General features: G+C 69.0%; 54 protein-coding genes (2 of these 54 running past the window's edge). 30 read left to right on the top strand and 24 right to left on the bottom strand.

Going from position 1 to position 56,692, the window contains the following annotated elements; translation table 11 throughout:
• Window positions 1-129, top strand: the end of a protein-coding gene (locus NM1_RS01200; RefSeq protein WP_068012766.1) for an SOS response-associated peptidase. The gene continues 672 nt to the left of window position 1, outside the view; the window shows 129 of its 801 coding nt (coding positions 673-801); its start codon lies beyond the left edge, outside the window; its stop codon occupies window positions 127-129.
• A 39-nt stretch (window positions 130-168) separates the two neighbouring features.
• Here NM1_RS01200 and NM1_RS01195 read toward each other — a convergent pair whose 3' ends face one another.
• The 3 genes from NM1_RS01195 to ybaK all read right to left on the bottom strand — a co-directional run bounded on the left by NM1_RS01195 (window position 169) and on the right by ybaK (window position 1,604).
• A complete protein-coding gene (locus tag NM1_RS01195; protein WP_068012764.1) occupies window positions 169-462 on the bottom strand; it encodes a hypothetical protein in 294 nt (97 codons plus the stop codon).
• 83 nt (window positions 463-545) lie between these two features.
• Window positions 546-1,031, bottom strand: coding sequence for a MarR family winged helix-turn-helix transcriptional regulator (locus tag NM1_RS01190; RefSeq protein WP_068012761.1), 486 nt, complete (start codon window positions 1,029-1,031; stop codon window positions 546-548).
• Window positions 1,032-1,112: 81 nt separating this feature from the next.
• A complete protein-coding gene (gene ybaK, locus NM1_RS01185) occupies window positions 1,113-1,604 on the bottom strand; it encodes a Cys-tRNA(Pro) deacylase (RefSeq protein WP_068012759.1) in 492 nt (163 codons plus the stop codon).
• A 416-nt stretch (window positions 1,605-2,020) separates the two neighbouring features.
• Here ybaK and NM1_RS01180 point away from each other — a divergent pair, with 416 nt between their 5' ends.
• Together NM1_RS01180 and rsrA are read left to right on the top strand one after the other, a co-directional pair.
• Window positions 2,021-2,722 (top strand): sigma-70 family RNA polymerase sigma factor, encoded by a 702-nt coding sequence (locus NM1_RS01180; RefSeq protein WP_068012853.1) that lies wholly within the window; start codon window positions 2,021-2,023, stop codon window positions 2,720-2,722.
• An 11-nt stretch (window positions 2,723-2,733) separates the two neighbouring features.
• Window positions 2,734-3,003, top strand: a complete 270-nt coding sequence (gene rsrA / locus NM1_RS01175) for a mycothiol system anti-sigma-R factor (protein ID WP_068012854.1) — start codon at window positions 2,734-2,736, stop codon at window positions 3,001-3,003.
• Between the two features lie 82 nt (window positions 3,004-3,085).
• Here the strand turns inward: rsrA and NM1_RS44550 are convergent, their stop codons facing one another.
• Entirely contained in the window at window positions 3,086-3,160 is a 75-nt protein-coding gene (locus NM1_RS44550; RefSeq protein ID WP_373282057.1) for a 50S ribosomal protein bL37, read from the bottom strand.
• A 101-nt stretch (window positions 3,161-3,261) separates the two neighbouring features.
• On the opposite strand from NM1_RS44550, the gene NM1_RS01170 reads away from it, so the two are divergent.
• Window positions 3,262-3,477 (top strand): biotin/lipoyl-binding carrier protein, encoded by a 216-nt coding sequence (locus tag NM1_RS01170; RefSeq protein ID WP_068012757.1) that lies wholly within the window; start codon window positions 3,262-3,264, stop codon window positions 3,475-3,477.
• 68 nt (window positions 3,478-3,545) lie between these two features.
• On the top strand, window positions 3,546-5,060 hold the full coding sequence (locus NM1_RS01165; RefSeq protein ID WP_068012755.1) for a sensor histidine kinase: 1,515 nt from the start codon (window positions 3,546-3,548) through the stop codon (window positions 5,058-5,060).
• 148 nt (window positions 5,061-5,208) lie between these two features.
• Here the strand turns inward: NM1_RS01165 and NM1_RS01160 are convergent, their stop codons facing one another.
• Both NM1_RS01160 and NM1_RS01155 read right to left on the bottom strand, forming a co-directional pair.
• Window positions 5,209-5,463 carry a WhiB family transcriptional regulator gene (locus NM1_RS01160; protein WP_040750157.1) on the bottom strand — a complete coding sequence of 85 codons (255 nt, stop codon included), beginning with the start codon at window positions 5,461-5,463 and terminating at the stop codon, window positions 5,209-5,211.
• A 235-nt stretch (window positions 5,464-5,698) separates the two neighbouring features.
• The gene (locus NM1_RS01155) at window positions 5,699-6,658 is read right to left on the bottom strand and encodes a diacylglycerol/lipid kinase family protein (protein ID WP_068012753.1); all 960 of its coding nucleotides are present in this window, start codon (window positions 6,656-6,658) and stop codon (window positions 5,699-5,701) included.
• 74 nt (window positions 6,659-6,732) lie between these two features.
• Between NM1_RS01155 and NM1_RS01150 the strand changes: the two genes are divergently transcribed.
• The gene (locus tag NM1_RS01150) at window positions 6,733-7,170 is read left to right on the top strand and encodes a hypothetical protein (protein ID WP_246010947.1); all 438 of its coding nucleotides are present in this window, start codon (window positions 6,733-6,735) and stop codon (window positions 7,168-7,170) included.
• Between the two features lie 99 nt (window positions 7,171-7,269).
• Here NM1_RS01150 and NM1_RS01145 read toward each other — a convergent pair whose 3' ends face one another.
• The 7 genes from NM1_RS01145 to ehuB form a co-directional block, all read right to left on the bottom strand.
• Window positions 7,270-8,781, bottom strand: a complete 1,512-nt coding sequence (locus tag NM1_RS01145; RefSeq protein ID WP_068012751.1) for an alpha/beta hydrolase — start codon at window positions 8,779-8,781, stop codon at window positions 7,270-7,272.
• A 116-nt stretch (window positions 8,782-8,897) separates the two neighbouring features.
• Complete coding sequence (locus NM1_RS01140; RefSeq protein WP_068012749.1) at window positions 8,898-9,374, bottom strand: GNAT family N-acetyltransferase; 477 nt, start codon at window positions 9,372-9,374, stop codon at window positions 8,898-8,900.
• Window positions 9,371-9,979, bottom strand: coding sequence for an acid phosphatase (locus NM1_RS01135; RefSeq protein ID WP_068012850.1), 609 nt, complete (start codon window positions 9,977-9,979; stop codon window positions 9,371-9,373). The genes NM1_RS01140 and NM1_RS01135 overlap by 4 nt, the downstream gene beginning before the upstream one ends.
• Before the next feature lie 66 nt (window positions 9,980-10,045).
• Entirely contained in the window at window positions 10,046-10,810 is a 765-nt protein-coding gene (gene ehuA, locus NM1_RS01130) for an ectoine/hydroxyectoine ABC transporter ATP-binding protein EhuA (RefSeq protein WP_068012849.1), read from the bottom strand.
• 43 nt (window positions 10,811-10,853) lie between these two features.
• Window positions 10,854-11,531 (bottom strand): ectoine/hydroxyectoine ABC transporter permease subunit EhuD, encoded by a 678-nt coding sequence (gene ehuD / locus NM1_RS01125; RefSeq protein WP_068012747.1) that lies wholly within the window; start codon window positions 11,529-11,531, stop codon window positions 10,854-10,856.
• On the bottom strand, window positions 11,531-12,256 hold the full coding sequence (locus NM1_RS01120) for an amino acid ABC transporter permease (protein ID WP_068012746.1): 726 nt from the start codon (window positions 12,254-12,256) through the stop codon (window positions 11,531-11,533). The genes ehuD and NM1_RS01120 overlap by 1 nt, the downstream gene beginning before the upstream one ends.
• Window positions 12,257-12,260: 4 nt before the next feature.
• Window positions 12,261-13,166 carry an ectoine/hydroxyectoine ABC transporter substrate-binding protein EhuB gene (ehuB, locus tag NM1_RS01115; RefSeq protein WP_068012744.1) on the bottom strand — a complete coding sequence of 302 codons (906 nt, stop codon included), beginning with the start codon at window positions 13,164-13,166 and terminating at the stop codon, window positions 12,261-12,263.
• Window positions 13,167-13,365: 199 nt separating this feature from the next.
• Between ehuB and NM1_RS01110 the strand changes: the two genes are divergently transcribed.
• Window positions 13,366-13,839, top strand: a complete 474-nt coding sequence (locus NM1_RS01110) for a PPOX class F420-dependent oxidoreductase (RefSeq protein ID WP_068012742.1) — start codon at window positions 13,366-13,368, stop codon at window positions 13,837-13,839.
• On the opposite strand, the gene NM1_RS01105 is transcribed toward NM1_RS01110, so the two are convergent.
• A complete protein-coding gene (locus NM1_RS01105; RefSeq protein ID WP_068012740.1) occupies window positions 13,824-15,041 on the bottom strand; it encodes an Rv3212 family protein in 1,218 nt (405 codons plus the stop codon). The two genes, NM1_RS01110 and NM1_RS01105, sit on opposite strands and share 16 nt — an antisense overlap.
• 48 nt (window positions 15,042-15,089) lie before the next feature.
• Window positions 15,090-16,883, bottom strand: coding sequence for a DEAD/DEAH box helicase (locus tag NM1_RS01100; RefSeq protein WP_068012848.1), 1,794 nt, complete (start codon window positions 16,881-16,883; stop codon window positions 15,090-15,092).
• Between the two features lie 515 nt (window positions 16,884-17,398).
• On the opposite strand from NM1_RS01100, the gene NM1_RS01095 reads away from it, so the two are divergent.
• The 3 genes from NM1_RS01095 (at window position 17,399) to NM1_RS01085 (ending at window position 19,556) form a co-directional block, all read left to right on the top strand.
• A complete protein-coding gene (locus NM1_RS01095; RefSeq protein WP_068012738.1) occupies window positions 17,399-18,484 on the top strand; it encodes an alpha/beta fold hydrolase in 1,086 nt (361 codons plus the stop codon).
• A gap of 41 nt (window positions 18,485-18,525) precedes the next feature.
• Window positions 18,526-19,224, top strand: coding sequence for a ferritin-like fold-containing protein (locus NM1_RS01090; protein WP_068012737.1), 699 nt, complete (start codon window positions 18,526-18,528; stop codon window positions 19,222-19,224).
• A gap of 104 nt (window positions 19,225-19,328) precedes the next feature.
• Window positions 19,329-19,556 carry a DUF3107 domain-containing protein gene (locus tag NM1_RS01085; protein ID WP_068012734.1) on the top strand — a complete coding sequence of 76 codons (228 nt, stop codon included), beginning with the start codon at window positions 19,329-19,331 and terminating at the stop codon, window positions 19,554-19,556.
• A 59-nt stretch (window positions 19,557-19,615) separates the two neighbouring features.
• Here NM1_RS01085 and fasR read toward each other — a convergent pair whose 3' ends face one another.
• Complete coding sequence (fasR, locus tag NM1_RS01080; RefSeq protein WP_068012732.1) at window positions 19,616-20,281, bottom strand: HTH-type transcriptional activator FasR; 666 nt, start codon at window positions 20,279-20,281, stop codon at window positions 19,616-19,618.
• Window positions 20,282-20,620: 339 nt separating this feature from the next.
• Here fasR and NM1_RS01075 point away from each other — a divergent pair, with 339 nt between their 5' ends.
• The 3 genes from NM1_RS01075 to NM1_RS01065 all read left to right on the top strand — a co-directional run bounded on the left by NM1_RS01075 (window position 20,621) and on the right by NM1_RS01065 (window position 24,084).
• Window positions 20,621-21,688: a DUF3152 domain-containing protein gene (locus NM1_RS01075; RefSeq protein ID WP_084519039.1), complete on the top strand. Its 1,068-nt coding sequence runs from the start codon at window positions 20,621-20,623 to the stop codon at window positions 21,686-21,688.
• Between the two features lie 122 nt (window positions 21,689-21,810).
• On the top strand, window positions 21,811-22,995 hold the full coding sequence (moeZ, locus tag NM1_RS01070) for an adenylyltransferase/sulfurtransferase MoeZ (RefSeq protein ID WP_068012728.1): 1,185 nt from the start codon (window positions 21,811-21,813) through the stop codon (window positions 22,993-22,995).
• Window positions 22,996-23,232: 237 nt separating this feature from the next.
• Complete coding sequence (locus NM1_RS01065; RefSeq protein ID WP_068012726.1) at window positions 23,233-24,084, top strand: TIGR02569 family protein; 852 nt, start codon at window positions 23,233-23,235, stop codon at window positions 24,082-24,084.
• Between the two features lie 356 nt (window positions 24,085-24,440).
• Here the strand turns inward: NM1_RS01065 and NM1_RS01060 are convergent, their stop codons facing one another.
• Window positions 24,441-26,168: an MFS transporter gene (locus NM1_RS01060; protein ID WP_169814177.1), complete on the bottom strand. Its 1,728-nt coding sequence runs from the start codon at window positions 26,166-26,168 to the stop codon at window positions 24,441-24,443.
• A gap of 158 nt (window positions 26,169-26,326) precedes the next feature.
• Here NM1_RS01060 and NM1_RS01055 point away from each other — a divergent pair, with 158 nt between their 5' ends.
• From NM1_RS01055 to NM1_RS01025, 7 genes are all read left to right on the top strand, one after another.
• Window positions 26,327-27,478, top strand: a complete 1,152-nt coding sequence (locus NM1_RS01055) for an MFS transporter (protein ID WP_068012846.1) — start codon at window positions 26,327-26,329, stop codon at window positions 27,476-27,478.
• A 290-nt stretch (window positions 27,479-27,768) separates the two neighbouring features.
• Window positions 27,769-29,268: a nitrate/nitrite transporter gene (locus NM1_RS01050; RefSeq protein ID WP_068012724.1), complete on the top strand. Its 1,500-nt coding sequence runs from the start codon at window positions 27,769-27,771 to the stop codon at window positions 29,266-29,268.
• Window positions 29,269-29,291: 23 nt separating this feature from the next.
• Window positions 29,292-31,850: a nitrite reductase large subunit NirB gene (gene nirB / locus NM1_RS01045; RefSeq protein WP_068012722.1), complete on the top strand. Its 2,559-nt coding sequence runs from the start codon at window positions 29,292-29,294 to the stop codon at window positions 31,848-31,850.
• Window positions 31,851-31,915: 65 nt separating this feature from the next.
• A complete protein-coding gene (gene nirD, locus NM1_RS01040) occupies window positions 31,916-32,314 on the top strand; it encodes a nitrite reductase small subunit NirD (protein WP_068012720.1) in 399 nt (132 codons plus the stop codon).
• A complete protein-coding gene (locus NM1_RS01035) occupies window positions 32,311-33,609 on the top strand; it encodes a uroporphyrinogen-III synthase (RefSeq protein WP_246010957.1) in 1,299 nt (432 codons plus the stop codon). The genes nirD and NM1_RS01035 overlap by 4 nt, the downstream gene beginning before the upstream one ends.
• The gene (locus tag NM1_RS01030) at window positions 33,609-34,334 is read left to right on the top strand and encodes a sirohydrochlorin chelatase (RefSeq protein WP_068012718.1); all 726 of its coding nucleotides are present in this window, start codon (window positions 33,609-33,611) and stop codon (window positions 34,332-34,334) included. The genes NM1_RS01035 and NM1_RS01030 overlap by 1 nt, the downstream gene beginning before the upstream one ends.
• A 160-nt stretch (window positions 34,335-34,494) precedes the next feature.
• Complete coding sequence (locus NM1_RS01025; protein WP_068012716.1) at window positions 34,495-35,151, top strand: CPBP family intramembrane glutamic endopeptidase; 657 nt, start codon at window positions 34,495-34,497, stop codon at window positions 35,149-35,151.
• Between the two features lie 35 nt (window positions 35,152-35,186).
• Here NM1_RS01025 and NM1_RS01020 read toward each other — a convergent pair whose 3' ends face one another.
• The gene (locus NM1_RS01020) at window positions 35,187-36,251 is read right to left on the bottom strand and encodes an aldo/keto reductase (RefSeq protein ID WP_068012714.1); all 1,065 of its coding nucleotides are present in this window, start codon (window positions 36,249-36,251) and stop codon (window positions 35,187-35,189) included.
• A 118-nt stretch (window positions 36,252-36,369) separates the two neighbouring features.
• Between NM1_RS01020 and NM1_RS01015 the strand changes: the two genes are divergently transcribed.
• Window positions 36,370-37,197 (top strand): helix-turn-helix transcriptional regulator, encoded by an 828-nt coding sequence (locus tag NM1_RS01015; protein ID WP_068012844.1) that lies wholly within the window; start codon window positions 36,370-36,372, stop codon window positions 37,195-37,197.
• A 6-nt stretch (window positions 37,198-37,203) separates the two neighbouring features.
• Here the strand turns inward: NM1_RS01015 and NM1_RS01010 are convergent, their stop codons facing one another.
• From NM1_RS01010 to NM1_RS01000, 3 genes are read right to left on the bottom strand one after another with little or no spacing between them, the layout of a single operon-like run.
• Window positions 37,204-37,407: a CDGSH iron-sulfur domain-containing protein gene (locus NM1_RS01010; RefSeq protein ID WP_068012712.1), complete on the bottom strand. Its 204-nt coding sequence runs from the start codon at window positions 37,405-37,407 to the stop codon at window positions 37,204-37,206.
• Window positions 37,385-38,065 (bottom strand): methyltransferase, encoded by a 681-nt coding sequence (locus tag NM1_RS01005; protein ID WP_307719291.1) that lies wholly within the window; start codon window positions 38,063-38,065, stop codon window positions 37,385-37,387. The genes NM1_RS01010 and NM1_RS01005 overlap by 23 nt, the downstream gene beginning before the upstream one ends.
• On the bottom strand, window positions 38,066-39,133 hold the full coding sequence (locus NM1_RS01000) for an iron-containing redox enzyme family protein (protein ID WP_068012708.1): 1,068 nt from the start codon (window positions 39,131-39,133) through the stop codon (window positions 38,066-38,068).
• Between the two features lie 50 nt (window positions 39,134-39,183).
• Between NM1_RS01000 and NM1_RS00995 the strand changes: the two genes are divergently transcribed.
• Window positions 39,184-43,092 (top strand): non-ribosomal peptide synthetase, encoded by a 3,909-nt coding sequence (locus tag NM1_RS00995; protein WP_068012705.1) that lies wholly within the window; start codon window positions 39,184-39,186, stop codon window positions 43,090-43,092.
• Window positions 43,093-43,259: 167 nt separating this feature from the next.
• Window positions 43,260-44,198, top strand: a complete 939-nt coding sequence (locus NM1_RS00990; RefSeq protein WP_246010959.1) for an alpha/beta hydrolase — start codon at window positions 43,260-43,262, stop codon at window positions 44,196-44,198.
• On the opposite strand, the gene NM1_RS00985 is transcribed toward NM1_RS00990, so the two are convergent.
• Complete coding sequence (locus NM1_RS00985) at window positions 44,199-45,902, bottom strand: metallophosphoesterase (RefSeq protein ID WP_068012699.1); 1,704 nt, start codon at window positions 45,900-45,902, stop codon at window positions 44,199-44,201.
• Window positions 45,903-46,023: 121 nt separating this feature from the next.
• On the opposite strand from NM1_RS00985, the gene NM1_RS00980 reads away from it, so the two are divergent.
• Together NM1_RS00980 and NM1_RS00975 are read left to right on the top strand one after the other, a co-directional pair.
• The gene (locus NM1_RS00980) at window positions 46,024-46,359 is read left to right on the top strand and encodes a TfoX/Sxy family protein (protein ID WP_068012697.1); all 336 of its coding nucleotides are present in this window, start codon (window positions 46,024-46,026) and stop codon (window positions 46,357-46,359) included.
• 206 nt (window positions 46,360-46,565) lie between these two features.
• Complete coding sequence (locus NM1_RS00975) at window positions 46,566-48,086, top strand: flavin-containing monooxygenase (RefSeq protein ID WP_068012695.1); 1,521 nt, start codon at window positions 46,566-46,568, stop codon at window positions 48,084-48,086.
• A gap of 53 nt (window positions 48,087-48,139) precedes the next feature.
• On the opposite strand, the gene NM1_RS00970 is transcribed toward NM1_RS00975, so the two are convergent.
• Together NM1_RS00970 and NM1_RS00965 are read right to left on the bottom strand one after the other, a co-directional pair.
• Window positions 48,140-49,042 carry an LLM class flavin-dependent oxidoreductase gene (locus NM1_RS00970; protein ID WP_068012693.1) on the bottom strand — a complete coding sequence of 301 codons (903 nt, stop codon included), beginning with the start codon at window positions 49,040-49,042 and terminating at the stop codon, window positions 48,140-48,142.
• A gap of 33 nt (window positions 49,043-49,075) precedes the next feature.
• On the bottom strand, window positions 49,076-49,708 hold the full coding sequence (locus NM1_RS00965) for a TetR/AcrR family transcriptional regulator (RefSeq protein ID WP_068012690.1): 633 nt from the start codon (window positions 49,706-49,708) through the stop codon (window positions 49,076-49,078).
• A 165-nt stretch (window positions 49,709-49,873) separates the two neighbouring features.
• Here NM1_RS00965 and NM1_RS00960 point away from each other — a divergent pair, with 165 nt between their 5' ends.
• The 5 genes from NM1_RS00960 to NM1_RS00940 form a co-directional block, all read left to right on the top strand.
• Window positions 49,874-51,247: a flavin-containing monooxygenase gene (locus tag NM1_RS00960; RefSeq protein ID WP_084519027.1), complete on the top strand. Its 1,374-nt coding sequence runs from the start codon at window positions 49,874-49,876 to the stop codon at window positions 51,245-51,247.
• Window positions 51,244-52,383 (top strand): serine hydrolase domain-containing protein, encoded by a 1,140-nt coding sequence (locus NM1_RS00955; RefSeq protein WP_068012687.1) that lies wholly within the window; start codon window positions 51,244-51,246, stop codon window positions 52,381-52,383. Before NM1_RS00960 ends, NM1_RS00955 begins: the two co-directional genes overlap by 4 nt.
• Window positions 52,384-52,406: 23 nt before the next feature.
• Entirely contained in the window at window positions 52,407-54,083 is a 1,677-nt protein-coding gene (gene casG / locus NM1_RS00950; RefSeq protein ID WP_068012685.1) for a steroid-24-oyl-CoA synthetase, read from the top strand.
• A gap of 14 nt (window positions 54,084-54,097) precedes the next feature.
• Window positions 54,098-55,837: an N-acyl-D-amino-acid deacylase family protein gene (locus NM1_RS00945; protein WP_068012683.1), complete on the top strand. Its 1,740-nt coding sequence runs from the start codon at window positions 54,098-54,100 to the stop codon at window positions 55,835-55,837.
• A 364-nt stretch (window positions 55,838-56,201) separates the two neighbouring features.
• A protein-coding gene (locus NM1_RS00940) for a MauE/DoxX family redox-associated membrane protein (protein WP_068012680.1) crosses the window boundary here: on the top strand, window positions 56,202-56,692 show its 5' portion. 82 nt of this gene lie beyond the right edge of the window; the window shows 491 of its 573 coding nt (coding positions 1-491); its start codon is at window positions 56,202-56,204; the stop codon falls past the right edge of the window.

Here is a 56,692-nt window from a genome sequence, read left to right as displayed (position 1 = left end):
CTTGCCCGTCCGGTGTCGTCGCTGGTGAACAGCGTCCGCAACAACGGCCCCGAGCTCCTGTCGGCCGCCCCGGGCGCCCCCGCGTCGGGAGCGGATACGCCGCAGGCCGGGCAGACCACCCTGATCTGAACCCGGCCCGCACTCATACGTCGGTCCCGCGTGCTTGCCCTACGAAGGGCACTTGATCTCGGGCGTGGCGATGTTGAGGCCGCACTTGATGATGTGTTCCCCGAGGTCGAGGATCTTGCCGGTGGTGCTGCCGCCCAGCTTCTCCGCCTTCTCCGGGACCTTCTCCGCCCGCTTCTCCGGCTCCGACTTCTGCTGCGTGCCCGGGCTACCGCCGCCGAGCGGATAGTCCCCGGTCCCCGGCGCCGCGCCCGCTGACGCGCCGGATCCCGCTGCGAGGATCGCGCCGCCTAATAGGGCAACGACCATGGTGCGCACATGCTGTCGGTGGGACATTCGCATCACATCCTCACGGTCGAACGAATCTGGCCTGATCAAGTAAGGCACAGGTACGGGTGTGATTGGTGTGATTCATGTGATTACACCTGTGAGCGCGGCGTGTCCGCGAGCGTGAGCAACCCCGGGCGGGCGGTGTCGTAGTCGTCGACGAACCGGCGCAGCAGCGTGGCGAGCTGTTCGCGGTCGGCATGGTCCCAGTCCGCGACGATGTGCTCGAGGACCTCGATACGGCGCCGCCGCAGCTGCTCGGCCAGGTCCCGTCCGGCATCGGTGACCATCAGAACGCTGGCCCGGCCGTCGTCGGGGTCGGCGCGGCGCTCCAGCAGCCCGCGCTTGACCAGGCTCGCGACCTGGCGGCTGATGGTGGAGGCATCGGAGTACATGGCCTCGGCCAGCGTGCCGGACCGCATCGGCCCGTCCTCCAGCAATCGGAAGATGATGCCGTAGGCGGAGATCTCGATCTCGCCCTTGGAGGCGGCCGCGATCTGGGCGTTGGTGCGTTCGCGGATGCGCCCCAGCCGAATCAGCTGCCGGCCGATCACGTCGATCACCTCGTCACTGTCCACGCGACGGTCACCTCCCTCGAGTCATTAAATGTCTAGCAGTGACAGGCGCCGCCGGAGCGAAGCGGAGGCCGACAACACAGCTCAGGCGGTCACCGGGGCGGTCACCGCGGAGGTGAGCCGGATCAGGTCCGCTGGCGCCAGCTCGATCTCCAATCCACGCTTGCCCGCGCTGCACAGCAGCCGGTCCCACCGCAGCGCGGAGTCGTCCAGCACGGTCGGCAGTGCCCGCTTCTGGCCGAGCGGTGAGATGCCGCCCAGAACGTAGCCGGTGGTGCGCTCGGCCTTTGCCCGGTCGGCCATCGCCGCCTTGGGAGCCCCGAGCGCCGCGGCGGCTGCCTTCAGCGACAGCGTGTTCGGCACCGGCAGCACCGCGACCGCGAGCCCACCGCTCGACAACTCGATGACCAGTGTCTTGAAGATCTGCTCGGCCACCACGCCGAGCTCGTCGGCCAGCGCGGCGACCGCCTCGGTGCCAAAGGAATCGCTGCGGGGATCGTGCGGATAGGAGTGCACCCGGTGCGCCACCTTCGCCTGGGTCAGCGCGCGGATAGCCGGAGTCGAACCACCTGCCATGCCGGTCAACCCTAGCTTCGCGCCCTCACCGCATTCCCGGCACGCTCTCTAGGGCTTCGCGCCCCCATTGCATTCCCGGCACGCTCTCTAGGGCTTCGCGGCCCCATCGCATTCCCGGCACGCTTTTCGCCGGGATCCTCAGCACATCGCGCGGACATCAGGCACTTGGTGGTGGGAACACAGTGGGCCCGTGCCATGTTGCACGCGGTACGCCGAATGTCCGCCAGGCGCCCGGATCAGGCGAAACAAGTCCAGTGAACTCGAAGGAGATGCCGGTGACCGTGTTGGTCGAAGAACGCCCGGTACCCGCCGGGTGGTCACCGTCTTTCGTGCCGAACGACGTCGTGACCCCCGACACCGGATTCTCGGTGCCCACCCCGCTCGCGGTAGATTCAACAGCTACGGCGATCGAAGGGATGGGCGTGACGAGCGACGACAACGAGCGCGAGGACATCGGTACGCCCGATGACCTGGCGGTCGACGACGACGGACAACCCGGCGTGGCACGCAGCACCGCCAGCGATACGGAGCTGGCGCAGCGGTTCGAGCGCGACGCGCTTCCGCTGCTGGATCAGCTCTATGGCGCTGCGCTGCGCATGACCCGCAACCCGGCCGACGCCGAGGACCTGGTGCAGGAGACCTTCGCGAAGGCGTACCAGGGCTTCCGGTCGTTCCGCGAGGGCACCAACCTGCGGGCCTGGCTGTACCGGATCCTCACCAACACCTACATCAACTCCTACCGCAAGAAGCAGCGCCAGCCCGCGCAGTACCCGACCGACGAGATCACCGACTGGCAGCTGGCCGCCACGGCCGAGCACACGTCGACGGGTCTGCGGTCGGCGGAGATGGAGGCGCTCGAGGCGCTCCCCGACGATGACATCAAGGCGGCTCTGCAGTCGCTTCCGGAGGAATTCCGGATGGCGGTGTACTACGCCGACGTGGAGGGCTTCCCCTACAAGGAGATTGCCGACATCATGGGGACCCCGATCGGTACGGTGATGTCCCGGTTGCATCGCGGTCGCAAGCAGCTCAAGGGCCTGCTGGCCGATGTGGCACACGAGCGTGGATTCGACCGGAATCGAACGGGCAGTGCGGGGCGTCAGGAGGTTACGCAGTGAGTGGGGACGATATGGAGCTGGACTGCTCGGCGGTTCTCACCGACGTCTGGCTCATGCTCGACGGTGAGTGCGACGACGCCACCCGGGCGCGGTTGCAGCACCACATGGACCACTGCTCGCCGTGCATCGAGGCCTACGGCCTGGAGGAGAAGCTGAAGCGCCTGCTCAGCACCAAGTGCGGCGGCGATCGCGCCCCGGATTCGCTGCGCGAGCGGCTGACCCTGGAGATCCGCCGGTCGGTCACGATCACCGAGACGCGGATCGAAACCGGAGAGGCCTGAGGAATACGCGGAGCGGCACGTCATCTTCGAGATGACGTGCCGCTCAGTGCTTTTCGGCGCTACCGTGCCGGGCCGTGACGGCTCAGCTGTTCGGCCGCTTGCCGTGGTTGGCCGCGCTCTTGCGACGGCTGCGCTTCTTGCGTCCCCGCTTACCCATGGGTATCTCCTTCCTGATCGGGCGTCATTGTTTCACGTGTGGTTGGCTGTAGTTCCAGCGGATGCAGGGCGTGTGCAGTGCCGACCGATCGAGAGGGTGTCATGGCTGAGGAAGTGCTCGCCGAGATGGTGTCGACCGTCTACGAGATCGTCGCGACAGAGGGCGCGGCCATCCAGGAGGGCGACACCCTCGTGATGCTGGAGTCGATGAAGATGGAGATTCCGGTGGTCGCCGAGTCCGACGGCACGGTCACCTCGATCAACGTCTCGGCCGGACAGGTCCTGCAGAAGGGCGACCTGATCGCCGTAATCTCCTGACGCTGCGGGCTGCCCGCGCACCCACGCCGACGGGTGAGGGAGAATCACGTCGGTGAGGAGCGTGTTACATGTCGACATTGAGTGATCTGCTGGCCGAGCACACCGACCTACCGGGTGCGGCCGTAGATCATCTGCAGCGGGTGGTGGGGGACTGGCAGCTTCTGTCGGACCTGTCGTTCGCGGATCTGCAGCTGTGGGTTGGGGCCGGTCCGGTCTCGGAGGGCGCCGACGTGGTCTGCGTTTCGCAGGCCCGACCCACCACCGCCGCCACGGTGCATCCGGAGGATCTGGTCGGCACGCTCGCCACCAAGGAGGATCATCCGCAGGTCTTCGAGGCGCTGCTGGCCGGTGAGATCGTGCGGGTGGATTCCGACGGGGAATCGGCCGGGGTCTACCATCCCACCCCGGTCCACGCCATCCGGGAGGCCATTCCGGTCCGGGTGGGCAGCGATGTGATCGCGGTGCTCGGCCGCGACACCGACGTGCAGCGGTCGAAGATCCGTGGCAGCCTCGAGCATTCCTACATGGCCTGCGCCGACGACCTGTGCCAGATGATCGCCGACGGGACCTTCCCGACGCTGGAGGACCGCACCGGCTCGCATTCCAGCCCGCGCGCCGGGGACGGTTTCATTCGCATCGACACCGAGGGGACCGTCGTCTACGCCAGCCCGAACGCGTTGTCGGCCTATCACCGGATGGGGCTGCAGAGCGAACTGGCGGGGCAGGACCTGGCGCAGACCACGCGCTCGCTGATCACCGACCCGTTCGACGCCCAGGAGGTCGTCAACGATATCCAGGCCGCGCTGGCCGGCAAGTCGGGTCGCCGCATGGAGGTGGAGGCGCGGGGCGCCACCGTGCTGCTGCGCACCCTGGTGCTGCGCCCGCACGGTGAGCTGGCCGGTGCCGCGGTGCTGGTGCGCGACGTCACCGAGGTCAAGCGCCGCGACCGCGCGCTGCTGTCCAAGGACGCGACCATCCGCGAGATCCACCACCGGGTGAAGAACAACCTGCAGACGGTGGCGGCGCTGCTGCGGCTGCAGGCCCGCCGCACCGAGGCCGAGGAGGCGCGGCTGGCGCTGACCGAATCGGTGCGCCGGGTCACCTCCATCGCCTCGGTGCACGAGATGCTGTCGATGTCGGTGGACGAGGAGGTCGATCTCGACGAGGTCGTGGACCGGCTGCTGCCGATCATGGCCGATGTCGCGACCGTGCACACCGCGCGGATCAAGGTGCGCCGCGCCGGGTCGCTGGGGGTGTTCTCCGCCGAGCGCGCGACCCCGCTGGTGATGGTGCTGACCGAACTGGTGCAGAACGCCATCGAGCACGCCTTCGACGCGGGCGAGAACGGCACGGTCACCATCCGGTCCGAGCGTTCGGCGCGCTGGCTGGACGTGATCATCAGCGACGACGGCCGCGGACTGCCGGACGGGTTCAGCCTGGAAGGTTCGGACCGGCTGGGCCTGCAGATCGTGCGCACGCTGGTGACCGCCGAGCTGGGCGGGTCGATCGGCCTGCACCCGGGTGCGGATATCGGCACCGACGCGGTGCTGCGAGTTCCCTTGGGCCGCAGGTCTTCTCGCTAGCCCCGGCAAAAGCGCGCCGGGGATGGGGAGTGAGCACGCCGGGGTGGACAAGAAACAATGAAGCCCGGCACCTCGGAGGTGCCGGGCTGAAAAATGCGTTACGGGCCGGGCTGTGCGGGTATCGCGTTGGCCGTAACGCGCAGCGACGTCAGACGACGCTGCGGGTGCGGGTGCGGGCGTTGCGACGCTTCAGCGCCCGACGCTCGTCTTCGCTCATACCGCCCCACACGCCGGCGTCCTGCCCGGACTTCAGGGCCCAGGAGAGGCATTCGGCGGTTACGGGGCAGCGGGCGCACACCAGCTTGGCATCAGCAATCTGCGCGAGTGCGGGACCGCTGTTACCGACCGGGAAGAACAGCTCGGGGTCCTCGTCGCGACAGATGGCAGTGTGGCGCCAGTCCATTCTCTCTGCTCCTTTGCTGGGCGCACCGGTGCGCCTCGGGTTTGTGGTCCGTTCACTTGTGCGACTCGAATGTTTCCGCACGGTTGCTTGTGAATGCTTTCACGAACACCGTAGATGTCAATAGCTTTGTGGTGCACCGTGGGGAAGCTCACGCTGTAAGACCCCTACATCGGGGGCCTGCCGAGTCCTTTGTACTCGCTCGAACCGGTTTTCGCAGCACAACTGCGATGTTTCTCTAGTTGTGTCGGCCCGATTCGGGTCGTGGAGCGATCACCTCGAGCACCTCCGGGATCGAGGTGAAATCCACCACTTCCCGGCGGCCGATGAAGTCGCCATCGATTTGCAGGCCGATCGGCTCGGTGGCCTCGATGCGTACCGACGGCACATCGTCGGCGCGAAACAAATTGCGCGACTTGGGGTTTCCATCGGTGGCCAGTAGTTGCCGAGCGACCCACAGTGTGGGCAGTACCCGCATGGTCTGCATGGCAAACACCCCGAGACCGGTTTCGAAACTCGTCTCGGGATTGGTGACCACCGGCGTGGCGTCGAGGTAAGTCCAGGGGCTGGCATTGGTCACGAATGCGTAATGCACTCCGGTGACCGGATCGTGTCCGGGAATGCGCACGGTGACCGACGGCTCCCGGCGTTTGGCTCGAAAGAACTGGCGGACCGTGGTGCGCAGATAACGGGCCGGTGTCGCGGCGTGTCCGTTGGCGCGGCTGTGATCGATGGCCTCGCACACGTCCGCGTCCAGGCCGACGCCGGCGGAGAAGGTGAACCAGCGGTCGTCGGCGATGGCCAGGCCGATGCGCCGGTCCTTCTCCACCGACAGCAGATCGATGAGCTGGTTGGTGGCGGCGACCGGGTCCGGTTTGATGCCGAGCGACCGCGCGAACACATTGGCGGAGCCACCGGGAATCACGCCCAGCCGGGGGATCCACGCCTGCCCGTCGGCGACCTGCGGCAGCGGCAGGAAGCCGTTGATGGTCTCGTTGACGGTGCCGTCCCCGCCGTGCACCACGATCAGATCCATCTCGTTGGTGGCCGCCCACTGCGCGAGTTCGGCCGCGTGACCGCGGTGCTGGGTGTGCGCGACGATCAGCTGGGTCCGGCTCTCCAGCGCGTGGGCGAGCAGATCGCGGGTGGCCGGTGTCGTCGAGGTGGCATTCGGATTCACGATCAGCAGCGTCCGCACGTAAGCAGCCTACTGAGACACCGCCGTCGACACCGCGACGGGGACAAGAGAATCGACGGTTCTAGGCTGGCGGGGTGGCGAAGCGGAACGCGGACGACGGCGCGGCGGGCGAAGGTACGGCACCGGAGCGGGTGCCGTCGACGGTGCGGGCGGCCGGCGCGCTGGCGGCGCTCGAGGGCGGCATCGGCGTGATCGTGGCGATCGTGCTGGTGGTGCGCGGGCTGACCGGCGCCGATCAGAGCCTGACCAGTGCCTACGGCACCGCGGCCTGGTTCGTGATCCTGGGCGGGGCGGTGCTGGCGGCGGGTATCGGGCTGCTGCGGGGGCGGCGCTGGGGGCGCGCCATCGTGGTGATCGCGCAGATCCTGCTGCTGCCGGTGTCGTGGTACATGATCGGCGGCCAGCCGCAGTTCGGCATCCCGCTGGGTCTGGTCGCGCTCGTCACGCTGGGATTGTTGTTCTCCCCGCCGTCGACGCGCTGGGCCGCCGAGGTCTACGACACCGGCGAGTAGCACCGCCGTTCCGGGCCCCGAACGCCCCACAGAGCGACTATTGGTCAATCGTCCATGTTCGGGGTGGGTGTCAGCCGCTAGGGCGGTGAGATGGCCGGGTCACCCCGTGAAGTAGCTCGGGTCGGGTCGGCAGGTGACGTCGGCGGTCGGCAGGGTGCCGTCCCGGAAGTACGTGTTGACGATGTCGCTCACGCAGGGGCTCAGGCCGACGCGGAAGGCGCCGTGGATGCGGGTGCCGTCCAGGGTGACCAGGCGCGAGGCCGACAGCTTCCGGTGCAGCGCGACGCCGCTCCGGTAGGCGGTGCGAGGGTCGCCGGTCGCCTGCAGGATCAGCGCCGGTGTGGAGTTGGCGATCTCCGTGGCGGGCTCGACCGGTTCCGGCCAGTACGCGCAGGCGGTGATGTTGTTGGCGAACGCGCCGAACACCGGCTGGGCCGGCCGCGCGGCCTCGATATTGCGGTGGTACCACGACGGATCACGGGGTGCGGGCTTGTCGCCGCACATGACCGCGGCCAGGCCCGAGGGCTCCGTCGGGTTGGCGCCGCTGATCTTCTGCTTCAGCCGCTCCAGGTCGAAGGGCAGGCCGGTTACGGCGTCGGACACGATCCGCACGACCTCGGCGAGGTCGGCGTTGAATCGCGGATTCAGGAGCAGTGCGAACAGCATCATCGGCACCGTGTGCTCATCGATGAGGAAGAGGTCACGGGCGACGGGACGGCTCGCGGCCCCGCGGATCACGTCCTCGACGAAGGCCCGGACCTGCGGGGCATCGGCGCCGAAGTGGTATTCGCCGTCGCGTGTGGCCGCCCAGGCCGCCCAGTCGTCGAGAGCGGCCTCGTTGGCGGGACCCATGTCCTGGTACATGCCGAGCCAGTAGCGATCCGAGTCGACGGCACTGTCCAGCACCATCCGGTCGCTGCGCCGCGGGAACATCTGGATGTACACCGAGGCCAGGTAGGCGCCGTAGGAGCCGCCGAAGTAGTTCAGCTCGCGCGCACCGAGCGCGCCCCGGATGACATCCATGTCCCGGGCGGTGTTGCGGGTGTTGATATTGCGAGCCTTCTCGGGATCCGGCGCCAGGCACGAGGCGGCGAACGCGGCCGCCAGGGTGGTGTCGCGCGCCAGGCCGAAGGCGTCGAATCCGGCGGAGAACAACATGGTCGGCAGCGGCAGGGCGCAATTCACCCGGTCCGACCGGCCGACGCCGCGCGGGTCCATGCCGATCAGGTCGTATCCGGCGCGCACCTCGGGCGTGAGCCGGTCCCGGACGGTGGTGATCATCCGCAGCCCCGGACCGCCGGGACCGCCGGGATTGGTCAGCATGATCCGGTGCGGGCCGTCGGGCTCCGTGGCCCGGATCCGCGAGATCGCGACGGTCAGGGTTCGCGCGTCCGGACGCCGGTAGTCGAGCGGTACGACGATGCCCGCGCATTCGGCCCCCGCTTCGTCGAGAACCGTGTCGTTGCAGGGCTTCCAGTCCACACGCTGGGTGTAGAAGCGCTCCGAACCGGCGGGGGCGTCGGCACCCGGTTCCGCGGCCGCCGGTACCGCTTGCATCGCGGTCGCGAGCACGAATCCCAGTACGAGCCAACGAATCCACCGTGTCCGCATCTGATCTCCCTGCGCGCCCCTCGTTGCGTACTTCGGACCCCGACCCTATCGCCGATCCTGTCGAATTCGTTTCAGCGAAATCGAGCGCCGCGCAACAATGTTCGGCCCCGGCTTGCTCAGTCTCCGCCGAGTTCGGTCAGGGCGTCGCCGTCGAGGCGGTAGCCGGTCCATTCGGTCTGGGGTTCGGCGCCGATCGACTTGTAGAAGTCGATCGAGGGGGTGTTCCAGTTCAGGACGGCCCAGTCGACGCGCTGGTAGCCACGGGTGACGGCCTCGCGGGCGAGTTCGGTGAGCAGGGCCTTGCCCAGGCCGAGGCCGCGCGCCTCCGGCTTGACGAACAGGTCCTCCAGGTAGATGCCGTGGGTGCCGGTCCAGGTCGAGTAGTTCAGGAACCAGATCGCGCAGCCCAGCACCGCGCCGCTCGAATCGTCCTGTGCCACATGGGCGAACAGCGCCGGGTCCGGCCCGAACAGTGCGGCGTGCAGCTGCTCGGCGGTGAGGTGGCACTGGTCTCGGGACTTCTCGTATTCGGCGAGGTCGTAGACGAGCTCGACGAGGGCGGGTATGTCGCGAGGTTCGGCGCGGCGGATCATCGGGCACCTCCGTCGAGAGTGGGAACCAGGTTGTGCGACAGCACGGTGCGGGCCTGGTGATCGTGGCCCAGCAGGGTGACCCCGCCGGTGGACATGAAGAAGCGTCGTCCCTCGCGGACGCCGAATTCGACCCAGCGGGCGATCAGCGCGCGCGAGAAGTGCCCGTGCCCGACCAGCACCACGTCGCGGCTGCGCAGCGCCGGTTCGACCGTGGCCAACACCCGGTCGGCGCGGGACTGCACCTGGTCCAGGGATTCGCCGCCGGGGACGTCACCGGTGAAGATGGTCCAGCCCGGCGCGGTCTGCTGGATCTCGGGCGTGGTGATGCCCTCATAGTCCCCGTAGTCCCATTCGACCAGGTCGTCGTCGACCGCCGCGCCGATCAGCCCGGCCAGTTCCGCCGTGCGCACGGCGCGCTGCTTGGGACTGGTCAGAACCAGTGGATCCCGCAGCTTCAACTCGCCCAGCAGACGGCCTGCCGCGCGCGCCTGCTCCTCGCCGAGCGGGGTGAGGGGCACATCGGTCCGCCCGGTGTGCTTGCGCGCCTTCGACCACTCCGTTTCGCCGTGCCGCAGCAGCACCAGCCGAGAATCTGTGTCGCCCATGCAGTCGATCATGCCCGACCAGGCGCCCGTGCCGACCGGGAGTCGTCCGGCGTGCCCGCAGTCGACCTACGGCCGGTCCAGTACCGCTCGCAGGAAGTCCTGGGTGCGCTGGTGCTGCGGGGCGGTGAAGATCCGCTCCGGATCGCCCTGTTCGATGACGCGGCCGCTGTCGAACATCATCACCCGGTCGGAGACGTCGCGGGCGAACTGCATCTCGTGGGTGACGCACAGAAAGGTGATGTCGGTGGTGGCCGCGATGTCCTTGAGCAGGTGCAGCATGCCGCTGACCAGCTCCGGGTCCAGTGCGGAGGTCACCTCGTCCAGCAGGAGCACCGACGGGTCCATCGCCAGCGCCCGGGCGATCGCCACCCGCTGCTGCTGGCCGCCGGACAGCTGCGTGGGCCGGGCCTTCAGCTTGTCCGACAGGCCCACCAGCTCCAGCAGGTCGCGGGCGCGCGCCTCGGCCTCGGCCTTCGGCTTGCCGAGGCTGCGCACCGGGCCCTCCGTGACGTTGCGCAGCACGTTCATGTTCGGGAACAGGTTGAACTGCTGGAACACCATCCCGATGCGGCGGCGCACCCGGCGCAGGTGCGCCTCGTCGGCCGGTACCAGGCGCTCGCCCTTGCGCATGTGGGTCAGATAATCTCCGGCCACCTCGATGGTGCCGGAGGTGACCCGCTCGATGGTCATCAGCAGCCGCAGAATCGTCGTCTTGCCGGATCCGGAGGGGCCGATCAGCGTGACGAATTCGCCTGGGGCGACCGCGAAGTCGAGATTGTCGAGCACGGTGTTCGAGCCGTACCGCTTCACCACCTCCGTGAAGCGGATGATCGGGGTGGCCGTGTCGCCGTTGGCCGGCTCGACGGCCGGGCTTTCAGACAGTTCCGACACGATGTTCCAACTTTCGTACCAGTAGTGAGCAGGGATAGCTCAGGGCGAAGAAGGTGAGGCCGACGGCCAGCCAGGCCTCCGGTCCGGCGCCGCCGGTATCTGCCGCGTACTCGGTCTTGACCTGGTAGACCATGTCGAGCACGACGATCGCCGACAGCAGCGGCACCTCCTTGAACATCGCGATGGTGTAGTTGCCCAGCGCCGGCAGTACGCGCGGAACCGCCTGCGGCAGAATCACATCCGTCCAGGTTCGGCCGCGGGGCAGGCTCAGCGCCCGCGCGGCCTCCCACTGGGCCGCGGGTACCGCATCGATGCCCGCCCGGTACACCTCGGCGGTGTAGCACGCGTAATGCACGCCGAGCGCGGTGACGCCCACGATCAACCGCTGGGTGTCGGTATCCAGTCCGCCCAGCAGGTCGGGGCGAACCACCCAGTACAGCACGAAGATCTGCACCAGCAGCGGGGTGCTGCGCACGAATTCGATGAAGGCCCAGAGTATTTGGTCGAGCACCGGAATGCGCATCCGGCGGATCACGGCAAACAGCAGCCCCAGCACGTAGGCGACCAGCGAGCCGAGCAGCGTGAACTCGATCGTGACCAGCAGGCCGTCCCAGATATAGGGGAAGGCGTCGAAGAACCTGTCCCAGCTCCACTTCTGCATCAGGCACCCACCGTCATCGACAATCGGCTGCGACGCTGCCGAGGCGCGCGGCCCACCCGCCGCGCGGCCAGCCGTTCGAGCGCCCGCATGACGATCGTGATGAGGACCGCGAGCACCAGATAGATCACCAGTTCCATGGCGTAGATCAGCCCCAGCTCACGCGCGAAGGCCGGGACGGCCCGCAATTCGTCGGCCTTCTTGAAGATCTCCGGCACCGCGATGAAGCTCAGGATCGCGGTGGCCTTCATCAGCTGGATGAACAGGTTGTTGAACGACGGCAGCATCTCGACCGTCGCCTGCGGCAGTATCACTCGCCATAGCCGTTGCGGTGCCGAGAGATTCAGCGCGATCGCACCCTCGACCTGAGCCTGTGGAACGGAATTTATTGCGCCACGGACGATTTCGGCACCATACGCGCCATGGTTGAGGCCGAGCACGATGATGCCGATCACCAGCAGGCTCTGGGCGGTCGCGCCCAGCCGGATGCCCAGAAAGATCGGCACGGCCACCGCGAAGAAGAACAACTGGACCACTTCGGAACTGCCGCGGAAACTCTCCACGTACACCCGGGCCACCGCGCGCGCCGTCCGCCACCGCGACAGCATCGCGACACCGGCGGCGAACGACAGCACGACGGTCAGCGCGATGCCGCCGACCGTCGCCCAGATCGTGAACGGCAGTCCCGCCGCTATCCGTTCCAGATAGGTGTCGAAATTCTCGGACACTGGCTCAGGGCTGGCAATACTGCGCGGTGGTCATCGTCGGCAGCGGCTCGTTCGCCTTGGTCAGCCCGTACTTCTCGACGATCCGCAGCCATTCCCCGCTCTCGTGCAGCTTGCGCAGTTCGCGGTTGAAGTCGTCGCGGAACTGGGTGTCGCCCTTGCGGAAGTTGAAGGTGCCCACCTCGGGCTTGTCGGAGGCCTGGATCGTCGGCGTCACCTCGAGCTCGGCGTCCGGATTGTTCTTCAGCAGCCACTTGGCGGTCACATCCAGCAGCGCCGCGCCGTAGACGTCGCCGTTGCGCACCGCGCGCAGGATGTCGTCCTGCTTGGCCATCGGCTCGATCTGATTGCCCGGGACGCCCGCCTGCTCGGCGAAGCCGTTCTCGACCGCACCGCCGAGGGTCGCGATCTTCACTCCGGAGCCGGGGATGTCGGTGAACTTCTCGATGTGCTTCGGGTTGCCCTTGGGCACCATGAACGACGAGCCCACCTGGAAATCGGGATCGGCGAAATCGGAATTCTCGCAGCGCTTGGGTTTGATGGACATACCCGCGGCGACGAACGCGTAGTGGTTGGCCCGCACACCGTCGATGAGACCGTCGAAATCGGTGACCACGCCCTCGATTTCATCGATCCCGAGGTTCTTCAGCACCGCCCGCGCCACATCGGGGGCGTACCCGGTCAGCTGGCCGTCCTTGTCCAGATACGACCACGGGGCCTCGTTCGCGAAACCGGCCTTGATCTTTCCGGAGGTCTTGGCCTCCTCGTAGGTCACCGCGGCCGATCCGCCCCCGCCGGTGCCGCAGCCGCTCACCGCCACCGTGGCGGTGGCGAGCGTGGCAGTGGTGGCGAGCGCGAGGGCGGCGACGCGCCACCGGCGGCCGCGCGCGCCCGTTGTCCTGGTCTTCCTCATCACGAACTCCTTCTTCAGTTGTCCGTGCCGGCCCTACCGGGGCCTTGCACGGGCGCTCAGGCAGAGTCTGCGCCCGACAGAGTCGCCTATGACGAACCTCACACAAATGCCAAGAAATTGCAGTGCTTTCGAAAAATTGGGCAAATCACCTTGGGTACGGTGCTGGTGATTCCGCTGCCGACCGAGAGGTTCCCGGCCGATGTCCTTCAATATGGAAGAAATTGCTTTCATCCGGTCCCAGCCGCTGGTCCGAATGGCCACCGTCGCACCGGACGGTCAGCCGGATGTGGTGCCGCTGGCCTGCGAATTCGACGGCCGCGGATTCTGGGTCGGGGGTGTCGGCGAGTCCGTGCTCGCCACCCGGAAATTCCGGAATGTGGCCGCCGGAAACGATCAGGTCGCGCTGGTTTTCGACGATCTGGTCTCTTTCGATCCGTTCGTGCCCCGGTGCCTGCGGGTGTACGGCCGCGCCCGGGGACCGGTGGAGCGCACCGGAATGGTGGGTTCAGGCTTTTTCCTGCGTATCACGCCGACCGTGTCCTGGAGCTGGAACATGGCGGGCGAACCGGCCGGTGCGACCTGGTTCGAGCCGCGCCGGGCCGAGCACGCGGTCGACGACAGCGCGGAAACCGGCGACGGCGCCGAAACGGGCGACGCTCAGCCGAGCGCGTAGAGATCGGCGCCGCGGCGCTCCAGGATGGTGGAACCGACCACCGACAGGGAGATCGGTTCGCCGCGGTAATCGCTGCGCTGCACCGGGATCCGGTCCGTCTGGGCGCCGGTGGCCGGATCCACCACGGCGATGCCGTCGGTCACCGGCATGAGAATCCGACCGGCCATGAGCGCCGGACTGCCCAGTGAATCGGAGGCCGTCCAGACCGGGTCGAAGGTGGTGGCGTTCAACGCGATCAGGCTGTTGCCGGTGAAGACCAGGAAGGCCGAGCCGACCCTGGTGGTCGTGATGTCGTCGGTCAGGGGAGCGGTGAGCCGGTGTGCGGCAACGGGATTGCCGCCCTGGTCGTAGATCGCGAATTCCGGTGCGGAGGTGTCGGTGCCGGGCAGGTACAGCGCGATCCGGTTGTCCGACACCGCGACCACGCGGGCCTTGTCCGATACGGCGCCCGGCTCGGTGAGCACGTGGGAACCGTATTCCTCGGGCACGGTGTTGTCCTTGGGCGCCGGATTCAACACGGTCAGGCGGTCCGCGGCGTCGCCGGGGCAGCGTTCCAGCACCGCCAGCCGGGTAGTACCGGAGACGGCCGACTGCAGCGTGCAGTCGGTGCGCGGCTGGGTGTGCACGTTGATCGGCGCGTCCACATAGCCGTACTCGAGGGTGCGGACCAGGTCCGAGCGCCACACCTCCAGCCGGTCCGAACCCCGGGCCAGCGTGTAGGTGCCGTCGACCGACAGTGTCACCTGCCGGTCCATGTAGCTGCTGCGCGCGGTGCGGCGGGCGCCGGTGTCGGCGGCCAGCAGCGTCGTCTGACTGCAGCCGCGGTCGTCCCGATAGGTCGCGATCACGGTGCCGAACTGGCTTTCCACCCCGCACAGCGGCAGATCGCGCTGATACTTCCAGACCTGCTCACCGGTCTGCGGGTTGCGCCCGGTGACGGTGCCGCCGTCGCCGGTGATCGCGACGCCGCCCGAGGACAGCGCCCGAGCGCTTGCCGCGTCCGGCTGGTGCCACAGCTCGCGCAGCCCCTGGGGGAGGGCGAGCGCGGTGGTGGGCGCGGTGACCGGATGCGCGGCGGGCTCGGACGTGGTGGCGCGGGCGTCGCTGTTCACCCAGACGACCACGGCCGCGATCGCCACGACGACGGCGATCGCGACTGCGGCAAGGATATCGGCGCGCGTCCGCCGCTCAGGTGCGAGCACGTCAGCGAGGGTAGCGGATGGATGCGCCGGAAATAGGAGGTGGGCCGCTCAGGCCGTCGCCGAGACGGACTCGGAGTCGGCGTCCGCCGGGGCGGATCCGTTGTGTCCCTCGCCGGATTCGCCCGCGGGCTTGCGGCGACGCCTGCGGCGGCGGGCCGGCTTGTCCGCCGTGTCGCCGTCGGAGTCGGCCGAGGCGTCGGTGCGGTCGTCCGAACCCGCCGCGGTGTCGTTTCCGGCGTCCGTGGCCGTGTCGGCGGTCCCGGAGTTCTGGGTGTCGTCCGAGTTCGGGCCGTCCGGGGTCTGGGCGTCGTTGCCTTCGCCGGAGCCCTTGCGGCGGCGACGGCGGCGCTTGCGGGCGGGCTTGTCGCCGTCCCCGGCCTCCGAACCGGCCGGTGCCGCAGCGGAATCCGCGGGTTCGGTGTTCGATTCGGTTGCGGCCCCGGTGTCGTCGGTGCCGGCGCTATCGCCTTCGGAGCCGCCCTCGACCGGCCTGCCGCGCACGGTGCGGCGGCGGTTGCGCTTGCGGGGCGTGCGCTGCTCGCGCTCGACCACGACGGCATCCTCGTCCCGAACCGGCTTGCGCCGCAACGTGCCCGTCGCACCCTCGGGGATGCCCAGATCCGAAAACAGGTGGGGGGAGCGCGAATACGTCTCCACCGGCTCCGGAATGCCCAGGCTGAGCGCGGAATCGATACTGGCCCAGCGGGTCAGCTCGTCCCAGTCGACCAGCGTGACCGCCACGCCGGTGCGCCCGGCCCGCCCGGTGCGGCCGATGCGGTGCACATAGGTCTTCTCGTCCTCGGGGCACTGGTAGTTGACGACGTGGGTGACGTCGTCGATGTCGATGCCGCGGGCCGCGACATCGGTGGCGACCAGCACGTCGATCTTGCCCTCGCGGAACTTCTTCAGCGCCTTCTCGCGCGCGATCTGTCCCAGGTCGCCGTGTACGGCGCCGACGGCGAAGCCGCGGTCGGCCAGATCGTCGGCGACCTTCTGCGCGGTGCGCTTGGTGCGGGTGAAGATCATGGTGGCGCCGCGGTTCTCGGCCTGCAGGATCCGCGCGACGAGCTCGCTCTTGTCCAGCGCGTGCGCCCGGTAGACGAACTGCGCGGTGCGGTCGTGCACCGCCGAGTCGTGCGGCTCCTCGGCCCGGATGTGGGTGGGCTTGTGCAGGAAGGTGCGGGCCAGCGTGATGATCGGTCCCGGCATGGTGGCCGAGAACAGCATGGTCTGGCGCTGCTCGGGCACCATCGTCAGGATGCGCTCGATATCGGGCAGGAAGCCCAGGTCGAGCATCTCGTCGGCCTCGTCGAGCACCAGCACCCCGACCTTGCCGAGGATCAGGTGCTGCTGCTCGGCCAGATCGAGCAGGCGTCCGGGGGTGCCGACGACCACGTCGACACCGGAACGCAGCGCCGCGATCTGCGCCTCGTAGGGGCGGCCGCCGTAGATGGAGGCCACCTGCAGCGGGCCGTTGTGGTTGGTCAGGTACTTCCCGGCGTTCTCCAGATCCTTGGTGACCTGGATGCACAGCTCGCGCGTCGGCACGATGACCAGCGCTCGCGGCGTGCCGTCCAGCGCGGTGGTGCCGGAATCGGCGGTGGCAATGCGATGCAGCAGGGGAACGCCGAATCCGAAGGTCTTGCCCATGCCGGTGCGGGCCTGGCCGATGAGGTCCTCACCGCCGAGCGCCAGCGGCAGCGTGAGTTCCTGGATTGCGAAAGTGCGTTCGATTCCGATCTCGCCGAGTGCGCGCACGATTTCCGGGCGCACTCCCAATTCGGCGAATGAAGGGGCAGTGTGGGTGGGGTCGAGTTCGGCCGTCAGCAACGTTTCCGTCAGCCCCGGCTCCTGTTCGACAGTGATCTTGCTCAGGTTCGTGCCTTTCCTCGTGAAATTCGCATCTCGCGCGCACGAGGCGTGGGGCGGACCCTTGCGGTCCGCGACGACCACGTATCCGACTCGTACTCACCTCGACCGCTGCGGGACACCGGGATGGCATCGACCTGGGCGCGGCGCAATGGTGGTGCGGATCTGGTGCGCGCACATTTTCCGTGGGCCACGGCGACCCCTGCCGGTCGCGAATCGATCTCGCAAGGAGGGTGAATTTCCGTTGCCCAGGCAGATTGTAGCGTGATAGCTTCTTCTCTCCGAATTCCGGCTCCCGTAAATGCCTCGCGGTATTAGGCCGGACGCTTCCGCATACCCTCGTTCACTCACCCGTCGTGCCCTGCGGCACAGCACAATTCAGATCTGGCGGCGAATTCGATGCGAGTGCGGGATGCCGGATTTCGCCGCGCGTGGCGGTGGGCAACACCACATACGTGAGACACCGTGTCACGGGATAGGTTGGGCGCGTGAGTTTGGCAGACACCGTGACTACGGCCGCGCGCAACGTATGGGCCCTCACCCTCGGCGACGGCATCGAGGCGCCCGCCCCCACCCCGTCGACGGTGCTGTGCGACGAGCCGCACCGGCAACTGCGGCGATTCGAGCCCGCCGGGGCGGGCAATCATGGCAAGGCGGGCAATGATCCCGACAATGGGACCGACGGGGCCGCGGTGCTGCTCGTCCCGCCGCTGGCCGCCCCCGCCACCTGCTTCGACCTGCGCCCGGATCAGAGCCTGGCGCGCTTCCTGCTCGAGGTCGGCCGCTACCCGTATGTGATCGACTACGGCGAGATCACCTTCGCCGACCGGCGTTTGGGCTTCGAGGACTGGGTCGACGACATCCTGCCCGGGGCCGTCCTGGCGGCCAGCGCCGACCGCGGTGGCGCACCCGTGGATCTCGTCGGTTGGTCGCTGGGCGGCGTGCTGGCGCTGCTCACCGCGGCCGCCGATGCCACCCTGCCGATCCGTTCGATCACCGCCGTCGGCGCGCCGCTCAACTACGACAAGGTGACCGGGGTGCCGCAGGTTCGGGCGATGGCCCGGCTCACCCGCGGCCTGGCCACCTCGACCCTCGTGCGCGCGGCGGGCGGGGTGCCCGCGCCGCTGACCCGGCTGGGCTATCGCGCCACCTCCTGGGAGCGCGAACTGCGCCGCCCGATGTTCATCGCTTCCAACATCACCGACAGCGCGACGCTGGGCCGGATGGAGACCATCGATCGCTTCCAGGCGCAGATGCCCGGCTATCCGGGCCGCCTGTACAACCAGCTGTGGAGCCGGTTCATGCTGGCCAACGACATCGGCAAGGGGGTAGTCAGGCTCGGCGAGCAGGAGATCGCGCTGGCCGACATCACCGCGCCGGTGCTGCTGGTCGGCGGGCCCGACGACGTGATCACGCCCGCCGCGGCCGTCGAATACGGCACCACCACGCTCACCGGCGCGCGTGAGGTGCGCTACGAGACGGCACCCGGCAGCCATCTCGGCATCCTGACCGGGCCGACCGCCCGCGACACCACGTGGACCTACCTCGAGAAGTTTCTGCGGGATCAGTCGTGACCGGTCACACGGTCGCCGCCGCGCCTATTAGGGTGGGGAGTATGGGAGCAAACCCGTCTGCCGCGCTGGGCGTCTCGACCGAAGCCGACGCCCGCATCCCCGCCGACCACCCCGGCGTCCTCGACCTTTTCGCGGTGCTCGCCTACGGCGAGATCTCCGCGTTCTACCGGCTCGCCGAGGAGGCGAAGCTGTCGCCGACGCTGCGCGGCAAGGTGGCCGTGGCCAAGATGGCCGCCGCCGAGATGGAGCATTTCGAGACGCTCGAACAGGCGCTGCGGTCGCGCGGTGTCGACGTCTTCGACGCGATGGCGCCGTTCGTGCGCGCGCTCGATGCCTACCACGCGTCGACCGACCCCTCGACCTGGCTCGAGTCGATGGTGAAGTTCTATGTGGGCGACGGCATCGCCGCCGACTTCTACAACGTGCTGGCCGATGCGCTGGCGCCCGAGGTCGGGACGGTCGTGCACGACGTGCTGGCCGAGACCAGCCACTCCGAGTTCGTCGTGGAGGAGGTCCGCCGCACGGTCGCCGAGAGCCGTTCGGAGCGCGACCGGCTCACGCTGTGGGGGCGGCGGCTGCTGGGCGAGGCGATCACCCAGGCGCAGTACGTGATGGCCCAGCGCGACGAGCTCACCGAACTGGTCCTCATCGCCACCGGCGACCTCAACGGCATCGCCGCCCTGTTCGAGCGCATGCAGGCCAGCCATGCCGAGCGCATGCGCGTACTGGGCCTCGGATAAACGCCCGGACAAAGGTTCGCTGACAGCGCAGCCTGCGCGTAACTCTGCCCGTTCGTCCTGCATTAGCCTGAGCAGGACAGCACCAGGACTCTAGGAGGTTGGCCGTGGAGGTCAAGATCGGTATTTCGGATAGCCCGCGCGAACTCGTCATCACCAGCTCGCAGACCCCGGACGAGGTCGAGGCGCTGGTGTCCGGTGCGCTGGAGGGTAACGGCGGCGTCGTGACGCTGACCGACGAGAAGGGCCGCAAATACCTGATCCAGGCCGCCAAGGTCGCCTACGTGGAGATCGGCACGTCGACCAGCGGTCGCGTGGGTTTCGCGGCGGTGTAGTTCGCGCCGAGCGGTAAGCGAAAAGCCCACCCGCGGAACCGGGTGGGCTTTCTTTTTTCTCACTCGTGGGGATGCAGGGGCACCCGGGACAGGCCGCCCCAGCACAGGGCGACGGTGGTGTCGACCGCCTCCTCCTTCGGGATGGGGCGGTCGGCCTCCAGCCAGTAGCGGGCGGTGATCTGGCTGGCGCCGACCAGGCCCACGGCGAGGATCCGAGCGCGGTAGGGGTCCAGGCCCGAGTCGTGCGCGACGAGATCGAAGACCGCGTCCACGCAGGCCTCGGTGGCCTGCTCCACCCGGCGCTGCACCTGCGGCTCGCTGGTCAGGTCGGATTCGAAGACCAGCCGGAAACCCTGGGTCTCGTGGTCGACGAAATCGAAGTACGCGGCGACGGCCGCGCGCACGCGCTGGCGGTTGTCGGTGGTGGAGCGCAGCGCCTGGCGCACGCTGGACACCAGCACGTCGGTGTAGTTCTGCAGCACCGCCAGATAGAGTTCCAGCTTGCTCGAGAAGTGCTGGTACAGCACGGGTTTGGAAACTCCGGCGCACTGCGAGATCTCGTCCATGCCGGACGCGTGGTAACCGCGTAGCACGAAGACCTCGCCGGCAGCGGTCAGCAGCTGTGCGCGGCGTGCCTCACGGGGCAGGCGGGTTCCGCGCTTGCTCGGCGCCATGGCCTCGGACGACAATCGTGACGACGTCATCCGGTCCACGAGGTCTGTCATTTCGGCTCTCCCAATCGATTCCCGGCGATGAATGGATGTGCACGGGTATCCCACGAACGATACTCGTTCCCGAGACGACATGCCGATCCCGGCACCTATTGGCAACCTGCCAGTAACTGGCGGTCGAGAGCAATCTCGCACAGTCGTGAGAAATATCGCAACCCCAGGCGGCCCGAGTTAGGTCGGGCAGTGCCCTCGGGCCGGTTGTGAGACTCTGGATAAGTGACCGACGAACGGGGCAGATCGAACGGCGGGCGAGAATCCCGCCGCCTCGTGAGTGCCTTCTCGTCGCGAGGCAGCGGTTACGGCGCCAGGCGCCGGGCCACGGGCGACCCCGAGATCTACGATCCGCTCGGCCTCTACACCGAGCCCGGACGCCGTCCCGAAAGCACCGGCGACTACCCCGAAAGCACTGGCAACGGCCATCTTCCGGACTCCGTCCCCGGCGGGATCGACCGCTCGCGTCGGCCCCTGCGGGCCTCCTGGGACCCCACCGCCACGGGCGACGAGCGATCACGGGGCCGACCTGAGCGCGACACCGGGAAACAGAGCGCCCTGGGCCGGTTCGTGTCGACCTACGGCTGGCGGGCCTACGCGCTTCCGGTCCTGTTCGTGATCACCGTGCTGGTGGTCGTGGACGCCGTCAAGGGGGGTGGCGATCCGGACGGTGCGGGCGCCCCCGGGCTGGGCCGTCTCAGCCAGCACACCGACAAGGCGGGCATCATCGGCGCACCGCCCACGGGCGACGGCAAGTTCGCCGGTGACGTGCCGAGCGGGGCGCTGCCCGCCGGTGGCCTGTTCGCCGAGGCCGGTACGGGCAACTGGCACCTGGTGCGCGGCACCTCGGCGCAGATCGGCGCGGCACAGGGACACCTGTTCAACTACACGGTCGAGGTCGAGGACGGCGTGGACACCTCCGCGCTGGGCGGCGACGACGCGGTCGCGAAGATGGTCGAGGCGACCCTGTCCAATCCCAAGAGCTGGACCCACGATCCCAAATTCGGCTTCCGCCGGATCGACTCCGGCGACCCCGACTTCCGGATCTCGCTGACCTCCCGCCAGACCACCAAGACCGCCTGCGGATTCGATATTCCGATCGACTCCTCTTGCTACAACGCCGATCTCGGCCGGGTGGTGCTGTCGGAGGTGCGGTGGGTGCGCGGTGCCCCGGCATTCGAGGGCGATATCGGTTCGTATCGCCAATACCAGATCAATCACGAGGTCGGGCACGCCATCGGCTACCACGAGCACCAGCCGTGCGAGAGCGACGGCGGCCTGGCGCCGGTGATGATGCAGCAGACCTTCGGCACCCGCAACAACGACATCGCGGCCCTCGACCCGCAGGGCGTGGTGCCGATGGACGGCAAGAAGTGCCGGTTCAACCCCTGGCCCTACCCGCGCGGCTGATTGCCCGCCCGGTGCGGCACGATGGTCGGGGAAGAACGGCCCGAGTCGCGGTGTTGCACACAGATGCGTTGCCGTCACGGAGCGCAGCGCGATCGGCAATTCGATTCGAGGAGTCTGAGGACGTGTCAGCAGCACAATCCCTGCCGCCACTGGTCGAACCGGCCGCCGAGCTGACCCGGGACGAGGTCGCTCGGTACAGCCGGCATCTGATCATTCCGGATCTCGGCGTGGACGGGCAGAAACGGCTGAAGAACGCCAAGGTGCTGGTGATCGGCGCGGGCGGCCTGGGCTCGCCCGCCCTGCTGTATCTGGCCGCGGCCGGAGTGGGCACGCTGGGCATCGTGGAGTTCGACGAGGTCGATGCGTCGAACCTGCAGCGGCAGATCATTCACGGCGAGTCCGATATCGGGCGCAGCAAGGCCGACAGCGCGCGGGACTCGATCCTGGAGATCAATTCCGGAATCGACGTGCGGCTGCACAAGATTCGGCTGGAGCCGGACAACGCGGTCGAGCTGTTCTCCGAATACGACCTGATCGTGGACGGCACCGACAATTTCGCGACCCGGTACCTGGTCAACGATGCGGCGGTGCTCGCGGGCAAACCGTACGTGTGGGGCTCGATCTACCGGTTCGAGGGCCAGGTGTCGGTGTTCTGGGAGGACGCACCGGACGGGCGGGGCATCAACTACCGCGACCTGTATCCCGAGGCCCCGCCGCCGGGCATGGTGCCCTCCTGCGCCGAGGGCGGCGTGCTGGGCGTGCTGTGCGCCTCGATCGGATCGGTGATGGTGACCGAGGCGATCAAGCTGATCACCGGCATCGGCGAGACGCTGCTGGGCCGGCTGATGGTGTACGACGCACTGGATATGAACTACCGGACCATCAAGCTGCGCCGCGATCCGGAGCGGCAGCCGATCACCGAGCTGATCGACTACGAGGCGTTCTGCGGTGTGGTGTCCGAGGAGGGCCAGTCCGCGGCGCTCGGTTCGACCGTCACCGCGCGCGAGCTGAAGGACATGCTCGACGCGGGCAAGGACGTCGCGATCGTGGACGTGCGCGAGCCCGTGGAGTGGGACATCGTGCGCATCGACGGCGCGACGCTGGTTCCGAAGGACCGCATCCTGTCCGGCGAGGCGCTGGCGGACCTGCCGCAGAACCGCCCGATCGTGCTGCACTGCAAGACGGGTGTGCGCTCGGCCGAGGCATTGGCGGCGCTGAAGAACGCCGGATTCTCCGACGCCGTGCACCTGCAGGGCGGAATCATCGCCTGGGCCAACCAGATCGACCCCTCCCTCCCGGTCTACTGACTCCCGCGCGGGGGGTGGGTTTTCGCAACGGATCGGTCCGTTTGTGGGGACCGATCCCCCCGGTGGCCGACTAACATCCTCTCGAAAGCGTGCAAAGGGTGTAGATCCGGCGCGGGCTCCGCGGGCGTGGCGAGCGGGAGCAGGCCCGCGTCGGGTGCGGGAGCTGGAGGTTCGATGCTGATAGCCACATCGGCGCGGCTTCCGTGGTGGACAACGGTCCGGGAGTACGGTACGGCCGTGACGTCTGTGGAACCTCCCGAACATGTGCGGGCCACGTTCGGGCTTCGCGAGGTGACCCCGGTCGCGCTGGGCGATTGGGACGGCGGATGGCGCTGCGGTGACGTGGTGCTGTCGCCGGTCGCCGACCATGCCCGCGCCGCGTGGTCGGCCAAGGTGCGCGAGGGGCTGCAGGTGGACGGGTTGCGGCTGGCGCGGCCCGTGCGCGGGACCGACGGCCGCTACGTCGTATCCGGTTGGCGCGCGGACACATTCCTGGAGGGCACGCCCGAGCCGCGGCACGACGAGGTGGTGTCGGTATCGCTGCGACTACATCAGGCGACGGCGAAGCTCGAGCGCCCGCGGTTCCTGGTGCAGCAGCCGATCGCGCCGTGGGTCGACGTCGACGTATTCGTCGCCGCCGACCGCGCCGCCTGGGAGCCGGTGCCGCTGCGCAGCCTGAAGCTGGGCGGCATGCTCCCGTCCACCTCGCCGGACGGGAAGCGCAGCCTCGAAATGCTCACGCAGCTGGCCACTTTCCGCAAACCCGTGCAGACCCCGTCCCAGCTGGTGCACGGCGACCTGTTCGGCACCGTTCTCTTCTCCGGCACCTTCACCCCCGGCCTCACCGATATCACCCCCTACTGGCGCCCGGCCCCCTGGGCCGCCGGGGTGGTAGTGGTCGACGCCCTCTCCTGGGGAGGCGCCGACGACGGCCTACTATCCCGCTGGGCCGACCTCCCGGAATGGCCCCAAATGATCCTGCGCGCGGTCATGTTCCGCCTGGCCGTCCACGCCCTGCACCCCCGCTCCACCCCGGAAGCCTTCCCGGGCCTGGCCCGCACCGCCGACATGGTCCGCATGAAACTCTGACCCCCCCGCCCCCAAGTCCGAGTGATTTGTCTTTTTCTTTGGCTTTCACCCACCGCAACAACTGATTTCGCAAGCACATGGGTAACTCACCGGGTACGCCCAGAACCCGACCACATCGCCACCCGGCGGCCCGCAACGTAACTTCCGTGGCACTCACTGGTGCGCAAAAACCCGGAGAGGCGGGGGAGCGGGGGAGCACGGTCGCCGGCGGCAGGGGGGACGACGGCGACCGTGCCCGGGGGATCCGGCTTGGTCAGGGCCGGATCGGTCGGTGGCAGAACAGGTTCGACGGCATAGCGGTTCAGCGGCACAGAAGATCATGCTCTGCTAGATCATCTGCGCTGGGCCGCACGGCGTTACACGTCGGCGTAGGCCAGTGACGGCGCGCGGCTCACCGCGAACGATGAGCGCAGGTAGAACCACCAGGTCACCGCGCCCATCGCGAGGAAAGCCACGGCGTAGGCCCAGAAGGCCGGTGACATGCTGCCGAAGTGGTTGTTGGACAGGCGAAGTGCCTGCTGCAGCAGCCAGCCGCCGGAGGCTCCGACCGCGCCGATCACGCCGATCGCCGCGCCCGCCTGCCGCTTCGCCGAGATCAGGGCCGAGGCGGGGTCCTCGCCCGCCTCGCTGGCCCGGCGCTTGGATTCGGCGATGAAGATCGACGGGATCATCCGGTAGGTCGACCCGTTGCCGATACCGGTCAGCACGAACAGCAGCAGGAACGAGATCAGGTACAGCGGAAAGCTTTTCGCCGACAGCGACGCCATGATCAGCACGGTCGCCACCGCCATGCCGCCGAAGACGAACAGCGTGATGCGGGCGCCGGTCAGCCGGTCGGAGATCCAGCCGCCGAACGGGCGGCTGAACGACCCGACGAATGCGCCGAGGAAGGCGAGATTGCCGAGCGTGCCCATCCAGCCGATCTTCGCCAGGTCCGGGAAGTTGGCCTTCAGCAGCGTCGGGAAGGCGAAGGAGAAGCCGATGAACGAGCCGAAGGTGCCGATGTAGAGGAAGGCCATGACCCAGGTGTGCCGATTCGCCATGGCGAGCCGGTAGGACCGGCCGTCGGACTTGGCGGAGCCGATGCTGTCCATGTAGCGCAGCGCGCCGAACATCGCGGCGAGGATGAACGGCACCCAGACGAGCACCGCGAGCGTGATGCCGAACCGATAGCCGCCCGGATCCTTCGCCATGAGGTGGGTGCCGAGGGTGATGATCAGCGGCACGATCAGCTGGGTCTGTGCCACGCCCATATTTCCGCCCGCGGCGTTGATGCCCAGTGCGGCACCCTTTTTGCCCTCGGGGAAGAAGAAGTTGATATTGGCCATGGACGAGGAGAAGTTGCCGCCGCCGACGCCGGCCAGCGCGGCGAGGACCAGGAACACCCACATCGGCGTGTCCGGCTGGTTGATGAAGTACGCCACTCCCAGCGTGGGCGCGAGCAGCATCCCGGCGCTGAAGACGGTGAAGGCGCGACCGCCGAACTTGGGGATCGCGAAGGTGTAGGGCACCCGCAGCACCGAGCCGACCAGCGTCGGGGTGGAGGTGAGCAGCAGCGCGTTGCTCACGGCCACCGGATTGCCCCGGCCCAGGCCGTCGAGGAACTCGAAACCCGCTGCGCCCATGGCGACCACGATCGCGCGATGCAGTTCCACATCGGCCTCGATGGCGCCGGGGTTGTTCTCGTCCCACGCCTGGCGGCGCTCCTCGAGCAAGCGCAGCAGGTTGGCGATGTCGGCATCGTCGCGGCGCTGCGCCGCCAGCCGCGCGGCCTGGGTGTCGAGGGCCTGGCGCAGTTCGAGGATGTCGCGCTCGACGGCGTCGGCGAAGTACTTGGCCAGCGTGCCGCCGAGGTCGGACGTCGCGATCACGTAGGTGCCGGAGCCCTGGCGGCGCTCCAGCATGCCGGCATGCACGAGTGCCTGCACGGCCTCACGGACGGTATTGCGGCCGGTGCCGGTGAGTTCGGTCAGCTCCGGTTCCGTGGGGATACGGGAGCCGACGGGCCAACGGCCGGAACGGATTTCGGCACGCAGCTGCTCGGTGACCTGAGCTATGAGGCTGGTGCGACGGACGGGTTGCACGCAGAACAGAGTACCCCGTATCACATTCCTTGCATCCCATCATCCAATCATCCTATGATTTTTCGGTGACAGTAACCGTCGAGCAGACCAGCACCGAGGTGCGACAGCGCCGCCGCTCCCTGATCGAGGGGCGACTGCTCGTCCTCGCCGCCATCCTCATGTCGGCGTTCACGCTGCGTCTCGCGGTTACCGCATTCACCCCGCTGGCCGAGCGGATCGGCGCCGATATCGGATATTCGACCGCGGTGGTCGGCGTGTTCGGCATGATCCCGACCGCCATGTTCGCCTTCGCGGGCGTGCTCACCCCGATCTTCGTGCGGCGGCTGGGCCTCGAGCGCACCGCGCTGGTGGCGATGCTGATGGCCGGTGTCGGCCAGCTCGCGCGCGCCGCGGTGCCCGATACCTGGGAGCTGCTGCTGCTCTCGGCGCTGGCGCTGGCCGGTATGGGTATCGGCAACGTGGTGATCCCGCCGCTGGTCAAGCGGTACTTCGCCGATCACCTGGCGGTCCTGAGCTCGCTGTACATCACGATGGTGCAGCTGGGCACCGTGCTCCCGGCGCTGATCGCGGTGCCGGTGGCCGAGGCCGCGGGCTGGCGGGTGTCGCTGGGGCTGTGGTCGCTGCTGGGCTTCGCCGCCGCGCTGCCGTGGCTGGGTGTGCTGCGCGATCGCCGCGGGCGCGACGCGAAGGACACGACGGCGCTGCCGCCGCAGCACGGCGCGGCCGAGGGCAAGGTGTGGCGCTCGCCGGTGGCGTGGGGGATGGCCGGGATGTTCGGCATGACCTCGCTGACCACCTACGCCATGTTCACCTGGCTGCCCAAGATCCTGGCCGACGACGGCGCGTCGGCGGCGTTCGGCGGCACGATGGTCGGCGTCTTCTCGTTCGTGGGCCTGGTCGCGGCGCTGACGGCGCCGAGCGTGACCGCGCGCGTGCGCAACCCGTTCCCCATCGTGATCGGTTGTGCCATAGCCTTTTTCGTGGCCTTCGCCGGGCTGCTGACGGCGCCGATGAGCGCGCCGTGGCTGTGGGTGATCCTGCTGGGACTGGGTCCGAGCACGTTCCCGATGGCGCTGACGCTGATCAACCTGCGCACCCGCACCCAGGCCGGATCGGCGGCGCTGTCCGGGTTCACCCAGGGCGTCGGCTACACGGTGGCGTGCGTGGGCCCGCTGCTGTTCGGCGTGCTGCACGACCTGACCGGTGGCTGGGGCGCGCCGTTCGCGCTGCTGGTGGTCGCCGTGCTGGTGCTGCTGGCCGGGGCGTGGCAGGCGTGCAAGCCGCGGATGCTGGAGGACACGTGGCGGTGAATTCACCGTAGGACTTGCCGACCGGTGAGGTGTGGGCCAATATGTTGGCCATCGGCAAGCGAGTGTGTGCCAGCACACTCGCCGCCGCTGCCCTCACCGGTCGGATATTCGGCAGTGGGCGATTCTTGACGCGCGGAAACCGTTGTGTCACATGCGCGAAACATTCACCCGGTTCTCACGGGCCTGCTCGGGTAATCGTGAGCAACCGTTGATTTGACGGTCATTTCGCGCAGCATCGGCGCAATACCCGTTTCCTACCTTGGGGCCATCCCGCAATTCAGGAGGCCCGTTTGAGCACGCTGACGCGTAACCATGACATCGAGCATTGGGATGCCGAGGACGTCGACGCCTGGGAGGCCGGTGGCAAGTACGTCGCGCGCCGCAATCTGATCTGGTCGGTGTTCGCCGAGCACATCGGATTCTCGGTGTGGTCGATCTGGTCGGTGATGGTGCTGTTCATGCCCACCGACGTCTTCCACATCGACACGGCCGGGAAATTCTTCCTGGGCGCGGTGCCGACGCTGGTCGGCGGCGTGCTGCGGATCCCCTACACGGTGGCCACCGCCAAGTTCGGCGGGCGCAACTGGACGATCTTCTCGGCGCTGGCGCTGCTGGTGCCGACCCTGCTGACGCTGTACTTCATCAACCAGCCGGGCACTTCGTACACGACGTTCCTGATCGTGGCGGCGTTCGCGGGCCTGGGTGGCGGCAACTTCGCCTCCTCGATGTCCAACATCAACGTCTTCTATCCGCAGCGGCTGAAGGGCTGGGCGCTGGGTCTCAACGCCGGTGGCGGCAATATCGGCGTGCCGGTGATCCAGTTGATCGGCCTCGCCGTCATCGCCGCCCTCGGCAATGCCTATGGCAACGCCTCGCTGGTGTGTGCGGTGTACCTGGTCCTCGTCGTGGTCGCGGCGGTCGGGGCGGCGCTCTACATGGACAATGTGCGCAACCAGAAGGCGGACCTTTCCTACATGGTGACCGCGTTGAAGGTCCCTCAGTCCTGGGCGATCGCGTTCCTCTACATCGGCACGTTCGGTTCGTTCATCGGCTACAGCTTCGCCTTCGGGCAGGTGCTGCAGGTCAGCTTCGTCGCCGGTGGCGGCAACCCCGCGCAGGCCGCGTTGCATGCCGCCTCCATCGCGTTCATCGGACCGCTGCTCGGCTCGCTGACCCGCCCCTACGGCGGTAAGTGGGCCGACCGGTTCGGCGGGAGCAAGGTCACCCTGTACAGCTTCGGCGCCATGACCCTGGGCGCTCTGGCGGTGGCCGCGGCGAGCGTCGTCGCCGATCGCAACAACCATGTGCCCACCGGTGCCGTAATGGCCGCATTGGTGATCGGGTTCATTGCGTTGTTCGTGGTGTCGGGCATCGGCAACGGCGCCGTCACCAAGATCATTCCGTCGGTGTTCGACGCGAAATCGCGGAGCCTGCAGGCGGATTCGGCAACTCGCGCGGCCTGGTCGCAGAACACCGCCGGTGCGCTGATCGGGTTCGTCGGCGCGATCGGCGCCCTCGGCGGCGTCGGCATCAACCTGGTGCTGCGTTCCTCCTACGCCTCCACCAAGTCCGCGACCACAGCGTTCTGGGTGTTCATGGTCTTCTACCTGGTCTGCGCCGCGGTGTGCTGGGCGGTGTTCCTGCGGCCGCCGAGTGCGCGGCGCCGCGCCCATCCGGAGCACGACGTCGTCGTCGAGGCCGAGTCGTTCGTGCTCGAGGCCGAGCTCGAATCCGGAAACAGCCTGCCGGGCAACGGCTCCCAGTCCACCAACCGTCGGCCCAGAGCCTGACCAGAACCACTCGGAGGACACACATGAACCCCACTGTGGAAACCACGCAGCGCAAGACCGTGGTGGTCGTCGGTCACGGCATGGTCGGCCACCGGTTCGTCGAGGCACTGCGCTCGCGCGACACCGACGGCCGGTGGCAGGTCGTGATCCTCAGCGAGGAGCCGCAGCCCGCCTACGACCGCGTCGGACTGTCGTCCTACGTCGGCAGCTGGGATCCGAAGCAGCTGGCGCTGCCGGGCAACGAATACGCCGGTGACGAGCTGGTGGATCTGCGGCTGGGGGTGCGCGCGGAGACTGTCGACCGCGGCGCCCGCAAGATCACCACCTCCACCGGTGACGTGATCGGCTACGACGCCATGGTGCTCGCGACCGGTTCGTACGCGTTCGTGCCGCCGGTGCCGGGACACGACCAGCCGGAGTGCTTCGTCTACCGCACCATCGAGGATCTGGACGGCATCCGGTCGGCCGCCGAGGCCGCCGGGCCGGGTGCGGTCGGCGTCGTGGTCGGCGGCGGACTGCTGGGCCTGGAGGCCGCGAATGCGTTGCGGCTCATGGGCATGACGCCGCACGTGGTCGAGTTCGCGCCGCGGCTGATGCCGGTGCAGGTCGACGAGGGTGGCGGCGCCATCCTGGAGCGGCTGGTCACCGACCTGGGCCTGCACGTGCACACCGGGGTCGGCACCTCGTCGATCGAGAAGTCCGAAGACGGTGCGGGACTGCAGGTTACGCTGTCGGACGAGTCGACCATCGACGCGTCGCTGGTGGTGTTCTCCGCCGGTATCCGCCCGCGCGACCAGATCGCCCGCGACGCCGGGCTGGAGGTGGGCCCGCGCGGCGGCGTCATCACCGACCTCGGCCTGCAGAGCTCCGATCCGCACATCTACGCCGTCGGCGAGGTGGCCGCGGTGGAGGGCACCTGCTACGGCCTGGTCGCCCCGGGCTACACCACCGCCGAGATCGTGGCGGACCGATTGCTCGGCGGCGCAGGCGAATTCCCGGGTGCGGACCTGTCCACCAAGCTGAAGCTGCTCGGCGTGGACGTCGCCAGCTTCGGCGACGCGCACGGCACCACCGAGGGCGCGCTGTCGGTGGTGTTGCACGACGCGGCCAAGGGCACCTACGCCAAACTCGTCATCTCCGACGATGCGAAGACGCTGCTGGGCGGCATTCTGGTCGGCGACGCCTCGCAGTACGCCGCGCTGCGCCCGCTGGTCGGCAGCGAGCTACCCGCCGAGCCCGCCGCGCTGATCTCGCCCGCCGGAGCGGAACTGGGCGCCGACGCGCTGCCCGACGACGCCCAGATCTGCTCCTGCAACAACGTGTCCAAGGGCGCGATCTGCGGCGCCATCGCCGAGGGCGCCTGCGACATCCCGGGCATCAAGAGCTGCACCTCCGCCGGAACCTCCTGCGGCGGTTGCGTTCCCATGTTGAAGAAGCTGCTCGAGCAGTCGGGCGTGGAGATGTCCAAGGCGCTGTGCGAGCACTTCGAGCAGTCGCGTCAGGAGCTGTTCGGGATCGTCCAGGTCACCGGCATTCGCACGTTCTCGGAGCTGATCGCCAAGCACGGCAGGGGATCCGGCTGCGATATCTGCAAGCCCGCGGTGGCCTCGATCCTGGCCTCCACCTCGAGCGATCACATCCTCGACGGCGAGATGGCGGCGCTGCAGGACACCAACGACCACTTCCTGGCCAATATGCAGAAGAACGGCACCTATTCGGTGGTGCCGCGCATGCCCGGCGGTGAGTGCACGCCGGAGCAGCTGATCGAAATCGGCCAGATCGCCAAGGATTTCGGGCTCTACGTGAAGGTCACCGGCGGTCAGCGGATCGACCTGTTCGGCGCGCGGGTGGAGCAGCTGCCCAAGATCTGGCAGCGACTGGTCGATGTCGGCATGGAATCCGGCCACGCGTACGGCAAGTCGCTGCGCACGGTGAAGAGCTGCGTCGGCTCCACCTGGTGCCGGTACGGGCAGCAGGACTCGGTCGGGATGGCAGTGCGGCTGGAGCGGCGGTACCGCGGGCTGCGGTCGCCGCACAAGCTGAAGCTGGCCGTGTCCGGCTGCGCCCGCGAATGCGCCGAGGCGCGCGGCAAGGACGTCGGCGTCATCGCCACCGAGCACGGCTGGAACCTGTATGTCGGCGGCAACGGCGGCCTCACCCCGAAGCACGCGGTGCTGCTGGCCGGCGATCTGGACGACGAGACGCTGATCAAGTACATCGACCGGTACCTGATGTTCTACATCCGCACCGCCGACCGGCTGCAGCGCACCGCGCCCTGGCAGGAGTCGCTGGAGGGCGGCATCGAGTACGTCAAGCAGGTCGTGTGCGAGGACTCGCTGGGCCTCGCCGACGAGCTGGAGGCCGCCATGGCCAAGCACGTCGACGGATACAAGGACGAGTGGGCGGCGGTGCTGGAGGATCCGGCGAAGCTGTCGCGCTTCGTCTCGTTCGTCAACGCTCCGGAGGAGGCGGATCCGACGATCGGTTTCGACGACAGCGGAGAGCGCAAGGTCCCTGTCCTGCTGGGCATGCCCGAGATCCCGGTCACCAGCGGTGTTGACGCCGCCACGCAGGGGAAATAGGCGCGTAATCGCGTGGAAACAGGACGCCGGTACCAATGGGTAGAGCGTTCGGAGGAGAGTTACCGATGACCGTGATCGACACCCCTGGCATTGCTCAGGTCACCACTGCTGGTTGGACCTCGGCCTGCCGCTTCGATTATCTGATTCCGGGCCGCGGCGTGGCGGTGTTGCTGAAGGGTGGGCGGCAGGCTGCCCTGTTCCTGCTACCCGACGGTACCCTCTACGCCGTCGGCAATATCGACCCGTTCGGGCGGGCCGCGGTGATGTCGCGCGGCATCGTCGGCGATCGCGGCGGCGTGCCCGTGGTGGCCTCCCCGCTGCTCAAGCAGGCATTCTCCCTGGTGGACGGGCGCTGCCTGGACGACGACACGATGGCGCTGCCGGTCTATGCCGTGCGCGTGGTCGACGGCGTCGTGGCGGTCTCGAACGAGCCCTCGGGCTGTACCGGTGAGGAATCGCCATGACCGTCGAACCCGCGACCAACGCCGCGTGCCTGGACGGTTTCACCATCGGCATCACGGCCGCCCGCCGCGCCGAGGAGCTGGCCACGCTGCTGACCCGGCGCGGCGCCAATATCATTGCGGCCCCGGCCATTCGGATCATTCCGCTGGCCGACGACAACGAACTGGAACGGGTGACCCGGCAGTTGGTCGCCGATCCGCCCCAGATCTCCGTCGCCACCACGGGCATCGGCTTCCGCGGCTGGATGGAGGCCGCGGAAGGGTGGGGCCTGGCCGAGGAGCTGCGCACGACGCTGGGCTCCACCCGCCTGCTCGCTCGCGGCCCGAAGGCCAAGGGCGCCATCCGCGCGGCCGAGCTGCGCGAGGAGTGGTCGCCCGCGTCCGAGTCCTCGGCCGAGGTGCTGGATCACCTGCTCGCCGAGGGGGTCGAGGGCGTGCGCATCGCGGTGCAGCTGCACGGCGCGACCACCGAATGGGAGCCGGTGCCCGACTTCTGCGAGGTATTGCGCTGTGCCGGAGCCGATGTCGTGCCGGTGCCGGTGTATCGCTGGATTCCGCCGGAGGATCCGGTGCCGCTGGACCGGCTGATCGAGGCGATCGTCACCTCGGCGCTGGACTGCGTCACCTTCACCAGCGCCCCGGCCGTGGCCTCGACCCTTATGCGCGCCAAGGAAACCGGGCTGCTGGAGGCCGTCCTGCACGCGTTCCGCGCCCGGGTGCTGCCCGCGTGCGTCGGACCGATCACCGCCGCTCCGCTGGAGGAGCTGGGCGTGCCCACCACCATGCCCGGCCGGGCGCGGCTGGGGGCATTGGCGCGGCACGTGGCCGAGGAACTGCCGCGGCGCGCCAACCGAATTCACGCCGCCGGGCATGTGCTCAGCGTCCGCGGCGGATGTGTCGTCGTCGACGATCAGGTGCGGCAGCTGGCGCCGGCGCCGATGGCGCTGATGCGGGCGCTGGCACGGCAGCCCGGCCGGGTCGTCTCCCGGGAGGACCTGCTGGCCGCGCTGCCCGGCGGCGGTGACGATACGCATGCGGTGGAGACCGGTATCGCGCGCCTGCGCGCCGGGCTGGGAACGCCGAAAGCCATTCAGACAGTGGTGAAACGGGGATACCGGCTGGCGCTGGATCCGGCCGAGTGCATCGACAACAATCCGCGTCCGGCGGCGGGCTATGGTGCGCCGACGCGGCGTGGCGACATGCCCGGAGGCGGCGGCGCGCGCGGTCACGACGGGGATCGGGAGGCCGCCGATCCGGCGCAGCGGCCGCAGCGGCCCGCGCCGCTGGCGGGGGTGTGATGAGCGGCCCGGCCCTGGTGCTGGTCGCCCACGGCACCAGGAGTTCGCGGGGCGTGGAGATGATCGCCGCGCTGGCGGAGGCGGTCGGGCACGAACTCGGTGTGCCCGAGGCCGGAAGCGGTGCACCGGTGGTGCGGACCGCATTCGTGGATGTGCTCGGGCCTTCGCCGGCCGAGGTCCTGCGGGATCTGAATCCCGGTCCGGCCGTGGTGGTTCCGGCCTTCCTCGCCTCGGGCTATCACGTGTACCAGGATGTGCCGCGCGAGGTGGCCGAGAGCCGCCATGCGGCCGTCGCGGTGACGCCCGCGATGGGGCCCGATCCGGCGCTGGCGCGGATCATGCGGATGCGGTTGCGTGCCGCGGGCTGGCGGCCGGGCGATGCGGTGGTGTTCGCGGCCGCCGGATCGTCGGATGCCCGCGCCCGGCACGATGTGCGCCGGGCAACCATTATGCTCAGCGAACAGCTGGCGGCTCCCGTGCACCTGGCCTATATCGCCACGGGCGCGCCGCGTGTCCCGGAAGTCGTTGCGTCGCTGCGGAAATCGGGCGAGCGCCGGGTGTTCATCGCCTCGTATCTGCTGGCCCACGGACTGTTCCACCAGCGCCTGCACGAGTGCGGCGCCGACGGCGTCGCCGAACCCATCGGCGTCCACCCCGCGGTCGTCCGCCTGCTCGTCGACCGCTATCGCTCGGCCGCCCGGGACCTCTCCCGCACGGCTGCCTGACTGCCGCACCCCGTCCGTCCCGCCCGCCCAGGGCCACGGGCCGGGCACGCCGGACGGTGTGCGGCGGCAGGGCCCCGACTTCCTGCCGTTCCCGTGTGAGTCACGCATTCTTCGCTTGCGCGACCTCCGACTTCGTTGTGGCCGCAATTATTGTGTGGTCATGAGGATTCGGCGGTGGCGGCGGGTTTATCTGGGCGCCGAGTATGCGGCATTGTTCTTCGGCGGAACCACGGCCTACAACCGGCTGATGCGCGGTAAACCGCCGATTCCCGCACTGCTCGCGCTGGCCGCGGGCGCCGCCGCGTATCTTCGGCGCTCGCCCGATTTCGACCGCGCCACGCTGTGGCGTACCTCGGCGTTCCGGACCGAGGCCCGCTCGATGGCGGCATTGGCGGGGGCGAGTTCGCTCACCCTCGGCGGGGCGGTGGCGCTGCTGCGGCGGGACGATCTGTTCGACCTGCCGCGGCGAAATCCGTGGTTATGGCTCGCGGTGATGATCCTGTATCCCGCGGTGAGCGTGTATCCGCAGGAATTGGTGTTCCGTTCGTTCCTTTTCCATCGGTACGCGCCCGTTTTCGGTGAGAGCCTCGTATTGGTCGCCGCCAGTGCGGCCGCATTCGCCTACGTCCACATTATTTTCGGCAGCTGGTTCTCCGTCGCCGCCAGCGGCGTCGGCGGCTGGTTGTTCGCGCTGCGATACCTGCGGACGCAATCGCTGTTCACCGCGTCGGTCGAGCATTCGGTGTACGGCATGCTCGTCTTCACCATCGGCCTCGGCCGGTACTTCTACCACGGCGCGGCGGCTTCGCGCGCCTGAGCCCCCGCGCTCGCGGTGAGCGCAGGGGCGGGCCGTCAGCGGCGCGATTCGATCGTGAGACCGCCACCGGTGACGTTCCGGGTCATCTCGAGCGCCAGGAAGTCGTGCGGGAAGCCGAGGGTGATGGCGCTGGCCGCGTCGAGACGAGCCAGCTGCTCGGCGTCGAATTCGACCTCGAGGGCGCCGAGGTTGTCCTCCAGCTGCGCCGGGGTGCGGGCGCCGATGATCGGAGCCGTGACCGCCGGATTCTGCAGGGTCCACGCCAGCGCCACCTGCGAGGGCGTCTTACCCAGCTGGGCCGCAACCTCTTTCACGACATCGGCGATCGCCAGGCCGCGCTCGGTGAGCGCGCCGCTGGACAGGGCGACGTTCTTGCGGCTGCCCTCGGGCGAGCCGACGGCGTCGTCGGCGAGATCGTCGCGGCTGTACTTGCCGGTGAGCACCCCGCTGGCCAGTGGAGACCAGGGAATCACGCCCAGGCCCAGCTCGCGGGCCATCGGAATCAGGTCCCGCTCCCCGGTGCGCTCGATGAGGCTGTACTCGATCTGCAGCGCCGCCAGCGGCGACCAGCCGCGCAGGTCGGCGATGGCCTGCATGCGCGAGACCTGCCACGCCGGGGCGTCGGAGATCGCCACGTACAGCACCTTGCCCTGCCGGACGAGATCGTCCATCCCACGCAGGATCTCCTCGACCGGGGTGTGGAAGTCCCAGGCGTGCAGGTACAGCAGGTCGATGTAGTCGGTATTCAGCTGCCGCAGACTGTTTTCCACCGAGGCGAACATGCTCTTGCGGTGGTTGCCACCGGAATTCGGGTCACCCGGCCGCCGCAGCATCGTGTATTTCGTTGCCAGCACCAGGCTTTCGCGATTTTCCCGGGTGAACTCGCCCAGCAGCCGCTCGGAGCTGCCCGCGGTGTACATGCTGGCCGTATCGATGAAATTGCCGCCGCGCCCGAGGTAGGTGTCGAGCAGCTTGCGCGACTCCTCGCGGTCGGCGCCCCAGCCCCAGTCTTCGCCGAAGGTCATCGTGCCCAGAGCCAGCGGCGAGACCCGCAGCCCGGAGCGCCCCAGCAGCCGGTAGGTGTCGAGGGTGAGGGACATGGTGTCCTCCTGTTCGTGTCCGTGCGTCGGGGACCAGTCTGTGGCGGTCGCGAGCAGGGGGTAAGGGAAGAATCTTCCTGGGAACGCCGGTACCAGGCTGCCCGTAGGATTGATGCCGATGACTGGCACCGTGGACGCGACACAGGAGCTGGCCGCATTCCTGCGCACCCGGCGCGAGCGGCTGGATCCGCGGGATTTCGGGCTGCCGCAGCGGCGGTCCCGGCGCACCCCGGGGCTGCGGCGCGAGGAGGTCGCCGAGCTGTCGGGGGTCAGCACGGATTACATCGTGCGGCTGGAGCAGGGTCGCGGGCTGCGGCCGTCCGCCGAGGTGCTGGAGGCGCTGGCCGGGGCGCTGCGCCTGGACGCCGACGAGCGCGCCTACCTGTTCGACCTGGCCCGGCAGCGGCTACCCGACAACGACAAGCCCGCCACCACGGCGGCGCCGGAACTGCGACAGCTGGTCGCCGACCTGTCGCCGCTGCCGGCGATGGTCGTGAACCACCGCTACGACATTCTGGCGTGGAACTCCGAAATGTCCAGGCTGCTACTGGATTTCGACACCATGCCGACATCGCAGCGCAATTCGATGTGGCTGTGCCTGCTACATCCGGGGATGAGCAACTTCTTCGCGGACCGCGAGCGCACCGTGCGCGAGGGCATCGCCGATCTGCGCGCCGCCTGGGCCGCCCATCCGGAGGACCGCGTCCTCGCCGACCTGATCGGGGAATTCCGTTCCCGCAGTAGCGAGTTCGAACGCCTGTGGGCGAAGCGAGACGTCCGGGTGAACGGCCGGGGTCGCAAGACCCTGAGGCATCCCGACATCGGCACGGTCACGGTGGCCTACGAGGCCCTGGTACCGCTGCACGATCCGGACCAGCGGCTGATCATCTATCGCGCCGCCGACGAGGACAGCCAGGCCGCGCTGGACCGGCTCTGCCCCGGGTGAGCGGTCTCAGTCGCGGCGGTGGCGGCGGTGGCTGGTGTCGCAGAGCGGGTAGTCGCGGGAGCGTCGGCACAGGCAGACCGCGACGACGAACCGGTCGCAGTGGAGAGTGGCGCCGTCGTCGGTGACCAGGTCCACCGGTCCCTCGATCAGTGCCGGGCCGTCCTTGGTGAGGACGACGCGGCGCGGGTCACGTTGCGGTTCGGTCGGCACGGACGACCACCAACTCCTCGTATCGTTGGCCGGGCTCGATCAGCCCGGCCGATTCCAGCCAGGGCGCGCGGGCGCGCAGCACGGGACCGAACTCGTTGATCTCCCGGGCCACGATCGCCGCCTTCAGGCCGCCGTCGCGCAGGTCCCGGACCGTGGCATCGACATCGCACAGCGACGAGTGCACGATCAGGCCGATACCCTTCGGGTTCAACAGGTTCGGCAGTATCCGGCACAGCGGGTCGAGCACCGCCCGCCCGGCCGGACCCGCCTCCCAGGCGCGGGCGGGTCCGTACGTGGGCGTGGGCACGGGGCCGGGCACGTACGGCGGGTTCGCCAGCACGACATCGAAGCGGCGGTGGCCGAGCACCTCGGCGAACTCGCCGTGCAGCAGCTCGATCCGAGTCCGGCGGAGGCGGCTGTTGAGCCATGCCGAGATCAGCGCGGAACGCGAAATATCCACCGCGGTAACGTGTTCCGCGCCACCGAGGAGCGCCGCTGCGACGGCGACGGCCCCGGACCCGGTGCAGACGTCGAGCATCGTCCCGCCGCGCGGTATCGCCGCCGCGGCCATCGCGCGGATGAGTAGCCTCGTATCCTCCTGCGGCCGGTACACCCCGGGCGCGCGCACCAGGATCATGTCCGAGGGCTCAGCCCGCACCTAACCCGTCTCCCTCGGCTCGGTGACGCGCAGGGAGCTCTGCCCGGATTTCCAGCTGTCGAGCAGGTGGCGCTCGATGCGGTCCTCGAGCACGCCGGTGGCCTGGATGCCGAAGACGACCGACTCGGTGAGCTCCGGTTCGTGAGCGAGCAGATCGCCGAGCACGTCGCGACGCATGATCTGCTCGTGCACGGCGTCCGCCTCGACGTGTTCGGTGTAGAACCGCACGCATGCCGGGTCGGCCCCCAACCGCCGCAGGGTGTCGGCCATGCGGCGCGACGCGGGCGGCGACGTGATCTCCACCGCGGCGAAGTGACCGACCAGCGCGCCCCGCAGCGCGCGGTGCAGGCCGAACAGCGACATCATGTTCACCAGCGTCAGCATCGGCGCGGGCACCGCGTCCAGGTAGTGCAGATAGTCCGAGTTCAGCCCGGCGCCGTCGAGCAGGTCCGCGAACAGCCGGGCGTGCACCCGGTCCCCGCGGCCGCCGCCGAACTCGTCGAATTCCACCGCGACCAGCGCGGCCTTGGCCTGTCCGCGCAGCCGCGGAATCACCCACGCGTACGGATCGGCCTCCTTGTGGTGGTAGATCGACCGGTGCACGAAGTACTCGCACACCTGCCACCACCGGCCCTCGCCGAGCAGGAACGAGCCGACGCCGGCGGGTTCGACCGGCGCGGTCACCAGCCGTTCCAGTTCGGCGTCGAGGTCGCGCCCGCCCGCGACATCGGCGCGCAGCGCGGTCAGCAGGCGCTGTTCCAGTTGTGCGCGCCGCCGCAGCAGGGCCGGATCCCACTCCCAGCGCGGATCCACCCCGGCGAAGCCGTGATAGTGCAGTTCGTAGCAGACGTGCAGGGCCAGCTGCAGATCGTCGCCGTAGGGGTCCGCGGCGGCGATATCGATATCCGTGCAGCAGGTGTCGCCGCGCAGCAGCCGGACGAGCGCGCCGGACAGCTCGCCGCGCGGCGCGGGCAGGGCCGGGGCCACCGGATCGGTTTCGACGGCCGCGGCGGTTTCGGCGGCCACAGCGGAGCGTCCCGCGGAGATCACCGATGGTTCACAGCGCATGCCGTAAGTTTGCTCCGAAACGCCAACGGTTGTCCGACTCCGAGGGAGGCGTGTTGACGGCACGGCCGGATCCCGGCACCGGGGAAACGTATCCGCTGTCGAAGGCGCAGTGGGCCTGGTGGCTGGTGCAGCAGCTGTACCCGGAGGTTCCGGTCACCGTCGCCATGTATCTGGATCTGTCCGGCCACCTGGAGCTCGAGTCGATCGCGGGGTGCGCACGGCGCGCGGCGCGCGAGCTCGAGTCGCCGCACCTGCGCTTTCGGCTCGTCGACGGCTATCCGCGCCAGTATGTCGACCCGGCGGCGGAACTGCCGCTGGAGATGATCGATCTGGCGGGCGAGGCGGATCCGATCGCGGCGGCGCGGCGGCGGATGGCGCAGGACCACACCACGCCCCTAGATCCCCTCGCCGACGATCTGACCGTCGCCGCTGTCTTCACGGTGACGCCGACGCGGCATTTGCTCTACCTTCGCAGCCACCACATCGTGCTGGACGGCGTCGGCGCCGCCGCGGTGCTGCGCCGGACGGCGCAGCTGTACCGGACGGCGGTCGGCGCCGACGCGGCCGCGGGGTGCGGGGCGATGTCGGTGGCGGAGATCCTGGCGGACGAACGGGCCTACCTGGAATCGCCGCGGGCGCAGGCCGACCGGGAGTATTGGCGCGCCCAGCTGACCGGATTCGACGGCCCGGCGGGCCTGGCCGGGCGACCGGCGCCGCCGACGCGCGCACCGCACCATGTCACCGGCGCCCTGGACGACGCGGCGGCACGGCTGCTCATCGACGCCCAGGCCCGGCACGGAGCCACGTTCCCGGAGCTGGTCATCGCGGCGTTCGCCTGCTACCTGGCCCGCACCGCGGCCCGTGCCGACATCACGCTGACGATGCCCGTCCCCGCCCGCACGACGCTGGCCCTGCGACGGTCGGCGGGCGCGATGTCGAACGTGGTTCCGCTGCGGCTGACCGGTCTCGACGTCGCCACCGTCGGATCCGTTGTCTCCCAGGTCCGTACCCAGGTGATCGGTGCGCTGCGACACCAGCGTTTCCGGCACGAGGACATGGCGGACTCGCACGAGGCGATGCTCGGCGGGTTCGGGCCGGTGCTCAACGTCCTCGGGTTCGTCGAGCCGCTGCGGCTGGGGCCGGTCGTCGGCCAGGCCCGCCTGCTGGCGCTCGGGCCGGTCCCGGATCTGCAGGTCAACGGCTATCAGGCGGGGCCCGACGAGCGTTGTGTGAGCATCGACTTCCAGGCGAACCCGGCACGCTACCCGCGCGAGACGGTGGTCGCCCAGCACCGCATGTTCCTCGAATACTTCCGCGACTTCCTCGCGGCCGAAACCGGGCTCGCGGCAACAGGGTTGGGCTGCCCCGCCCCGCCCCCGCAGGTGCTGCCCCCGGCGGGCCCGGTGCGGCTGCTGCGTGAATTGCTGAGCGCGGACCGGGCTCCGGAGACGGTGGCCGTGCGGGACGGCGACCGGACCATGACCTATCGGGAGATCGACGAATCGTCGTCGCGCTGGGCGCGTGAGTTGCTGTCCCGCGGTGCGGGTCCCGAGGAGATCGTCGTCGTGGCGATACCGCGGTCCCTGGAATCCGTACTCGCCCTGTGGATCGTCGCGAAGACGGGTGCTTGCCTCGTCCCCATCGACCCGGCCGATCCGATGTCGCGGATCGCCGCGGTGATCGCCGATTCCGGGGCCCGCCGAGGGGTGACGGTCAGCTCGGTGCGGGATCGGCTACCACGTTGCGCCGCAGGGGAATTCCCCGATGTGGATTGGCTCGTGCTCGACAACGAGGAGAGCGCGGTCGCACGGCACCCTGCGACGCCGATCGACGACGGCGAACTGCCGTGGGTACTGCGCCCCGACCAGGCCGCGTATGTCATCTACACCTCGGGCACCACGGGGATTCCGAAGGGCGTCGCGGTCAGCCATCGCGGCCTGGGGTCGCTGACCGACTACCTGATCGGGCACTACGACCTCGGCCCGGACTCGGTGCTGCTGCATTCCCACACCTCGACCTTCGATGCGCACCTGCTCGAGCTGCTCGCCGCATTCCGGGCCGGGGGACAGCTCGTCGTGGCGCCGCCCACCGTGCCGGCGGGCGCGGATCTGGCCCGATTGATCCGCGACACCGGCTGCACCCTCCTGCAGACCGCGCCCGCCGTGCTCGCCACGCTGTCCCCGGACGAGGTGCCGGGGCTCGTGGCCGTGGCCATCGGCGGGGAGGCATGCCCGGCAAAGCTGGTGCGGCAGTGGGCGTCCCGGGTGCGGCTGTTCAACGGCTACGGCCCGACCGAGGCCACCGTGATGGCGACCGAGACCGGCGCCATGTCCGCCGACGCACCGGTGACGATCGGGCGTCCGCTGCCCGGGGTGTTCGCCGTCGTGCTGGACTCGCGGCTGCGTCAGGTGCGCGAGGGCGCGAAGGGTGAGCTGTATCTGGGCGGTATCGGTGTCGCCGAGTACTACCTCGGGAATCCGGCCGGTACCGCGGCGCGGTTCGTCGCGGACCCGTTCGCGGCCGGTCGGCGGCTGTACCGCACCGGCGACCTGGTCGGCGTCGGCACGGACGGCTCGTTCGAGTTCTTCGGGCGGATCGACGGGCAGGTCCAGGTGCACGGCCGCCGGGTCGAACCCGCGGAGGTCGAATCCGCGCTGCTGGCCGTCCCCGAGATCGCGTACGCGGTCGTCGTGGTCGCCGACCCGGGAACGCCGGGCGCCCGCCTCGTCGGATACGTCGTCGCCCACGACGGCACGCGACTGGACACCGCGGCGATCCTGCGGCGGCTGCGCGGCGAACTCCCCTCCACCCTGGTGCCCTCGGCGCTGCTCGAGCTCGGCGAATTGCCGCTGGCGGGCAACGGGAAAGTGAATCGTGCCGCGCTGCCGCCGCCGAGCCCCGCCGAACGCCCGTATCGCGCCCCGCGCACGGACCTCGAGCACGTGGTCGCGGACCGGTTCGCGACCGTCCTCGGCAGACCCCGCGTCGGCCTGGACGACGATTTCTTCGAGTTGGGCGGGAATTCCCTACTGGGCGTGGCCGTCTCGGCCGAGCTGACCGAGCGTACCGGGCTGCCGGTCACCGTGCGCTGGCTCTACACCGCCCCCACCGTGCGACTGCTGGCCGAACGGCTGGCGGGGGACGACTCGGCCACCGACGACGATGCGCTCGGGGCGCTGCTCGCGTTGCGTCGCAACGGGACCCGGCCGCCGCTGTTCTGCGTCCACTCCGCGGTGCCGCTGGCGTGGTGTTACGCCGGGCTGGCCCGCTACATCACCGATCGTCCCGTCTACGGGCTGCAGGCGAGCGCGCTGGCGGATGCGCCCACGACGATCGAGGACCTGGCCGACAGCTATATCGACATCATGCTCGGCGTGCAGCCGGAGGGTCCGTACCACCTGCTCGGCTGGTCCCTCGGCGGACAGATCGCGCACGCCGTCGCCGCACGGCTGCGCGACCGGGGCGCCACGGTCGCCGTCCTGGCGATGCTGGACAGCGTCGTCATACCCGCGGGCACCGATCCGCCGCCGGAGCCGCGCATGCGCGACCTGCTGACCCACCTGCTGGGCGACGAGCCCGAGGACGCCGATGCCGCCCCGGACGTCACCGCCGCCGAGGCCGCGGCCGAATTGGCCGGTGCGGGGGCCTGTTTCGGCAGCGGCCTGTCCGCGAGCCAGCTGGAACGCCTGCACCGCGGGTATCTCGTCGGTGTGGCACTGGCCCACGATTACCGGCCCAAGGTGTATGACGGTGACCTGCTGTACTTTTCGGCCACGCGCGGCATCACCGAACTGCTCGACGCGGAGGTCTGGCGGCCGTACGTCACCGGCAAGTTGATCGAGCACCCGGTCGACGCGACCCATGCCCAGCTGACCAACTCCGACGTCGTCGCCGTCATCGGTCCCGTCCTCGCCGACCACCTCGCGCGGACCGCCGATGCGACGGCCGCGGCGCACTGACACCCGTTCGGCAAACCGGGTCGAGTCGATAGCTGCCGGGCATACGTCGCCGCCGGGAGCGCCGCGGTGGTCGAACACGCCCGCTGACATCGACGGTGAACAGCCTGTGGCAGTGCGATACTCCACGAATGCACCGGCTACCCCGTTGTCTGGCTGTCCTGTTCGCGATGTTTGCCATCATTGTGCCGACCTCCGCCGCCGCCGACCCCGGTGACGATCCGGCAATCCTCGACGTCCGGCCGCTGGGAGGCCGCCAGTTCGAGGTGGTCGTCTACTCCGTGGCGATGCGCAAGCCGGTCACGGTCTGGGTGTCCCATCCGGGCGCAGGCGCACCGGCGCTGTATCTGCTCAATGCCGTCGACGGCGGCGAGGACGGCGGCCCGTGGACCACCCGCACCGACGTCGCGCAGTTCTTCTCCGACAAGCCGGTCAACCTGATCGTGCCGATGGGCGGGCGGGCCAGCTTCTACACCGATTGGGTGTCCGACGATCCGGTGCTGGGCCGAAACCAGTGGTCCACCTTCCTGATTCGGGAACTGCCGCCGCTGCTGGAACGGCACTTCCAGATGAACGGCCGCAATGCCGTTGCGGGAACGTCGATGTCGGCCACCTCGGCCCTGGATCTGGCGATCCAGGCGCCGGGGATGTACCGGGCCGTGGGCTCCTACAGCGGATGCCCGCGCACCAACGACCCGGTGGCCCGCGCCTTCGTCCATTCGCAGCTGGGCGTTTTCGGGGCGAATGCGGCCAATATGTGGGGCGGGCCGGACAATCCGGCGTGGGTAGCGCACGACCCGGTGGTCAACGCCGACCGGCTGCGCGGTGTGGCGCTGTACATGTCGGCCGGTAGCGGGAGTCCCGGTGTGCACGACACCCTCGCCGACCCGTCGATCGCGGGCAACGCCGTCAAGCTCGCCGACCGGATCGCGGTGGGCGGCGTGATGGAGTCGGTCGTCAACGGCTGCACCCGCGAACTGGCCGATCGCCTGGGCGCGCTGGGCATTCCGGCCACCGTCGCGTTCCGGCCGGGCACCCACGCCTGGCCCTACTGGGAGGACGACGTGCACGATTCCTGGCCGATGTTCGCCGCCGCCCTCGGGGTGTGATCAGGCGCGCACCGCGCGGCGGTAGGTCAGCTTGTCGAACTCGCGGCCGTACTCGTCGACCGCGACCACGTCCATCTCGCTGGCGAAGAAGCCCGGCCGCACATCGACCCGGACGAACGAGTAGTTGCGGAAGCGCACCCGCGACCACGGCGCCGCCTCGTCCTGCTTGCCGCCGTCCGCGGTCCACACGTAGCTGTTGGGCACCGTGGTGTCGGCGAGTTCGTGGCCGCGGTAGGTCTCCTTCGAGCCGGGCTGGAACTCGTAGCGGGGCCGCCCGCCGCCGCCGACGGTGTAGTACACCGTGCCGTCGGACTCCGGATAGACGATCGCGTTGTCGCCCGCCACCTTGGTCGCGCGTTCGGCGCGGATGGGGTCGGTGCGCTCGAAGACGTGATTGTGGCCCTGCAGCACCAGATCCACCTGATAGCGGTCGAACAGCCCGCACCAGGCATCGCGCAGGCCGCCGTCACTGGCGTGCGATTCGGTGGTCGAGTAGGCGCAGTGGTGGAAGAAGCAGACGATGAAGTCGATATTCGGATCGGCGCGGTAGGCGGCGAGAGTTCTTTCCGCCCAACCGGTCTGGGCGCCACCGGAGTAACCGGTGTTGGCCTTGATCTCGTAGGAGATGTCGTTGGCGTCCAGCGACAGCACCGCCACGTTGCCGTAGGTGAACGAGTAGGCCGAGGGGCAGGCGGCCGGTCCGTTGCCCGGGAAGTCCAGGCGCGCAAGGTGTCCGCCGTAGCCGTTGGTGTCGTAGGCGGCCTCCATGTCGTGGTTGCCGGTGGCGAACATCCACGGGGTGGTCGACGCGCTGGCCTCGATGGCGCCGAGGTACACGTCCCACACGTAGGGGTTGAACTTGTCGAATCCGCTGCCCGCCTTGCCACCCGAGGGCACGAACTGCGGGCTCTTGCCCGCGCCGGAGGGGTCGGCGTAGGCGATATCGCCCGCGAGCACGTGGAAATCCGGTCGGGCGGCGACGATCTGGCGCATCACATTGTCCGCGTGCCGCACGGTCGGCTCGTTGTCCGCCTTGTAGTACATGTCGTCGTAGTCGCCGGGCGCCACACCGGCGGGCTGACCCGGCGCTTCGTCGGTGCCCTGATCACCCATCATCGTGAACCGGAAGGGCAGCACGGCATTTCGCATGGTGGGCATCGCGGTGGCGGCGGTGCGGACCTCGCCCACGAAACCGTCGGAGGTGCGCCACCGGTAGAAGTGCGGCATCCGGCCCGGCAGCCCGTCGACCGGAGCGTGCACATAGAACTGTTCGGCGGCGAGGACGCCGCCGTCGCTGCTGGGGATCTGGGTGACCAGGTTGCGCACCTCCGCCTCGACGCTGCCGCCCAGTGCGGGGGTCGTGCCGTGGTCGAGGAAGACCTTGGCGCCGTTCGGATTTCGCGACAGCTGCGCCGAGAACCGGAGCTGGCTGGCGGCGTCGGCGCCGAATCCGACGTGCCGTCCGCCGATCGTCAGCCGCGCGTCCTCGGCGTAGGCCCGACCCGCGAAGGGAGAGGCGCCCATCGCCGCCACCGCCGCGGCCGCGGCAGTTCCGCGCAGGAAGTTGCGCCGCGATACCGAGTGCCGCCGCAGGTAGGCGCGGTGCCATTCGTGCTGCTCGGCGATGGTCATGGTGGCGGCCAACGGCTCCGGAATCCCCGTGTCGGGGATATCGCCAGGCGGGTTCAAGCGATTCGACGGCATGACGTCGAATGCTCGTCAAGGAGGCGGGCCGTGGCAACTCGGACACCGTCCATTGCTGGGGAATTCTGGGCAAATTCTTCGTGCGGGCGAACTTGTCGGTGGCGGAGGTCACAATGCCCGTATGGCCTATGACGAGGAACTGGCCGATCGGATCCGTGATCTGCTCGGCCCCATGCTGCCGGAGACGGTCGAGAAGAAGATGTTCGGCGGGCTGTCGTTCATGATCGGCGGCAATATGGCGGTGGCTGCCAGCGGCAAGGGCGGCCTGCTGGTCCGGGTCGATCCCGCCGAGGTGGACCGTCTCGTCGACGGTGAGCTGGTCGCGCCGATGGTGATGGGCGGGCGGTCGATGCACAACTGGCTGCGGGTGGACAGCACACTGCTGGCGGACGACGACGCGCTGCGCGGCTGGATCGACCGCGGTGTCGGCTACGCACGCACGCTGCCGCGGAAGTAGGGGTTGCGGCCGAGAACGCGCCGGAACGACGGGGTGCCTGCGGCCGGAGTGGTCGAGGTACGCGTGTGGTGTGGACCGTCCCAACCGGAGCGGCCGGGCCACTGTGGATTTTGCGGATCCGGCGGCGCGAGGCCGGGCGCCGGAGTATTCAAGATGGGTGTACAACCGTTCACTGAGGCTGGGCGGAGTGCGATCGTGGAGGCTTCATGAAGCAATCCGACACAAAGGTGACTGTTCGCCGCGTCGGGACCGTGATCATCGGCGCCGGGTTCGCGGGACTCGGCGCGGCGATGGCGCTCGATCGGGCCGGGCACCGTGATTTCCTGATCGTGGAGCGTGGCGGCGAGGTCGGCGGGACCTGGCGCGACAACACCTATCCGGGCTCGGCCTGTGACGTGCCGTCGCACCTGTATTCGCTGTCCTTCGCGCCGAATCCGGGCTGGTCGCGGACGTTCTCGCCGCAGCCGGAGATTCAGGACTACCTGCGCCGGATCGCGCGGCGGTCCGGCGTGCTGGACCGGGCCTGGTTCGACACCGGGATCACCCGGGCGCACTGGGACGATGCCGCCGGGCTGTGGCGGGTGGACACCACCCGCGGGCCGGTCGCGGCGGACTACCTCGTCTGCGGGTTCGGAGTGCTGTGCGAGCCCGCACTGCCCGATATCCCGGGGATCGAGACGTTCGGCGGAGAGATGTTCCATTCGTCGCGGTGGAATCACGAGGTGGAGCTGACCGGCAAACGGGTCGCGGTGATCGGCACCGGCGCCTCGGCGATCCAGATCGTGCCCGCCGTCGCGGGCACCGTCGGCCACCTGGACGTCTATCAGCGGACCGCGCCGTGGTTGCTGCCCCGGCTGGACCGGCCGTATACGGCGGTGGAGCGCTGGGCATTTCGCCGTCTGCCCGGCTGGCGGAGGGCGAACCGGGCCGCTGTCTACCTGATGCGGGAGACCCAGGGCTACTGCCTGACGCGCGGACCGGCCTTCACCAAACCGCTCGAGCTGATCGCACAGGCGAAGCTGCGCTGGGAGATTCGCGATCCGGGCCTGCGTGCGCGGGTGCGGCCGACGTTCCGGATCGGCTGTAAGCGGATGCTGCCGTCCAACGACTACTACCCGGCCCTGTGCCGCGAGGACGTCGACCTGATCACCAGCCCGATCGAGGAGATCCGGCCGGACGGGATCGTCACCGCGGACGGCGCCCGGCACCCCGCCGATATTCTGGTGGTGGCCACCGGTTTTCACGTCACCGACTCGCCGACCTTCGGGATCGTCCACGGCCGGGACGGGCGCAGTATGGCCGAGATGTTCGACGGTGCGGGTCCGCGCGCGTACAAGGGCACGACGATGGCCAACTTTCCCAACGCCTTCGTCCTCACCGGCCCGAACACCGCCACCGGGCACACCTCGCAGCTCTACATGATCGAAGCGCAGCTCGCCTACCTCGTCGACGCCCTCACCACCCTGCGCAGGCGCGGGCTGCGCACCTTCGAGGTCCGGGCCGCGGCCCAGCGAGAGTACAACGACCGCATCCAAGCCAAATTGGCCGCGAGCGTGTGGAATTCGGGCGGCTGCCGCAGCTGGTACCTCGACAAGCACGGCCACAACACCACACTGTGGCCCGGCACCACCTGGCCGTTCCGCCGGGAGACCCGCAAGTTCGACCTCGAGGCCTACGAGGTGTCCGCCGCATCGGCCGAGGAGCCGGAGGGCTCGATCGCGCGTTGATCCAGGTCGCGTATCGATCCCTGTGCGTTGATCCCTGTGCGGCAGAGGCCCTCTCAGCGCAGCCGCGACCGCGCTTCGGCCAGGGCTTCGGCCTGCTTCGCCCACTCGGGACCGTCGAAGCCCAGTACGAGCCGCTCGGCTCCGGCGTCCCGATACGCGGCGAGGCGGTCCGCGACCTGTCGTACATCGCCGGTGATCGGTAGCCTCGCCGCGTCCTCGCCCGACATGCCGAATGCGTCGATCATGCTGCGGACGAACGCGATTCGAGCGGAGTCGTCGTCGGAGAGCATGGCGTGCCCGCCGACGGTGACGCCCGGTGTGGCTCGCCCCGACTCGGCCGCCGCCGCGGTCAGCCGCGGGATCTCGGCGGCCAGTTCGTTCGCGGTGACGAGCGAGGGAAACCAGCTGTCCCCGAACCGCGCGGTCCTGCGGATCGCGGCCTCGGAGTTTCCGCCGATCAGGACGGGCGGCATCGTCGCGGCCGGTGTCAATGTCACGGCGGGGCCTTCGTCGGCCGCCGTCGGCCGACCGGTGATCAGGCCGGGTAATGCGGCGAGAGCGGCGTCCGTCCGCGGTCCGCGACGGGTGCTCGAAATCCCGGACGCCCGCCAGAACGGTGCATAGGGAAATCCGCCTACGCCGATTCCGAGGAGTACCCGATCGCCCGAAAGGTGTTGCAGCGCTTGAATTTGCGCAGCGATCTGCACCGTGGGCCGCATCGCGAGCGTGAGCACACCGAACCCGATCCGGACGCGCTCGGTGGCAGCGGCGACGGCCGCGAGGGTCACGACGCTGTCGAGCCCCGGCGTGCCGTCACCGATGATCAGATCCGGCACCCAGACCGATTCGAACCCCAACCGCTCGACGTGCCGCGCCGCATCGACGATCCCGCCCGCGGTCTCCGGCCCGTCCGCATCGGCGAGGGTTGGCAGCGTAATACCGATATCAAGGCTCATACCCCGACCCTGCAACCTCGAGCATGCTCGAGGTCAAACGCCCCGGTCGGGGGTTTGCAGGGCCGGGTACCAGATGTCGGTGAGGACCTCGGCGGCCTGGGGGGCGGTGACGTCGATGGTGCCCTGCATGGCCCAGCGGGTGAAGAAGCGCTCCAGCTGGGCTACCAGGAGCTCTATTCGCAGGCGGGCCTCGTCGCGGCGGCCGGTGGGCCAGCGGGACAGGTATGCGGGCATGCTGTCGGCGAGGGTCATGATGCCCTCGCGGGCCACCTCACGGAACTCCGGTTCCAGCGCGGTCGCCTCGTCCCAGGCCGGGAGCAGTTCCTTGTTCTCGGCGAACCATTCGATCGCGCGCGTCATCCAGGCCGCGAACTCGGCGCGCGAGCCGGTGACCAGGACGCGGTCCAGATCCTCGTAGCGCTGCCGGACGCTGGGCAGCGTGCCCTGTTCGGCGATCGCGCGCAGCACCTCGGTCTTACCGTTGAAGTGCAGGTAGAACGTGGCGCGGCTGCAGCCGACGGCCGCCGCGATGTCGTCGACGCGCACGCTCGAATACCCCTGGCCCTCGAACAGCTGCCGCGCCGCGTCGACGATCCGGGAGCGGGTCAGCCGCTTCTGCTCGTCGCGGAGCGAACCCCGGTGTCCTGTGCTCGAATCCGTCGGCATGACGTCGATGGTAGACGATTGTTCATTCACTAGACATGATGTCTAGCGAGTGCTAGCGTGTGTGCCACGTCACGAGTGCAACGAGTTCTAGTTTCGTTGTCACGGGTCGTGACGGTGGCACGTCCGGCACGGTCGCCGACCTTCGGCCGAACAGGAGAACGGAAGTTGGACACACGCGAACTACCCCGGGTGTGCGTCATCGGCGCGGGGCCCTCCGGGATCACCGTCGCCAAACGCCTGGCCGAGTACGGCATCCCGTTCGATTGCTACGAGGCCTCCGACGAGGTCGGGGGCAACTGGTATTTCAAGAACCCGAACGGGATGTCGGCGTGCTATCAAAGCCTGCACATCGATACCTCCAAGTACCGCTTGCAGTTCGAGGACTATCCGGCGCCGGAGCACTGGCCGGATTTCCCCCACCACTCGGAGCTGTTCGACTACTTCAAGGCTTACGTCGACCACTTCGGCATCCGGGACCGAATCAGGTTCAACACGAAAGTGGTTGCCGCCGAACGTGACCCGGACGGTTTGTGGCTGGTGACCGCCAGCACCGGCGAGACGGTGACCTACGACGCGCTGATCGTCTGCAACGGCCACCACTGGAATCCCCGATTTCCGGACTACCCTGGCGAATTCGACGGCGTCCTGATGCACAGCCACGCCTACAACGACCCGTTCGACCCGATCGATATGCGCGGCAAGCGAATCGTCGTGGTGGGTATGGGCAATTCGGGCCTCGACCTCGCCTCCGAGCTGTCGCAGCGGTACCTGGCCGAGAAGCTGTTCGTCTCGGCGCGGCGCGGGGTGTGGGTGCTGCCGAAGTACGTCAACGGCCAGGTGGGCGACCGCCGGTCGATGCCGCGGTGGCTGCCGCGGAAGCTGGGCCTGCGGCTCAAGCAGCGATTCGTGCGCAGATACCGCGGCGAGATGGAGAACTACGGCCTGCCGAAGCCCGACCATCGGCCGTTCGAGGCGCATCCGTCGGCGAGCGAGGAGTTCCTGCATCGCGCCGGGTGCGGCGACATCACCTGCAAACCGGCCATCACCCGGTTGGAGGGCGACCGGGTGCGTTTCGCCGACGGCAGCACCGAAAAGGTGGATGTGGTGTTGTGCGCCACCGGATATCACATCAGCTTCCCGTTCTTCGACGATCCGGCGCTGCTGCCCGACGGCGACAACCGCTTCCCGCTGTTCGAGCTGATGATGAAGCCCGGCATCGACAATCTGTTCTATCTGGGTCTGGCACAGCCGCTGCCGACGCTGGTGAACTTCGCCGAGCAGCAGAGCAAGTTCGTGGCCGCGTACCTGACCGGCCGCTATCACCTGCCGCCGGCGGCGGAGGTCGAGGAGTCGGTTCGCATGCAGGAGACCAGACGCGCCGGGCGCTACTACGATTCGCCGCGCCACACCATCCAGATCGAGTTCGAGCCGTACGTGCGCGAGCTCTTCGAGGAGATGGACGCGGGCGCGAAACGCGCTGCGGCGGCGGGCAATACGCTGTCGGTACCGGCCCGGGCGGCACAGGGGGTGCGGGGATGAGTACCTCCGCGGGGTTCTGTATCGACGAATTCATCGGCGTGCGCGAGGCTTTCGACGAGCAGTTGAGCTCGGGCGCCGAACTGGGTGCCTCGGTCTGCGTCACGGTGGACGGCGATCCGGTGGTGGACCTGTGGGGCGGCTGGTCCGATCCCGCGAAGACCACGCCGTGGCGCGCCGACACCCTGGTCAACGTCTTCTCCGTCACCAAGACCATGGTCGCGCTGTCCGCCCTGCTGCTGGTCGAGCGCGGCGAACTCGACGTCCACGAAAAGGTCGCCCACTATTGGCCCGAGTTCGCGGCGAACGGCAAGGGCGACATCGAGATTCGGCAGCTGCTGGCGCACACCTCCGGCGTCTCCGGCTGGGAACCGCCGATCGCGCTGCACGACATCTACGACGCCGAGGCGGCCGCCGCGCGGCTGGCGGCCCAGCCCCCGTGGTGGGAACCGGGTTCCGCCTCCGGCTACCACGCCCTGGACTACGGGCATCTCGTCGGCGAGGTGATCCGCCGCATCACGGGCCGCTCGCTGGGGGAGTTCTTCGCCACGGAGCTGGCGCGGCCGCTGGGCGCCGACTTCTACATCGGCACCGGGCCGGAGCATTTCGACCGGATCGCCACCATGGTGCAACCGCAACTTCCGAAGTTCGACATGGCCGCGCTCGACCAGAGCAGCATTCTGGTGAAGACGCTGACCAGCCCGCTGCTCGACGTCGCCGAAACCGCCACGCCCGCCTGGCGGCAGGCCGAACTCGGCGCGGTGAACGGGCACGGCAATGCGCGGTCGGTGGCGCGCGTGCAGTCGCTGATCGCCTGCGGCGGTCAGCTCGGCGGCCGGAAGTTCTTGTCGCCGAGGACCATCGATCTGATCTTCGAGCAGCAGTCCGACGGCGTCGATCTGGCGCTGCTGGTGCCGCTGCGCTTCGGCATCGGCTACGGGCTGCCGCACCCGCAGACCGTGCCCGCCGTGCCGGAGGGCCGGGTGTGCTGGTGGGCCGGTTACGGGGGTGCCATGGTGGTCAACGACCTGGACCGCCGGATCACCTTCGCCTACACCATGAATCGCATGGCCAGCAGCCTGATCGGGTCCGATCGGTCGGATGCCTACCTGCGGGCGACGTTCGACGCGGTGCGGTGACGGGAACGAGGAGCGGATTTCACATGACCAAAGCTGTTGACCCGCAGGCTGCTGCCGCCCGGATCGCCGCCGAGCTGACGGGCCCGGGCGGAGCGTTCGAGATGACCGTGGAGCAGGTGCTGGGTGCGCCGATCCCGGTGCTGCGTGATCGTCGCCGCTCACTGGGAGAACTGCTCGACGCCTCCCTCGCCTGGGGCGAGCGCGAGTATCTCGTGACCGCGGACAGCCGGATGACGTTCGCGCAGCACGCATCCGCGGCCGGTGCGCTGGCCCAGGCGCTGGCGGACCGGTACGGCGTCGGCAAGGGCGACCGCGTCGGCATCCTGGCCGCCAACACCCCGGAATGGGTGGTGGCGTTCTGGGCGGCGCAGTGCCTGGGCGCGATTCCCGTCGGCTACAACGCGTGGTGGGCGCCGCGGGAGATCGCCTACGGGCTGGAGCACACCCGACCGGCCGTGGTGATCGCGGACGCGAAACGGGCGAGCGCGATAAGTGAGCTGCCGCCGGACGAGGGGCGCGGCCAGGATCCGTCTGGCGTACCCGTTCTTTCCATGGAGGGCGACCTGCCGCGGCTGATCGCGGAGTATTCCGGTGCGGCGCCGAGAGCGGCCGTGGGCGAGGACGATCCGGCGGTGATCCTGTACACCAGCGGCACCAGCGGCCGCCCCAAGGGGGTGGTGCATTCGCATCGAAACCTGGTGGCCGTCAGCGACTATCACCGATTCACCGATGCGATGGTGGCGGCCTTCCGCGGCACGCCGCACCGGGAGCCGAGCGATAAGCGCTTCCTGCTCACCTCGCCCCTGTTCCACATCGCCAGCCTGCACAACCTGGTGATCCCGCGGCTGGCGACCGGCGCGGCCGTCGCGATCCACCAGGGCTCCTTCGACGTCGACAGGCTGTTGCGGCTGGTGGAGCGCGAGCGGGTCACCAACTGGGGTGCGGTGCCGACCATGGCGAGCCGGATGCTCGAACACGACCTGTCCGGCTACGACCTGTCGGCGCTGACGGCGTTCTCGCTCAATGCCGCCCCGTCGTCCCCGGCGTTCCACCGGCGGCTGCGCGAGCGGCTGCCGGTCGCGCAGGTGGCGCTGACCACCAGCTACGGGCTCACCGAAAGCGGCACGGCCGCAACGGTTGCCACGCCGCCCGAACTGGCCGCCCATCCCGAGACGGTGGGCCGCCCCATTCTCGGTGTCGAGGTGGAGATCCGCGACCCCGACGGCACGCCGGTGCCCGACGGTGAGGAGGGCGAGATCTGCATCCGCAGCCCGTACGTGATGGTCGGGTACTGGAACGACGAGGCCGCGACCGCCGCCGCCATCGATTCCGGCCGCTGGCTGCGCACCGGCGATTTCGGGACGCTCGAGGACGGCCGGCTGCGATTGTCCGGCCGCCGTTCCGATCTCATCCTGCGCGGCGGGGAGAACGTGTACCCCACCGAGATCGAGAACGTGCTAGACGAGCATCCGGGCGTGCTGGAGTCGGCGGTGCTCGGGGTGCCGCACGAGGACCTCGGCCAGGAGGTGGCCGCCGTCGTGGTCGTCGCCGATCGGGCCGCGGTCACCGAGGCCGCGCTGCGCGAGTTCGCCGCGGCGCGTCTGGCCTACTTCAAGGTCCCCGCCCGCTGGGTGATCACCGATAAGCCGTTGCCGCGCAACGCAACAGGGAAGGTCGTGCGGCGCGAGATAGAACTCTGACCCGAGGTAATCTCATGTACGACAGCATCATCAAGGGCGGCCGCTGGTTCGACGGCACCGGTGCGCCCGCGGCCATCCGCCACCTCGGCCTCCGGGACGGCCGGGTGGCCACCGTCTCGCCCGTCCCGCTCGACGAAACCGGCTGCGGCACAGTGGTGGACGCCGCGGGCAAGTGGGTGATCCCGGGCATGATCGATATCCACACCCACTACGACGTGGAGGTGCTGCTGGATCCGGCGCTGCCGGAATCGGTGCGCCACGGCGTCACCACCGTGCTGCTCGGCTCGTGTTCGCTGTCGACCGTGCACGTCGACCCCGAGGGCGCCGGAGATCTGTTCGGGCGGGTGGAGGCGATTCCGCGCAAGCACGTGATCGAGGCGCTCGGCGACCTGAAGACATGGCGCAGCGCCCGCGAGTACGTCGACGCGCTGGAGGCCCTGCCGCTGGGCGCGAATATCGCGAGCTTCCTGGGGCATTCGGATATCCGGACCGCCGAGATGGGTCTCGACCGCGCGACGCGCAGGGATGTGAAACCCACGGCGGCAGAGCTTTCCGCGATGGAGCGGCACCTGACCGAGGCGTTGGATGCGGGCTTCGTCGGCATGTCCTCGCAGCAGCTGCTGTTCGACAAGCTGGACGGCGAACTGTGCCGCTCCCGCACGCTGCCCTCGACCTACGCCACCACCCGGGAACGACGGCGGCTCAATGCGATTCTGCGGAGCCGCCGCCGCGCACTGCAGGGCGGGCCCGATGTGGCGCGGCCGCAGAGCCTGGTGGCGATGGCCGCGAGCAGCCTGGGCATCTGGCGCGAGCCGCTGAAGGTGAGCCTGCTGTCGGCGGCCGATATCAAGGCGATTCCGGCCGTCGCGCATATCTTCCCGGCCACCGCACGCCTGCTCAACGCGCTCGGCGGCGACTTCCGCTGGCAGCATCTGCCGGTGCCGTTCGAGGTGTACTCCGACGGCATCGATCTGCCGGTGTTCGAGGAATTCGGTTCCGGCGCGGCGGCTTTGCATCTGTCGAACCAACTGGAGGAGCGCCGGCAGCTGCTGCGGAGCGAGAGCTACCGCCGCCAGTTCCGCAAGGACTACGACAAGAAATACGGCCCGAGGGTGTGGCACCGCGACTTCTTCGACGCCGAGATCGTCGACTGCCCCGACGCGTCGGTGATCGGTAGGACCTTCGGGCAGGTCGGGGTGGACCGCGGCGGCGTGCACCCGGTGGACGCGTTCCTGGACCTGGTCGTCGAATACGGCGGCCAGGTGCGCTGGCGCACCACGATCTCCAACCACCGCCCGCGCGTGCTGGACCGCTTCGCCGCCGATCCCGGTGTGCAGCTGGGCTTTTCCGATGCCGGGGCGCACCTGCGGAATATGGCCTTCTACAACTTCGGGCTGCGGCTGCTGCGCCGGGTGCGCGACGCCGAGCGGGCGGCGCGACCGTTCATGACGCTCGAGCACGCCGTGCACCGCGTCACCGGCGAACTCGCCGACTGGTACGGGCTCGACGCCGGACATCTGCGGGCGGGGGACCGGGCGGACGCGGTGGTGATCGATCCGGACCGGCTCGACGACAGCCTCGACGCCTACGCCGAACACCCGGCGCCGTACTTCGACAACCTGTCGCGCATGGTGAACCGCAACGATGCCGCGGTGACGGCCGTATTCGTGGGCGGCACGTACGTTTTCGGCGAGGGACGAGCGGGGGCGGCGCTGGGGACCCGCCGCACCGGAAAATTCCTCCGCGCCGGGTGACCGCTCGTGTCGATATCTGAATCGTAGCCGCGGTCAGCACGGATTGGTCTGAAAATCCGTCTATTTCGAATTGGGCAGGCAACTTCGAAACGGTGAAACGCAAACCAGCGGCCGTACGGCGCGATTTGCCGTGCCTCACAACGGTCTGCTAGGTTTCCGGCGAAATTCACGCTCGTCCTGACGTAAATCATCGAGCGCATTGCGCTGCCGCACAGGAATTCCCGACAAAGATTCCGGCGGCGTGTCGCTCGTCAATGACGAGATAGCCCTCGCGGGGCGGTTATCCTGCTCGAGCCCGCAATTGCTCACGGCCCGATCGAAGAATGTCCGATCATGTGTCGGCATCGCATGCAAGGGAGTTGTCGTGGTCTCACCGGTTTCGCTCTCCGCCCCGGCGTGGGCGGTCTGCGAGGTGGCGGTGCGACTGGTGGTGGGCGGACTTCTGTTCGCCAGGGGCGTGGGCTTGCTGAATTCGGCTTCGGCGCGGCGGCAGCTGTGGCTGGCGCTGCACCAGCTGGTGCCCGCCCCGCTGGTGCGGCCGGTCGCGCTGTCGCTACCGGTCGCCGAACTGCTCGCCGGGATCCTGTTGCTGTTGGGCGCATTCGGCACGTTCGCGCTGGTCACTGCGGCCGTCGTGCTCGTGTCGACCACGGTGGCCGGCAGGGTGGCGCTCGGCCGCGGGCTCGTCGTGGCGGGCGGCAGCCTGTGCCGGTTACAACCGCTGCTGTCCCGGTACACATTGCTGCGCAACATGGTCTTCGTCGGCGCGATCGGGGCCGTCGCGGTGCACGGGGGCGCCACGCCGGCCGTGACCCCGTGGCATCCGTGGGCGCAGGCCGCCGCCGTGGCGGCGGT

Origin of the sequence: Nocardia mexicana NBRC 108244 (assembly GCF_001613165.1) — a bacterium.
Taxonomy (GTDB): Bacteria; Actinomycetota; Actinomycetes; order Mycobacteriales; family Mycobacteriaceae; genus Nocardia; species Nocardia mexicana.
The sequence above is the reverse complement of the archived record's forward strand: the minus strand, read 5'-3'. Positions and strand labels throughout refer to the sequence as shown.

Bases quoted from the DNA above. Each gene is read 5' to 3' on its own strand.
- NM1_RS01015 (WP_068012844.1), top strand. From the start codon at position 36,370: ATGACTGGCACCGTGGACGCGACACAGGAGCTGGCCGCATTCCTGCGC.
- NM1_RS01145 (WP_068012751.1), bottom strand. From the start codon at position 8,781: ATGCGGACACGGTGGATTCGTTGGCTCGTACTGGGATTCGTGCTCGCG.
- NM1_RS01195 (WP_068012764.1), bottom strand. From the start codon at position 462: ATGTCCCACCGACAGCATGTGCGCACCATGGTCGTTGCCCTATTAGGC.
- NM1_RS00945 (WP_068012683.1), top strand. From the start codon at position 54,098: ATGTACGACAGCATCATCAAGGGCGGCCGCTGGTTCGACGGCACCGGT.
- NM1_RS00975 (WP_068012695.1), top strand. From the start codon at position 46,566: ATGAAGCAATCCGACACAAAGGTGACTGTTCGCCGCGTCGGGACCGTG.
- NM1_RS01180 (WP_068012853.1), top strand. From the start codon at position 2,021: ATGGGCGTGACGAGCGACGACAACGAGCGCGAGGACATCGGTACGCCC.
- fasR (WP_068012732.1), bottom strand. From the start codon at position 20,281: ATGACAGACCTCGTGGACCGGATGACGTCGTCACGATTGTCGTCCGAG.
- NM1_RS01090 (WP_068012737.1), top strand. From the start codon at position 18,526: ATGGGAGCAAACCCGTCTGCCGCGCTGGGCGTCTCGACCGAAGCCGAC.
- NM1_RS01030 (WP_068012718.1), top strand. From the start codon at position 33,609: ATGAGCGGCCCGGCCCTGGTGCTGGTCGCCCACGGCACCAGGAGTTCG.
- NM1_RS01140 (WP_068012749.1), bottom strand. From the start codon at position 9,374: ATGATCCGCCGCGCCGAACCTCGCGACATACCCGCCCTCGTCGAGCTC.
- NM1_RS01055 (WP_068012846.1), top strand. From the start codon at position 26,327: ATGTCGGCGTTCACGCTGCGTCTCGCGGTTACCGCATTCACCCCGCTG.
- NM1_RS01110 (WP_068012742.1), top strand. From the start codon at position 13,366: ATGTCCTTCAATATGGAAGAAATTGCTTTCATCCGGTCCCAGCCGCTG.
- ehuB (WP_068012744.1), bottom strand. From the start codon at position 13,166: ATGAGGAAGACCAGGACAACGGGCGCGCGCGGCCGCCGGTGGCGCGTC.
- NM1_RS01160 (WP_040750157.1), bottom strand. From the start codon at position 5,463: ATGGACTGGCGCCACACTGCCATCTGTCGCGACGAGGACCCCGAGCTG.
- NM1_RS01165 (WP_068012755.1), top strand. From the start codon at position 3,546: ATGTCGACATTGAGTGATCTGCTGGCCGAGCACACCGACCTACCGGGT.
- casG (WP_068012685.1), top strand. From the start codon at position 52,407: ATGACCAAAGCTGTTGACCCGCAGGCTGCTGCCGCCCGGATCGCCGCC.
- nirD (WP_068012720.1), top strand. From the start codon at position 31,916: ATGACCGTGATCGACACCCCTGGCATTGCTCAGGTCACCACTGCTGGT.
- NM1_RS00955 (WP_068012687.1), top strand. From the start codon at position 51,244: ATGAGTACCTCCGCGGGGTTCTGTATCGACGAATTCATCGGCGTGCGC.
- NM1_RS00970 (WP_068012693.1), bottom strand. From the start codon at position 49,042: ATGAGCCTTGATATCGGTATTACGCTGCCAACCCTCGCCGATGCGGAC.
- NM1_RS00985 (WP_068012699.1), bottom strand. From the start codon at position 45,902: ATGCCGTCGAATCGCTTGAACCCGCCTGGCGATATCCCCGACACGGGG.
- NM1_RS01025 (WP_068012716.1), top strand. From the start codon at position 34,495: ATGAGGATTCGGCGGTGGCGGCGGGTTTATCTGGGCGCCGAGTATGCG.
- NM1_RS01000 (WP_068012708.1), bottom strand. From the start codon at position 39,133: ATGCGCTGTGAACCATCGGTGATCTCCGCGGGACGCTCCGCTGTGGCC.
- NM1_RS00980 (WP_068012697.1), top strand. From the start codon at position 46,024: ATGGCCTATGACGAGGAACTGGCCGATCGGATCCGTGATCTGCTCGGC.
- NM1_RS00965 (WP_068012690.1), bottom strand. From the start codon at position 49,708: ATGCCGACGGATTCGAGCACAGGACACCGGGGTTCGCTCCGCGACGAG.
- NM1_RS00990 (WP_246010959.1), top strand. From the start codon at position 43,260: ATGTTTGCCATCATTGTGCCGACCTCCGCCGCCGCCGACCCCGGTGAC.
- NM1_RS01170 (WP_068012757.1), top strand. From the start codon at position 3,262: ATGGCTGAGGAAGTGCTCGCCGAGATGGTGTCGACCGTCTACGAGATC.
- NM1_RS01035 (WP_246010957.1), top strand. From the start codon at position 32,311: ATGACCGTCGAACCCGCGACCAACGCCGCGTGCCTGGACGGTTTCACC.
- nirB (WP_068012722.1), top strand. From the start codon at position 29,292: ATGAACCCCACTGTGGAAACCACGCAGCGCAAGACCGTGGTGGTCGTC.
- NM1_RS01020 (WP_068012714.1), bottom strand. From the start codon at position 36,251: ATGTCCCTCACCCTCGACACCTACCGGCTGCTGGGGCGCTCCGGGCTG.
- ehuD (WP_068012747.1), bottom strand. From the start codon at position 11,531: ATGCAGAAGTGGAGCTGGGACAGGTTCTTCGACGCCTTCCCCTATATC.
- rsrA (WP_068012854.1), top strand. From the start codon at position 2,734: ATGGAGCTGGACTGCTCGGCGGTTCTCACCGACGTCTGGCTCATGCTC.
- NM1_RS01135 (WP_068012850.1), bottom strand. From the start codon at position 9,979: ATGGGCGACACAGATTCTCGGCTGGTGCTGCTGCGGCACGGCGAAACG.
- ybaK (WP_068012759.1), bottom strand. From the start codon at position 1,604: ATGGCAGGTGGTTCGACTCCGGCTATCCGCGCGCTGACCCAGGCGAAG.